Below are 54,758 nucleotides of genomic sequence, written 5' to 3' on the forward strand. Positions count from 1 at the left end.
TAATGAGTAATGAGTAATGAGTAATGAGTAATGAGTAATGAGTAATGAGTAAATAATAAGTGGTTTTTAATTCTTAATTCTCAATTCTCAATTTTCAAGTCTTAATTCTTAATTCTTAATTCTTAATTCTCAATTGTCATTTGTGGATTCTTACAAGATAATGAGTTAATGAAAATTAATATTGAGATTGAGGAGTAACCATCAGTGACTTTAGCTGAATTAATTGAAAAAGGAGGCGTAGCTATATGGCCTCTACTATTTTTATCGATTCTTGCCCTAGGTACTATTATTGAGCGTATCTGGTTTTGGTCAAAAGTATTGCTCAAAGAAGAGCAGATTTTAAATAATATCATGGATGCGGCGACTACTAACTGGGAAAAAACCCAAGAAATCGCCTCTCGTTACCGTACTCATCCTTTAGGTAAATTTCTCAATACCCCTCTACAACTCGATAACCCCGAACCTGAAATCTTCCATTTAGCCTTAGAAACTGGTGCTGATGATGAATTAGCTTTGATGCGTAAAGGGGACAAAATTTTAGAAGGGGTTATTGCTTTATCCCCATTATTAGGACTTTTAGGCACAGTTTTAGGTTTAATTCGTTCTTTAGGTTCAATTTCTTTGAGTGATTTAGGTACAGGAGCAACATCAGGAGTTACTCAAGGGATTGGAGAATCTTTAATTTCTACGGCGGTAGGATTAATCGTTGCTATCACTAGCGTAGTTTTTTATAGGTTATTTCAGGCTTTTTGGTTTAACCAAGTGCGGGTTTTTAGGAAAGCTGGAAGTGATTTAGAAGTAATTTATCGTCAGCGCTGGATTCAACAACAAGAACAAATGAGCATCGGCATTTCTCGCCATGATTAACCATCAATGAGATTTCTTATTATAGATTTCGATCGAAATTAAAATTTTATTATAGTGGTTAGGGCTTTCAGCCTGATTTTTGGAGAACTTTAATCCTCTGATTACCACAATTTATAAAAAAATCTTTATTATTAAAAATATTATTTGTAGCAATAAACCCTATGACTCAATTATCGGAAAAATCCCAAGTATCGGAAACAAAATCTGCCCATCATCATAAATTTGGGGTAAAACCCTTTAAACTATGGCAAGATATTAACTCCCAAGAAGTCAGTATCGAAATTGTACCCATGATTGACGTAATTTTTTGTATTTTGACGTTTTTCATTTTGGCGGCGGTGGGTTTTTCTCGTCAACAGGCAATGAGTTTAAATTTACCCAAAGCTAGTACGGGTACATCTCAAATGCGCGAGATGTTAGTGGTTAGTTTGGATAATCGAGGGCAATTATATTTAGAGAAACAGCCCGTTAGTCAAGTTCAACTCTATAGCGCCATCAGAAACTATCATAGCCTTAACCCTAGTGGATTAATGGTGCTTCATGCTTCCCAAGAAGTTCGTTATAGTCAAGTTATTGAAGTGCTAGATATGCTCAAAGAAGTGGGAGGAGAGAGAGTGGCTTTAGCTACCTTACCGGGTAACTCTCAAGCACCAACTCAAACCGTTGATCCCTATTCTGGTTTTAATCCCTATTATCCTAGTTATCCAGAAAGTTCTCCCACTCCACCCCCTAGTCAACCTCCAGCGCCCGTTTCTCCCACTCCTCCTCCCCTTCCTGCTAATTAGAATTGAAAATGATCATAAAGATAAGAGGGGGAAGCAAAAGTATAAAATTTGTTTTGACTTCTTACTTCTTACTTCTTACTTTTTACTTATTTTTCATTACTCATTAAATTAGTTTGTATTATATATATTGTGAGAATCTAAGGTTAAACTGGTAACTAATATTTTTAATTATTCTATATTTATTTCTTATTTAATTTTTATTACAAATAATGGGTCACACTCAGACGATCGTCTCAGCACAATGGCTCAAAGAAAATCTTGATAATCCTAATGTAAAAATTATTGATTGTCGTTTTCGTCTCTCTGAACCCGATTGGGGTTATCAGCAATATACTAATAGCCATATTTATAATTCTTATTATTTACACTTAAATCACGATCTTGCCAGTCCAGTACAACCTCACGGGGGAAGACATCCTTTACCCGATACCCAAGTTTTAGCGAAGAAATTAGCCTCTATGGGCATTGTTCGTAATGAAACTACTATCGTGGCTTATGATGATTCTCGCTTTGCTTTTGCCTCCCGTTTATGGTGGTTATTACAATATCTCGGTCACGATCGAGTTTTTCTCCTTGATGGTGGTTGGCAAGAATGGACTCGTTTAAACTATCCTGTAACTTCTGAAGTTCCTAAATCTGAATCTAGGGGATTTTTTCCTCATCAACCGTTATCTGATTTAGCGGTAAATATCGATTATGTGCGTCAAAATCAGTTTTCCCCTGATACTGTTATTATTGATGCTCGATCGATCGATCGTTATCTGGGAAAAGTTGAACCAATTGATCCCATTGCCGGTAGTATTCCCACTGCTAAAAATGTTTTTTGGCAAGATATGACTACCTCCGAAGGAAAACTCAAATCTCAGGAAGAATTAACCCAGATTTGGCAAAACTATCAAGATTACAAGGAAATTATTGTTTATTGCGGTTCTGGTGTCACCGCTTGTGTTGACATACTTGCTTTAAAATCCATTGGTGTAGATAATTGTAAATTATATGTAGGTGCTTGGAGCGATTGGTGTTCCTACCCAGAAAATTTTAAATAATTTTTTATAGTTCAATTAAGATTCAAATTGTATTAAAAAATAAATCTCCATCTCATAATCTTTTTTTTTGAAAGAAGGTTACAGGAGGTTAAAATTGTCGTAACTCTCTAAAATTTGGTTCATACTGAATTTTAAAATGTATATTTTGTTACTAATTTATTTTACTTAAAATTAAATATTTTTATTTATATCCATACTATTATTTCTAAAAATTTGAAAATATTAGTAGCAAATATAGTCATAGCTATATTGATCAAAAAACTTATTTTATTTTTATATTTTACTTATTAAATTCAATGTTATTTATATGCAAAATTTTGATCTTAATAATGGAAATTTGAGTATAGCTAAAACCTATTTAGAAATACACTCAGAACTTAATAATAAAGATAATTATTACTCACAAAATAATGATAACAATGGTAATAATCCTAAACCTCAATTAATTCCACGTCCTGAGTATAATCCAGAATATCAAGTTAATTCCACAACTATTATTAATTCGACTACTGAAATTAATAATCATAATAATAACCATCATTATCACCCTAGTAATCAACGATTAAGGGATAGAATTTCTATTTTTGTCGATGGAAATAATATGTTTTATGCTCAACAAAAAAATGGTTGGTTTTTTGATCCCCGTAAAGTAATTGACTATTTTTCGGAAGAATCAGGGTTTATGTTAATTAATGCTTTTTGGTACACTGGTTTAAAAGATTCTCAAGATCAAAGGGGTTTTAGGGATGCTTTAATTAGTCTTGGTTATACTGTACGCACCAAAATTCTTAAAGAATATTACGATGATAGTTCGGGGCGTTTTTCTCAAAAAGCTAATTTAGATATTGAAATCGTGGTAGATATGTTTAATACCGTAGAACAGTACGATCGAGTTGTCTTATTCAGTGGTGACGGCGATTTTGAAAGAGCGATCGAACTTTTAAGATCAAAAAACACTCATATTACTGTAGTATCTACTGATGGCATGATTGCCAGAGAATTGCGTAACGCTACCGATCGATATATTGATCTCAACGAAATTAGAGGTTGTATTGAAAAACGAGACTACTAATTAATTAACAATTAACAATTAACAATTAACAATTAACAATTAACAATTAACAATTGTTATTTAAGGATGTTTTTATATTAATTAATTTGAGAAAAGATGTTTACAAAATTAGTGGTTGCTAGTAGTAATGCTGGTAAAGTTAGGGAAATGCAGGAACTTTTAAGGGATTTTGATTTTGAATTAGCCTTAAAACCTCCCGAATTAGACATAGAAGAAACGGGTAAAACTTTTATGGAAAATGCCATTATTAAAGCCTCTTACATCGCTACTACCTTAAAACAATGGTCGATCGCCGATGATTCTGGTTTAATGGTAAATGCTTTAAATGGACAACCCGGCATTTATTCCGCAAGGTATGGTAAAACGGATTTCGATCGAATCAATAGGTTACTAACTGAATTAAAATATAGTGTAGATCGATCGGCTCAATTTGTCTGTGCCATCGCCATTGCCAATCCAGAAGGGGAAATAGTGATTCAAACAGAGGGAATTTGTGAAGGGGAAATTTTGACGGAAACCAGAGGAGACAACGGTTTTGGCTACGATCCCATTTTTTTTGTTCCCGAAGTTAACCAAACCTTTGCACAAATGCCTTCCGAATTGAAAGAAAAACTAAGTCATCGAGGAAAAGCCTTTGCTAATCTAATACCGTTACTCAAATCCTTTTAAACGCCTTGTTGATGGATTTTTTTAAACAAATCTTGACTAACTAATTCATCTCAGGATTAAATTCGGGTTTCACATGGTGTGGAATTTCTGTCAGTATCTTATTCACAATGTCCTCTGGGGTATCTCGATCGACTATAGTAATGGTAATATCAGCCTGTTGATATAAAGACTCTCTCTGATGTCTTAAATCAGTTAATTTAGCCGTTAAATCTTCTTCTTGTAACAATGGGCGGGTGTTATCGTCTGCGAGTCTTTGAGTTAAAACCTCCACCGGCACATCTAACCAAATAACCATACCATCCCGCAAATGACTCCAGTTGTCTTGACAAAGAATAATACCTCCTCCCGTAGCTATAACCGTGCGAGTATAAGCAGAAACCTCCTTTAAAACATCACTTTCTAATTGACGAAAACTAGCTTCCCCTTCCTCTGCAAAAATTTGACTAATGGTTTTATGACTCAAGGTTTCAATAATGGCATCGGTGTCTAAAAAACGATAACGTAACTTTTGAGCCAATAATTCTCCTACGGTAGTTTTACCTGAACCCATCATACCAATTAAATAAACGTTTAATCCTCTTAAAATGTCCATGAATAGTGAATAGTGAATAGTGGATAATTGTTAATTGTTAATTCTTAATTCTTAATTTTCCCATTGCCTCATTCGCCTTTCGCCATTATTTAACGCATCAAGACGGATGCCCGATCGATCGAGTACAATTAAGCCTAATGCTTCAAGATAGGATTTTACCCTAATAGCTTTTATCCCCAACACTTCGGGGGATATATCTAACACCGTTTCATTATCTTCAACGGCGATAATGGTGGTATTTAACCCACTAAAACTTAAGATAGCACTACCTCCACAGGCACTAGCAGGAATGACTACACTATTAATATCTTCCGCCCAAAGGCTATGGTGATGACGTTGTAAAGTAAATTGGGGCGCTTTGCTTAATCCCACTAATACACAGGATAAAAATGTATATCCTAATTCTTCGGCACTCGATCGAGGTGATATATTAATATCTAAGGGTAAAGGGGATAAAGCTGGAGCGTGGGCGCAGGGTATGTGAAACTCTCTCACCAACAGATGAGAAATAACTGCTTCTGCACCTGCTAACACATCGACACCCTTACCATGACGATAATTCTCTAAGGCTTGGCTATCGGTATCATCGGGAAATCTAGCCACCACCGCTAAAGCATTTACCTTCCCTTCTTGGATTAATTTTTCTCCCGCTCGTAGTAAACTGTCAGGGTGTCCAATTGTACCCCAACTCGCTCCACTTTCTGCGGTTCTCAATTCCACGTTTAAGGCTCGATCGGTGATAATATAGTCTTGAACATTAATGCCTAAAGTCGCCCTCACTCCATCAGCTACTTGCAGATGTCTATATCTCAATTCTGTTTCGATACCCTTATCTAGTATTAAGCCGATTTTGTTTTGGCGCACCGACTCTAAACCCCACTCTCCCGAAGCAAATTTATCTAAACCATAACCCTCTACATAGTCGATATTTTCACATTGCCAATATAAACTTGCCCCATTCATTACGTTGGGATGGGTGATAACTCGATCACACACTTGAGACATCGATCGAGCTACAGGTAAAGCATCTCCAGCATAACCGCCTATGGATGCCCCAATACCAGTGGGAATAATTAAAACAGTACAATAAGGTTTTTTTATCATTTTTAATAGCCATGTTGTAACAGAAAATCAAGGGTTATATCCTGTGGAGTCGCTTTATTTCCTAAACGATGACTAATCAATCGATCGACATATTTTCCCAGTATATCACTTTCTAAATTAACTTCATCCCCCGATCGTAATAAAGATAAATTTGTTTCTTGATAGGTATGGGGTATTACCGCCACTGTAAACCATTTACCATCTCGATCGCAATCAGCAATAGTTAAACTAATACCATTAACCGCAATACTGGCTTTAGAAACGATATAGGGTGAAATATAATCATACCATTGACTTTCGAGGTGAGCAGGAGAAGTAAACGTCATTTCCCACGCTTTTTGACTATTCACCGATTCTAATAAACAACCAACACCATCCACATGACCACTAACAAAATGTCCTCCTATTTTACTCCCTACCCGTAAAGAAGTCTCTAAATTGACCTTTTTATTTTTCTTGGTACTTTCTTTTAAAGTAGTGCGTTGTAGAGTTTCAGGAGAAGCAGTGGCAGTAAAACCATCAGCAGTGATTTTTTCCACCGTCAAACAGATACCATCAACGGCGACACTATCCCCGATGGCTAAATCTGTACTTATGATATTTTGGGTATTTTTATCAATATCAATGGCAAATAAGTCATTCCCTAAAGCCTTGATATTACCCATTCCTTGAATTAAACCTGTAAACACGAGTTAGTGAATAGTTGAGAGTGAATAGTGAGTAGTTGATAGTGAATAGTGAATAGTTATTAATTCCAAATTTTATATTTTCTCTATTCTCGTATTGTCATTGCGAGGCACGAAGCAATCTCCATGAACTTTTACAAATCTGCAATTCCTATTAATTTACCATCTTTTTCTACAAACAATTTATTAACTTTTAGAAATTGCCTTAGCGGCGACAATGCCACCAATAAAACCAAATAAATGTCCTAACCATGATACATGAGGACTAGAAGGCAATACTCCCCAAATCATCCCACCATAGAGAAACACTACGATTAAAGATAGCGCGATCGAGGGTGCATTTTTTTGAAAATAACCCCGTAATAATAAAAAACCTAAATAACCAAAAACTACACCACTAGCGCCAACGGTAATAGAATTAGGTTGGGCAAATAACCAAACTCCCACACCACTGAAAAACATCGAGTAAAGGGTAACGGTAAAAAAGTCTTTCGTATCTTGCAACATTACGAACCATCCCAATATAGCAAAGGGGAGGGTATTAGCGATAAGGTGAGGAAAATCACCATGAAGAAAAGGAGCGAGAATGATACCTCTTAAACCAGTTATATTGCGAGGTATGATACCAAAATAATCTAAACGGGCATTAAATAAAAATTGATCAAGAATTTCGACAATCCAAAAAATAGCGATAAAAGTACCAATAATCGAAAATTGGGTTTTTAACTCTTTCGTAAATGCTTTAAAACTACTTTCACTCATAAATTTTACAATAATGGAGAAGGGGAATGAAACATGACAAATTGAAAATTAGGGTTGCTTGAGATTGATTCAGATTGCTTCGTGCCTCGCAATGACGCAATTAAAGGTTAGGTATTGGGTAAACATTTTTTAATTGTTAATTGTTAATTGTTAATTGTTAATTCCTAATTACTTTCTCCATTTTATATCGATCGAACGGAACTTCTCCATATTTAACGGTTTCTATTTCCACAATATCAAAACCACAGCGAGAAAAAACAGGTTGGGAAAAAAAACTTGCCTCCGCATAAAATCTTTTGATTCCCTTTTGGATTGCCTTGTCTAAAACATAATTTAATAACTTCGTACCGTAACCCTGACGAGTAAAATCAGGATGAACATAAAATGAGGCAATATGTCCATCGTAATGAAAACCACAGAAGCCGATAATTTGTTGAGAATTTTCTAATACATAAGTATCAGCACCTAAAATATAATCCTGAAACTTAATAATATTATTAGCAAAATCAGACCAAGCGATCACTTGTTCATGGGAATATAAACTAGGCGCTAATTTTTGGATACTCAAACGAAAGATTTGTCTTAAAATCTCTACGTCATTATTGTCAGTAGCTAAACGAAACATTAAGTAGATGGGCAAATTAATTGTATGTTTACTTTGTGAAAGGCAAAAGGCAAGAGGCATCGGGGCAGAGGCAACAAAGATTATGGGTTATTTCCTATAATTTAAAAATATACAATCTATTTTGCTTTAGTACTTATTTTTAATTAAAAATTTTGCCTTGATGACAAAAAAACATTGGGACACCTTGACAAAGCAGAACAAATAATAGATAATAAATAGTTACTTATTACTTATTACTTATTACTCTGTCCCGATTTTTTCCTATCCTTTAGGATTGATCGGGACCTTCTCTATGATCCGCAATAGATAAAGCCTTTTCAAAATCCATTCTTTGTTCGGCATTTCTGAGAAAATAACCACTCATCATCGCAGAAGCCAATAAACGACCTAGATTTTCTCGATTGGTACTAACCATAACCCCAAAGTGTTCTGAGGGTAAACTGCCTAACATTCCCATTATATTCCGTTCCATCACCTGAAACACTTCTTGAGATTGAGGTTTAGAAAGTTGACTGATGGTTTCAGGGGTTAATGATTGTAAATATTCTAAAAAACTATTTTCTTCGTCAGCAGGGTTAAAAAATCTATTGTTTTGATTGGTTCTATTATTCATGACTTTTCTCTCTTAATGTTTGTTTACAACAATTAATCTAATATCTATAATGTAGCAATTTTTTTTGAAAGTATAGTTGAGTAAAACCGAACTCAGGCTATAGTAAAACACATATCTAGTTTCAGTATAGCAAATTATTATGAATAAGCCTTTAAATATTACCTTAGATTTACCGATCGAATGGTTAGAAAAAATTGAACATTTAGCGCAATCAAAAAACCTCTCTTTATCACAAGTTATTACTGATATTATTGGTCAATATTTAGGGGATAATTTATACAATAGTCGGCTCGATCGAATGGAACAACAACATCAAGATTTAACTAAAAGATTAACTGTTTTAGAAACCAAAGATTATGATCTTGATAACCTTAAATATCGCTTTGAGATTATGGAAAAATTGATTGCTAGTTTGCAAACTCAAGTTATATCTCGTCCTTTTGATCGAATCGATCGAACTATCATGATACAGGAAGAAATCGAAGACGAACCCGACGAAATTCTCACAGATTTTTTAGATTAAGGCAAAATTCCACATCGATAGATTGTTAATTGTTCATCGATCGCTAATAATAAATTAGAGATAACTAAAATAAAATACTATGGCAACAAAAGAAAGAACTCTCCCTAAATTTGATAACTCCAAAGTTAAAATCACTAAAGAAGAAAGTTTAATTTATTACGAAGACATGGTTTTAGGGCGCTTATTTGAAGATAAATGCGCTGAAATGTATTATCGTGGTAGAATGTTTGGTTTTGTTCACCTTTACAACGGACAAGAAGCCGTATCCAGTGGTATTATAAAATCCTTAAAACCTGATTATGACTATGTTTGCAGTACCTATCGAGATCACGTTCACGCTTTAAGTAGTGGAGTACCGGCTAAAGAAGTTATGGCGGAACTATTCGGAAAAGCGACAGGATGTAGTAAAGGACGTGGTGGTTCAATGCACATGTTTTCCGCAGAACATAAATTATTAGGCGGTTATGCCTTCGTAGCAGAGGGTATCCCCGTGGCAACGGGTACAGCTTATCAAAGTATGTATCGCCGTTTAGCAATGGGTGACAAGGATTTTGATCAAGTTACCGTATGCTTTTTTGGTGATGGTGCAAGTAATAATGGTCAATTTTTTGAATGTCTTAACATGGCGGCATTATGGAAATTACCCATTATCTATGTAGTAGAAAACAATAAATGGGCGATCGGCATGGCACACGATCGAGCTACTTCTCAACCTGAAATCTATAAAAAAGCTAGTGTATTTAACATGGAAGGCTATGAAGTGGACGGTATGGATTTATTAGCTGTGCGAGATGTGGCACAAAGAGCGATCGAACGTGCTAGAGCTGGAGAAGGTCCCACTTTAATTGAAGCGTTAACCTATCGTTTTCGTGGGCATTCTTTAGCTGATCCAGACGAATTAAGAGATCCCCAAGAGAAAGAATTTTGGAATGCTAGAGACCCGATCATTAAATTTGCCAATTATTTAACTAAAAATAACATTGTCACTCAAGCTGAATTAGATGCTATTGACAAAAAAGTACAAAAAACCATTGACGAAGCGGTAGAATTTGCGGAAGCCAGTCCCGAACCCGATCCTAGCGAATTATATCGTTATATTTTCGCCGAAGACTAATCAAGAATGAAGAATGAAGAATGAAGAATGAAGAATGAAGAAGTAGTTATAGGAGATAAATCAATGAATCAACGTGTAATGAATTACACGTCTAACAAAATCATGTTCAATAAATTGAACTCTAAATTATTGGTTAAAAACTATACACTCTTCACTATACATTGTAGTTTATTTACTATACACTGATGAAGCGTCATTGGCAATTTATTTACGCCGTTTTAAAAATCATCTTTCGTCATCCCGTACTAGGGGTAACTCTTGTACCTGTGTTGCCTAATGGTGATATTGTTTTAGTTTATCGCCGTGATACAAAACAATGGAGTTTACCCGGTGGTATGGTGGATTGGGGAGAAGACATACCCAGTACGATCGATCGGGAATTAAAAGAAGAAACGGGATTAGAATTAGTAAAAATGGGGCGTTTAGTGGGGGTATATTCGGCGTTCGATCGAGATCCCCGTCTTCACTCTATCTCTATACTAATAGAAACCCAAGTCACAGGAGAAATGAAAGTTGAAGATACGAGGGAAATTTTAGAGGTAAAAGCCTTCTCAAAAGAGAGTCTTCCTTTAGGTAATTTAGCTCATGATCACGATCGACAAATTCAAGACTATTTTAATAAAAATACTCCTCAAATATGTTAATTAAGATAGAAAATCGATCGTTTTTTAAGTAAAAAATAATTACATTAATTTTAAGATAATATATATATATGAGAGGAAAATCTGTAAAGACTTTTTATCAACAAGCAATTGATAATTTTAAACAAGGAAACTATCGTGAAGTTGAAAAAATTTGTCGTATCGTATTAAGAGAAAAACCTGATATTATTGAATTTCAGAAACTCTTAGAAAAAACCCGTAATCAACTTTGTCAATTAACTTATAAAGAATCTTCATCACAATTTTCGGCTCTAATTACGATTAATATTAGACCGAATCAACCGCTACCTATTTATTTTGATACTGTTCCTAAATTTAATATTTGTCTTTTTGATTTTACAGGAGAAAATTACTTTCCTAACTTACCCTATCCTATAACTTATTATTTTTCCCAAAAAACACAAGGAAAAGGTGAAATAATGCAAATTTTATCAGAAAAATTACCTAATACTTTTTCTTATTATGGTTTTATTGATCACGATGTTTTACTTTCTATTAGTGACATTAATAAAATGCTATTTATTGCTGAAATTTTTAATTTAGATTTATTTCAACCTAGTTTATCCCTTGATAGTTACGTTAATTTTCCCCATTTATTCCACAAAACGGGTTATCTGATCAAAGAGTCCAATTTTGTTGAAGTAATGATGCCTTTTTTTCTAATTATGGTTACTTAAAAAGCAAAGAATTTTTTTATGAAAGTCTTAGTGGATGGGGCATAGACTTTGTTTTTTCCCATAAGTTATTTGAAGTAGAAAGGAAAATAGCTATTATCCATGATGTCATTGCAGGACATAAAAAACCAGTGGAATCAATTCATTGGGTACTGTCTAATGGCATTACTCCTAAACATGAATTACATAACATTAAAAATAAATATCATCTCCATAATTTTAAAATGTTTTAAGCTAGAAAATCTACTCAAAGTAATTTAATGAATAACAGATTCAGAAGCAGGAAATAATAAGGGTAAATTAGCTAAAACATCAACATACCACCACCAAGAAGTTGGGGAGATATTTTCTGATTCTCTTTTCTTTTTTAAATCGATTAAAGTTGATAATTCAGCATAAAATTTTTGAGAATTTTTTATTAGTAATTGATCAGCTAAAGATAATTGTTTTTTTTGATCCTCACTTAATTCTATTTCTATTAAGGCTAATTGATCTCTAATTTGTAAAGTTTCTAAATGTTCAAATCCACTAACGTCAGGATATTTGACATTAATTTGATAACTTTGTAATAATTCTTCTTTCATGATTTTAACTCCTTTAATACTCCAAGATATTTGAACGATAATTGACTTAGGCAAGATGTTGGATTATCTGGGGGAAATGCAGTTTCCATAATCCCTTCCATATTAAACATCACTAACCAAAGATAATCTTTGTACATAGCCACAATAGTAGGATATATAGAATTATTGTATTGATAGAGATATAATTGTGCGTCTGATTTATTAATGACACTTAATATTATGAACTCATATCCATCTATCGTACAGTTAGGAGGTAAATGTTTACGAGCAATTCTTTTTTTTAGATGAATTTCTGCCTTTTGATGTTTCCAAATAATTTGAGTTTTTACTAATTCAATAACCAGTAAAATATCATTAATTATTATATCTCTTGATTGTTCCATGAAGGGAAAAATTTAGGGCTTATCTTTTTTATGGTATTATCTGTTAGTATTGCTCATTATCGTCTATTTTTTATTCATAAATATAGCTATTTTTTCGACAGCTTCTTGTAAAATTTCGGGCGGTTTTACTAAAGCAAATCTTACATACCCTTCTCCATTATTGCCAAAACCTGCACCGGGAGATAAAGCCACACCTGTTTTTTTGACTAATTCTACACAAAAATCGATCGAATCTTGTTCCCATGCTTTCGGTAGTTTTGCCCAAACATATAAAGTTGCTGAAGGTGTCGGTACATCCCAACCAATATTATGTAATGCTTTGATTAAAAAATCTCTCCTTTCTTGATAGGTTTTCACTGTTTTTTCCACACATTCTTGAGAGGATGTTAACGCAGTAATTGCACCATTTAAAATCCCTTTATATTGGTTAAAATCAACTACAGATTTAATTTGTTTTAAACCAGTAATTAATTGAGGATTACCAATAGCAAAACCAATTCTAAAACCGCCCATATTATAAGATTTTGAAAAGGTAAAAAATTCGATCGAAACCTCTTTTTTAGTATCAACTTGTAAAACCGAAGGGGGCTTATTTTCGTCAAAAACTATATCCATATAGGGGAAATCATGGACTAAAACGATATTATTACTTTTACAAAATTGAACGGCAGACTCAAAAAAATCTAAAGAAGCAGTGGCACTGGTGGGGTTATGAGGGTAATTTAAAACCATCATTTTCGCCTTGTTTAAAATCTCTTGAGGAATATCATTAAATTGAGGTAAAAAATTATTTTCAGCTAATAAAGCTAAAGTATAAATTTGTCCTCCAGCTAGATAAATTCCTCCTGCATGGGAAGGATACCCCGGATCAAGTAATAATGCGTAATCTCCTGAATTAAGAATAGCTAAAGGTAAATGAGCAGTACCTTCTTGGCAACCAATTAAAGGTAAAATTTCTGTTTGCCAATCGACAAAAACACCGAATCTTTTTTCATACCAATTAGCGACAACTTTCCTAAATTCTGCCGTGCCACCATGCAATAAATAACCATGATTTTCTGGATTATTTAAAGATTGCTCGATCGAACTGATAATATGTGAAGGAGTTGGTAAATCTGATGAACCTAACGATAAATCTATAATAGTTTTTCCTAGTAAAATAGCCTCAGTTTTCGCCTTATCCATATCAGCAAAAACATTTTTTGCTAAGGGTTTTATTCTCTCTGATAATTGCATAAATAATTTAAGTTTTTATGATCTTGTTGGCGAAACAAATCTTAATATAAAACTTGACAAAAAAATTGGTTTTGTGCAACGACTCGCTTCGCAATAAATGATCCTGTTGGCGAAATAAATCTTAACATAAAACTTGACAAAAAATTGATTTTGTGTAATGACTGCCTAGCAATCCGACAAGGTTAATATTACTCGCTTCGCAATAAATTGACGAAGCTAATAGCAAAAATCTACTAAAGTGATTTCATAAACATTGTTTTTAATTAAAATATTTTAGCAATACGTTGTTTTACATTAAAATTAGTCGCTTTAGCTGACTTGTGCTATTAGCCATGAAATTTATTTCTTGGCGGATTATGAAATATTACCTAGATTTTTATTTCAGTACAAATCGTTGCACAAACTAGCTTATCTTGGTTTAATAGTAATCATGTTCTCGTTGCAATTGGGGCATAGCTAGTTCAAAATTAGAAGGGTCTCGTAGAAAACGAAAAGCCTCCTCTTCTAAACGATGGATTTGATAACCTTCAATGACATTAGTTAGACGCAGACAAGCGAGATACCCTTCCATGTATATTCTTAACTCTTCATAGCGACTACCTCTATGCCATAAATCCACCATTCCATCAGTTAGTTTTTGATAGTATCGAATAACAAAGGGATCTGTGAGCATAATTTTTCTTATTATCGGTTTATATTAAATTGATAGTTATGAAATACGATGCTTTCATATTTTTATTGTACCCTAATTACCCGGAAAGCCTACATACCAGAAATATGTCACCATAGGAATTAAGGTAGCTAATCCTAACAGTACAACCATCCAGATAGTAGCATTTCGATCGTCCGTTTCTTCGGCGGTGGCAAATGTACCCTCAATGTTGATTTCTTTCACTTGAGGAGGACCTGGGTCTTCTTGACCAGACAAAACGGCGACAACTCGATCGCTCATATCTATTAAAGCCTGATTGTATTGTAAATTTTTCAAAGGTACAGTTACAGTTTCCTTCAATACACTGTCAGTAATTTCAGGGGTTAAAAGGGAAGTTACTTGGGTGCGAAGGGCGGTACGATTGGTTAGAGTATCTAAGACGAATAAAGTTTGATTTTGTTGCTCTTGGGGGGTAGGATACCATTGAGAGAACAATTCATCGGTAAAAGTGTCGATGGTTTCACCATAATCGAGACGATTGATAACGACTATGCGCACCTCATTTCCTGTGGTAAGAGCTAAATCTTCTAATTCATTGTCTAAAGTGCTTTCTGTGGTTTTGCTGATGGCTTCGGCGTTATCCACAATCCAAATATCTTCTCCTGCATTAATTACAGGTAAATCATAAACTCCAGTGGCAAAAGCGGAGTTAATCCCCATAGTAAATAACAGTAATAAGGAAAAAGAAAAACTGAGAATGATAGCGTTTACTTTTCTCATAATTTATGATTCCAGTATGTAAATAATTCCCCTATTATCTCATGTTATGGGGATGATGAAAAAAAAATTTGTTTTATTTTACTTGATTACATTGAAACCATTTTACCGATCGATCGATCGCTTCATCGATGTTAGTTTGAGGTAAACCCAATTCTCGAACAGCTTTACTAGAATCATAGTACATAAATTGTCCAGACATTTTCACCCCCTCTAAAGCAATAGAAGGGGTTTTACCGAATTTGCTTAATACATATTCATCCATGAAAGCAACGCTTAAAGGAAGCCAGAGAGGAAATTCAATTTGCGGAGGTTTTTTATTAGTAATAATTGCCAATTTTTCGAGGAATTGAGATAAAGTTAAATTTTGATTTCCTAAGATATAACGTTCACCTGTTTTTCCTTTTTGTAAAGCTAAAATATGTCCTTTTGCTACGTCTTGAACATCGATAAAATTCAAACCAGTATTGACAAAACCGGGCATATTATCCGTAAGAAATCTAACAATTATTTCCCCCGTAGGAGTTGGTTTAATGTCATATTCTCCTATGGGAGTGCTAGGATTAACTATAACTATATCTTGACCATTTTTTACCGCTAAATGAGCTTCTTGTTCAGCATAATATTTGGATTTTTTATAGTTACCTATCAATTTTTCCACTGGAGATTGATAATTTTCATCAGTTAATATAGCATCTTTTCTCAGTCCGATCGCCGCCACAGAGCTTGTATAAACTGTGCGTTTGATTCCTGCTTTTTTCGCACATTGTAAAATATTTCTTGTGCCTAAAACATTATTTTGATATAATAAATCTTTGTCTTTTGACCATAAAGAATAGTGAGCGGCGACATGAAATAAATAATCACAATCTAGCATTTTTTGAGCTAAATTTTCATCATTTAAACTACCTTCTACTAACTCAATATCTAAGTTTTTAACATTAGCTAAGTTACTATTTTTTCTAACTAAAGCCTTTACTTGATAATTTTCTTTTAATAACGATCGAGCGATATTTGCCCCGACAAAACCCGTTGCTCCCGTGATAAAAATTTTTTCTTTTTTTGTATTCATAAAAGAGAATTTATTTGTATAAAAGTCTCATCGATATTAATAAATATCAATCATAGTTATTAATTATACTCCTCGTTACCTTATTTATGCCTTTAATTCTCAGGGTATTGATAAATAAATCATAATTTTTCCTAACAATCATTATAGTATAGTTATAATTGATAATCCAAGTTGTTAACCATGAAATTATAGGTTAAAAATTAGGTTCGATCGAACCCTAAGAACTAATTTTAGACAAAAATAAACATAAAAAATATGGATAATATGATAGATTCTCTAGTTATTAAATTTTATAAAGAAGGAAAAATCAATCAATTTATTAATATTTACGAAAAATTAATTATTAACGATAATAGTGAGATAAATAATTATTGGTATTTAGGTATTGCCTATTTATTAAATAATCAAATAGATATGGCTCAATCTATCTGGATGTCAGTATTATGGGAAGGTGAAAATCTCGATCGAGATACGCAAAAATTAATTAATATTCTGCAAAAATTAGCTCATAATTTAATGCAATTAAAGTGTTATCAAGAAGCAAAATTATGCTATGAGCAGTTAATTAATTTAGAAGAAGAAAACTTAGTTAATTATAAATATTTATTAGATATAACTTTATATCTAGGTAATGACAACGAAGCTGAAATTATTTTTAAATATTTAATTGAGGCAGAATATCCAAATCATAATCTTTATTTAGAATATGCTCGATTTTTAGCTCAACAATATCGTTTTGAAGAATTATTTTTAACCTTAAAACAGGGTATTAAAAAATTTCCTCATGAGCAGAATTTATATTTAGCAATGTTTCAATTTCTCAAAAATAATGGCAGGGTAAAAGAGTCGATCGAATTTGCTGAAAAAGGATTAGAATTAAATCCTAATAATATAATTTATCAATTAGAAAATGCAAAAATATTACCGATACTTTATGAAACAGAAACAGAAATAGAATCTTATCGACATAGATTTATTGAGCATTTAGAAAATCTATCTAAAAATTTATCTTTAAGTAATGATATAGAAAGAAAAAATGCTTTGATGGCTATTAATTTAAGTACTAATTTTTATCTCCAATATCAAGGTAAAAATGATCTAAATATACAAAAATTATATAGTCAATTAGTGCAAAAAATAGTTAATATCAATTACTCTCAAATTAATCATTTAAATTCTTATCAAACAAAAGAGATTAAAATAAAATTAGGAATTATTTCTTGTCATTTTAGAGATCATAATGGAGCTAATTGGGCATTAGGTTGGGTAAAATTACTAGATAAAAATAGATTTATTATTAACTGCTATTACTTAGAAAATTTAAAAGACAATATAACTGAAGATTTTATCAAATATAGTGACAATTTTTATTTTTGTACATCAGATTTAACAACAAATATAGAAACAGTTATTAAGGATGAATTAGATGTTTTAATCTATACAGATATAGGCATGAAACCTATTACTACTATTTTAGCTAGTTTACGACTTGCATCTATTCAGTGTGTAACTTTAGGACATCCAATTACTTCGGGTTTATCGACGATCGACTATTATATATCTAGGGAATTAATGGAAACGAAAAATAGTCAAGATTATTATACAGAAAAATTATTTTTATTACCAAAAATTGGTCTTTATTTAGAGGAAATAGGTGTACCGAAAACACCTAAAACAAGAGAAGAATTTGGTTTTGATAATAACTCGATTCTTTATTTATCTACTCAATCTTTATTCAAATATTTACCTCAATTTGACTATATTTATCCTGAGATTGCTCAAAAAGTTTCCATGGCAAAATTTATTTTTATTGAATTTCCTATTAGTAAATATGTCAATTATTTATTTAGAAAAAGATTAAGAAAAGCCTTTGCTAAATATAAGCTAAATTATCAAGATTATTGTGTTATTTTACCTCGTTTAAATGAGGAAGAATTTATGAGTTTACATTTAATTGGGGATATTTTTCTAGACACTTTTACTTGGTCAGCAGATAATACTTGTAGATTAGCGGTTAGTTATAATTTACCTATTGTCACTTGTCCGGGAGAGTTTATGAGGGGGCGACATTCCTATGGAATTTTAAAAATGATTGAGGTGGAAGATACTATTACTTATTCAGAAAAAGAGTATATAGAGACGGCGATAAAACTAGGAAATAATGAGCAGTGGCGACAGGAAATAATTGATAAAATGAAGGTTAATAAATATAAGTTATTCTATGATTTAGATTGTATTCAAGCATTAGAAACATTTTTAATTCAAGTTGTTAACGATGAAATTATAGGTTAAAAATTACGTTCGATCGAATCCTTAGCAAAAATTTTAGATGAAAACTGGTTGCCCTAACCGTTAATATCCATTTCTAAGTCAAAATCAGGTAACACATCTTCACCTAATAAAACACAAGGCATTTTTAATACTTCCACAGGTTTTTCAGCACGATATATTTCGACTTCCCCATCTTGGGGATTGATTAACCAACCTAGCCTCAAGCCACTATTCAAATATTCTTTCATCTTTTCTTGTAATGGTTTAAGTCTATCACTTTCTGATCTTAATTCGATGACAAAATCAGGGCAAAGGGGAGGAAATTTCTTTTTTTCTTCTAAGGTTAAACTGTCCCATTTTTCCTGTGATACCCAAGCAACATCTGGAGATCGATCGCCACCTTGAGGTAATTTAAAGATAGTTGATGAACTAAAAACCTGTCCTAGTTTAGATTTACGATTCCAGATAGCCAAATCAGCAATTAAATTAGCTTCTCGATTTCCACTTTCTCCGCCTACGGGTGGCATAATAATTAAATCTCCTTGAGGACTTTTTTCCATTGGTATATCAGGGTTAGTCAGACATAATTGATAAAATGCTTCACTGGTTAGCTTTATCAGAGGTTCAACATTAATAACTGTAGCCATAATCGTCTTTTAACTTTTATTGACTCAATTATAGTTATTGATCAACACGATCGACAATCTTGAGGTTATCGTTTTGATTACTCATGGAGATTATAAATAAAACTAGGACAGGAAAATAAGGATTAATGTCAATTAGTTAACCACAAAGGCACAAATTATCCTAAACTAATCTAAGAAAGTTTGATTAATAAAACAATATATTTTTCAGGAGATTAAAAAAAATGTCGATATTGTTCCAATTACTGTTAACTGCCTTAGTGTTTTTCTCTTTTGTGATGATTGTATATGTACCCGTTGCCTATGCTTCACCCCAAAATTGGGAACAGTCTAAATCTTTACTGTATTTAGGTTCTGGTTTATGGCTTATTTTAGTAGTAGCCGTAGCAGTATTAAACTTTTTCGTAGTTTAAAAAACTTTTGTAAACAAATATTAATACTCTCTAAAGAGATTTGTAGGGGTGGGCAAAAGTTCAAAATAAAGAATAAGTATTTTTGCTCACCAAATTATTAGCATATCCCATATTTACCAGAATCCATGACAGTTTTTGAAGGAAATTTTAATCAAGATATATCTAGTCTTCGTTTCGCTTTAGTTATTGGACGTTTCAATGATTTAATTACCAATAAACTTTTAGCAGGTTGTCAAGATTGTTTAAAAAGACACGGTATTGATATTAACCCCGAAGGTAGTCAAGTCGATTATGCGTGGGTACCGGGTAGTTTTGAAGTTCCATTAGTAGCTCGTAAATTGGCTTTAACGGCTCGTTATGATGCCATTATTTGCTTAGGTGCAGTCATTAAGGGTGATACTCCCCATTTCGATTATGTTTGTAATGAGACGGCAAAAGGGATCGCATCGGTAGCACTACAAACAGGAGTCCCCATCGTATTTGGTATCTTAACCACTGATACGATGCAACAAGCCTTAGAAAGAGCAGGTATTAAGAGTAATCATGGTTGGGGTTATGCGATGAATGCGATCGAAATGGCAACTTTGATGAAAAATATTGCTTAAACTTACCGTCTCCATTATACAATTATGGTCGATCGAAACTCGTTAGAAACAATATTGTCAGCTATTGCCCAGGGGAAATTATCTCCCGAAGAAGGGGCAGAAAAATTAAAGTATTTGAGCTTTGAACCTATCGGAGATTTTGCTAAAATAGATCATCATCGACAACTACGCACGGGATTTCCCGAAGTAATTTGGAGTCAAGGCAAAACAACAGAACAAATGATCCAAATTATGGAAGTCATGCACCAAAAATCCCCCGTTGTCATGGCTACTCGTCTTGAACCTGATATTGCTGAAATCTTACAAACTTATGTACCAGATTTAAGGTACTATCCTATGGCAAAAATCGGTGCTATTGGGCAAAATCCCGTTAAATATCGGGGGAAAATCTCGATCGTGACGGCGGGTACAGCCGACTTACCCGTAGCGGAAGAATCCGCCATAACGGCTCAATTATGTGGCTTTGAAGTGGTAAGATTATGGGATGTAGGGGTAGCAGGAATCCATCGTCTCCTCAGTCATAGTCATTTAATTGCCGAAGCGGATGTCTTAATTGTGGTGGCAGGAATGGAAGGAGCTTTACCTAGTGTCGTAGCTGGTTTAGCCAGTTGCCCAGTGATTGCCGTGCCGACAAGTATCGGTTATGGTGCTAGTTTTGGAGGTTTATCGGCTTTGTTAACCATGCTTAATTCCTGTGCGACGGGTATTGGTGTTGTGAATATTGACAACGGTTTTGGGGCGGCGATGTTAGCAGGACAAATTTTGCGATTAGCTAATAAATTCTCTCAACCATTGTAACCTCAGTTCGAGATCAAGTTTAGACGAAATAGTTTTTACTCTGGAGTCGAAAGAATTTTTAAACAAATTACTCAAATTATCGATAATTCAGTACCAGATCAAGCACAAGCAGACTGGCATCGGCAATTACTCAGACAAATGATGATTTCCATTCCTGATATTCGCCCTGAAGTTATTTCTTCTCAAACTAAAGCTATGCCTGATGAATATTGCTCTTTTCGTCATGTTGTTAGAAATATTTATAAGTACTTATACAGTAGTTATACCAAATGAATAGAAAATAATTAATATAAACTTAATCACCTATAACTTTGATTATTTTAAAAATGCAATTGTCATAAATTAACAGTTTTAATTTAACCTAATATCTGCTATCCGATACCTTTTTTTAGACATAATTCATCATACCCAAAGTGGAAGAACCTCAGATTCTCATTTACAACAACTTCGCATAGAGCATCGATTGCTTTAAGCGATTTGATCGCCTACGAAGATTTAGCTGTGAAGAACATGGTAAGAAATCGACATTTAGCAAAAAGTATTAGTGATGCGGCTTGGAGTAACTTTAGACGTTGGTTAGAATATTTTGGGTATAAATATGGGAAAATAACAGTAGCTGTACCTCCTTGTAATACTAGCCAAGATTGTTCTAATTGTGGTCAACAAGTACAAAAATCTCTGTCAGTCAGAACCCATATATGTCCTCATTGTGGATTCATTTGTGATAGAGATATTAATGCTGCTATCAATATTTTGAAAAAGGCTCTAAGTACCGTAGGGCATACGGGAACTTTTGTCTTTAAGGCAATAAACGATTTTGTTTAGTGGTGATTATGATTTAGATGATAAGGCGATTGGTATTCCCGTACATCCTTTACAGTATAGAGCGATTGGGGTTATTCAAGGTATTTATGAACCATTGGAGAATACCCTAACTAAAGGTATTATGACAACGGTGGATAATGCTAATTTTGAGACGGTAATATTAGGGAAAGCTATTAGTGCGATTAAAAATCATGTGGACTTAAATGAAGTGCAAAATTGGGTAGTTTATCCCCATATTATACCTGAGATCGATCGATTACATTTACAGGTGGTTGGTATTTTTGTACCAGAAAATGACCATAGTTTACCCCCTAATTATTTTTCTATACGAGGGGAGGTAATTTACTCCTCAAAAAAACAAGAGAAAGTTATCGTCAAAATTTGTAAGAATAAAACTTTATTTAATCGTAGAGTTAATTTTTTCAAACTAGAATTAACAGGAAAAATTCCCGATCATACTATTAAACACTTTTATTCTTTTAGTGTTGTTTTAAAAGAACATAAATTAGTGATTAAAAACTATATAGATTTAGGATTAATCGCCGTTAATATTTAGGAATAAATTATGTTTTCTCACTTAGTAGGGGTTGCATAATATTCAACCCTTCTACCCTTAAATTGTGCAATAATTGATTTAGTTATTTTCCCATTTTTCTGGTTGAATTAAATCAATAAGATGATCTCTTAATAAGTAACCATTGAACTCTAATTCTAACTCTACTTTTTGCCATTCTTTCGCAGGAATAAAGTTACAGATAGTATAAATGGGTTGTTGTCGATCGAGTAATCCTTGTTTAATCAAATGACGTACTTCGTCTTTGAGAACGTTAATAGAATAATTTAGTTGTAAAGTCATAATCATTTCTTGAGATTAATTAATTGTTTTATTCAACTTCTATAGACAGCAAATTATTGCTATTTGACAGGAAAAATTAAGGAAGATAATACTGAAGTTAACATCTATTTGCAGTTAAATTATTAGAGCAAAATAGAATCATAAGAAATAATGATAAATAATATTAGTGTCGATCGAACTTGAAAACTAGATAAGATAATTAAAACTGTAAAAAGCAATAATAATGATGTTTAAAATTAAGTCTATTTCTTAATTATGACTGATCAGAACATTTTTTTTCATTATGACGGATAATCTTAATATTGTCTTAAACTTTTGACATTACAGAAGAATGAATAATCAGGAAGAAATTAGATTTTTCCTGTCATTGCGAGGTAACGAAGCAATCTCTATTATTTATGATTGTTTTATTGTCACCCAGAAGCAATTTCTTTCACCATCTGTCATAATTTAGAGGTTAAATTAAATTTGTTATTTTATTTTTAGATATTAACCTAAGCAGTAATTGAGGATTGTTGAAATGGGTAAAAGAGCATTATTATTGATTAATCGTCATTCTCGCAAAGGAGAAAAGTCTTTACCCTTAGCTGTAGAATATTTCTATGCCCATGACATGGAGTTAATCATTAAACCAGTTAAACATCCTCAAGAATTAGGTATGGTAGTAAGAGAGTATCAAAATCAGATAGATTTTGTCATCGTGGGAGGAGGAGATGGTACTCTGAATGCGGTAGTGGATAGTTTAGTGGAGACTAATTTACCTTTAGGTATTTTACCATTAGGCACAGCGAATGATTTAGCACGAACCCTTAATCTTCCTTTAACTATGAAAGAAGCCTGTGATGTGATTGGGGCTGGAAAAATGAAGTCGATCGATCTAGGATGGGTTAATGGGAAATATTTTTTTAATGTGGCTAGTATGGGGTTAAGTGTGGACATTACGGAGAAGCTATCAAAAGGCATCAAGAGACGTTGGGGAATTTTTGCCTATGGCATTACCGCTTTACAAGTTATTGGTGCTACTCGTGCCTTTCGAGCTAAGATTAAAGTTGATGGTGAGAGTTTTTCTGTTAAAACTGTACAAATTGCCATCGGGAATGGCAGATATTATGGGGGAGGTATGGCGATAGCTAATGATGCCGCTATTGACGATCAAAGATTGGATTTATATAGTATAGAATTAAATCACTGGTGGCAAATTTTTCCTTTAATTTGGCATTTACCCGAAGGAAGACATCATCAATTAGACTGGGTAAAAAGTATGGCAGGAAAAACCATTGAAGTCCATACAAAAAAATCTTACAACATAAATACAGATGGAGAAATAACCACTATCACCCCCGCTAAATTTAAAGTTATTCCCCATGCTTTACAGGTTTTTGTACCCTAATTAGGGGTTGCTGAAAAAGTCTTTTGATGAAGATAGGGAAGAGCGGATTTGGGAAAAGGGAAAAGGGAAAAGGGAATAAATGACAAAAATCAAGGTTTTGAGGACTTGTATCAACATATAATTACAAAGTTGTTTTGAATAAAATTTAGTAAAAAATGCTCAGTTTTTGAGTAAAAATTGTGAAAATTGAACACTTTTCAGTTTATGTAGTATGCCAAACCGTTTATTTTAATAGTCTTCTGATTTATTCAGCAAACCCTAATTATTTGTTAATTTTCTTAACGTAAACATACAATTCATTTTCTATTAAAATCATCATGGAAATAGTTGAAGATTGGGATAGCTTACAAGAAGCTGTTTATTTACAATCTATTTCAGGGTTAGTGGGAGCAATAAAACAAGCCGAATTAGATGATGATTGGGTGTCAGAAGCTGAATTTTTGAAGGTGTTAGATAATGTGGAAGATTGAATTTAGTAAATAATGAGCAAAAATCAATTTTAATAATTTTTAAATCAATTCTCTCCTATTCGTCTAGTCTTATAGTCCCCTAATCTCATTTTCACCGATAATTTTATATCAAACTCAGATAATATTAAACATCGTCTCGTTTATACTATTGATGAACAAAATAAATTGATCAAAGTTGTATCAGTTTGGTCACATTATGAATAAACTTATCATTTTCGATCATAATAAAAATATAAGTCTTAACAAAATTTTGTCATAATGAGCGAGATTGTCACCCAAAAAGCCACCAGAAACGCCCCCCATGAGGATTATCGTCTTATCAAACTGGAAGATTTAACCCCCATGTATCATCACTATGTGGAGGTGAAAGAGCAATATCCTAATTCTCTGTTACTCTACAGGGTGGGTGACTTTTTTGAGTGCTTTTTTCAGGATGCTGTCACCATTTCTCAAGAGTTAGAATTAGTTATCACTAGCAAGGATGCAGGGCAAAATGTCGGTAGAATCGCCATGACTGGTGTACCTCATCATGCTCTCGATCGATATGCGCGACAATTAGTCGAAAAGGGTTATAGTATCGTAATATGTGATCAAGTGGAAGATGCAGCAACGGCGGCAGCAGAAAAAAGAATCGTCAAACGTGCCATCACTAAGCTATTAACTCCCGGTACAATTACTGATGATGAGATGTTACCCTCCAAGAAAAACAATTTTCTCGCTTCGGTGGTAGTAGCGAAAGATTATTGGGGTTTAGCTTATGCAGACATCTCTACAGGAGAGTTTTTCACCACTCAAAATCAAGATTTAAGCACTTTAACCACTGAATTACTGCGTTTACAACCTGCGGAGGTGCTTTTTCCTGTCAATGCTCCTGATATTAACAGTTTACTGCGTCCGGGGCAAAAATCCGATAATCTTCCTGACTTTCTTCCTGATTGCTTCTGTTATTCATTTCGATCGCAAAAAGCCTTCGACATCAACGAAGCCAAGCCCAGATTACTGTTAGAATTTAAGCTAAAATCCTTAGAGGGTGTCGGTTGTGAGCATTTACCCCTCGCCATTCGTGCCGCAGGAGGATTGTTAGAATATGTACAGGATACTCAAAAAGCGAATCAAGTGCCATTGCAACTTCTTCGCACTTATAATTTAAGCGATTATTTGGTTTTAGATAGCACCACACGGCGAAATCTTGAAATCACAAGTACGGTGCGAGATAACACCTTTCATGGCTCTTTATTGTGGGCTTTGGATAGAACTTGTACCGCTATGGGGGCAAGGGCTTTAAGACGCTGGTTATTGCAACCTTTAATCAATAAGAAAGGAATTATTGCCCGTCAAGATACTATTAGCGAATTGATGGAAAATCTGCCTTTAAGGGAAGAAATTAGGCAATTATTTAAGAGTATTTACGATTTAGAGCGGATAACGGGGAGAGTGGGCGCAGGTACAGCAAATCCGAAGGAATTACTCAATTTAGGGGATTCTTTGGGCAAATTAACCTATTTAGCAGAGTTAGCAAAGGAAGGCAAATCTCCCTATTTTCAGGCGTTGCAAAATGTGCCTCCTGAGTTGGAGGAGTTGGGTAAGAATGTGTTAGATACTATTGTGGAGTTTCCCCCCCAACACGTTAAGGAAGGGGGAATTATTCGAGAAGGGGTGAATCAACATTTAGATGAAATGCGCAAACTGATTGAGGGGGATAAGGAGTGGTTAGCGAATCTGGAGGTGACGGAAAGACAACGCACGGGCATTACTAATTTAAAGGTGGGTTACAATAAAACCTTCGGTTATTATATCAGTATGCCTCGATCGAAAGCCGAATTTGCCCCCGAAAATTATCAGAGAAAACAAACATTATTAAACGAAGAAAGATACATTACTGCTGAGTTAAAAGAAAAGGAAAATCGCATTTTAAATGCAAAAGATGACTTAGCGAAATTTGAGTATGAAATTTTTGTAGAATTACGCTCTTTAGTAGCAAAAAAAACCGAAGAAATTAGAAAAGTTGCACGGGCAATTGCGGCTATGGATGTGTTAAGTGGATTAGCAGAATTAGCTGTCTATCAAGATTATAACCGTCCAGAGATTACCGAAGATCGAATTATTAAAATAAAAAATGGAAGACATCCAGTAGTCGAGAAATTATTAGGATTTGGAATGTTTGTGCCTAACTCTACTACTTTAGGTTCAGAAAAAATGCCCGATTTAATCATTTTAACAGGTCCAAACGCCAGTGGCAAAAGTTGCTATTTGCGTCAAGTAGGATTGATTCAATTAATGGCACAAATAGGCAGTTTTATTCCTGCCGAAAGTGCTAAATTATCTATTTGCGATCGAATATTTACCCGTGTAGGAGCAGTGGACGACATCGGTACAGGGCAATCCACCTTCATGGTAGAGATGAATGAGACAGCTAACATCTTGAATCATGCTACGGATCGATCGTTAGTATTGCTTGATGAGATTGGACGAGGTACAGCAACTTTTGACGGTTTATCTATCGCTTGGGCGGTTGCGGAGTACTTGTCGATCGAGATACAATGTCGTACAATTTTTGCTACTCACTACCACGAATTAAACGAATTAGCGTCTATTCTTGATAACGTTGCTAACTACCAAGTGACAGTGAAAGAATTAGAGAATGATATTATCTTTCTCCATGAAGTAAAAGCAGGAGGTGCGGATAAATCCTATGGTATCGAAGCAGGAAGACTGGCAGGTTTACCAAAAGTAGTAATAAGCCGTGCGAAACAGGTAATGAGTCAAATCGAAAAACACAGTAAAATTGCTATGGGGTTAAGAAAAAATATCAAAAAATTAACCCCTTCTAAACAAGAAAATAAGGAGGAAATAATGAGTCAATTAGACATCTTTGAATAGTTCGTAGTTTGCCCTTTAGCTCATACATATTAAGGCTAAACCCTAAGCTACAAACTTTGTTAAAAAAATTTGGTTCTTCTATTTTGAGTATGATACATTAATGGAAATAACCAATAATCTTTGTTGTCTCTTGCCTTTTGCCTTTCTGACTCATTACTCATTACTTCATCAAAAGACTATGAGGCAGACTCTAAATACCAACTTGTTGTAAATCTTCGATAAGTTGAGTCAAATCTTCCACATTCGCTTGATAAACTTCACCGCAAAAATGACAAGTCGCCTCCGCACCTCCATCTTTGACAATCATATCCTCCAATTCCTCAGCCCCTAACATTTTCAATGCCCCTAAAATTCGATCGAACGAGCAACCACAATCAAATCTTACCATCTGCACTTCAGGGAAAATCTCCAAGTCAAAATCCCCTAACAAATCTCGAAAAATATCCGATAAAGTTTTGCCCTGCTGTAATAAAGGGGTAAAACCCTTTAACTGACTAACACGAGACTCTAAAGTTTCCACTAAAGTAGGATTTTCTGCCGCTTTAGGTAATACCTGTAATAAAATGCCCCCCGAAGCCGTTACTCCGTCTTTCCCCACGAAAACCCCTACCAATAACGCCGAAGGAGTTTGCTCAGAAGTTGCTAAGTAATTGGCTATATCTTCCCCCACTTCCCCTGATATTAATTCAACAGTACTAGAGTAAGGATAACCATAACCCACATCTCGAATCACATACAAATAACCGTCATTACCGACAGCACCCCCTACATCTAATTTTCCAATAGCATTAGGAGGTAACTCCACTTTGGGATTTTGTACATATCCTCTGACAGTGCCGTCTAATCCTGCATCCACAAACACTGTACCTAAAGGACCATTGCCCTTAATATTGATGTTAACCCGTGAGCCTTCCTTTTTCATGCTCGATGCCAATAACAACCCAGACGACATCGCCCTTCCCAAAGCCGCACTGGCAACATAAGATAAACTATGTCTTCGTCTAGCTTCTTCCACTGCTCTAGTGGTGATTACTCCTACAGCCCTAATTCCCCCGTTGGCGGCGGTGGCACGAATTAATTGATCAGCCATATATTTCTTTACATTTCTTAACAAATATTGATATTAATTATAGCAATTCTCGTTATCTATATCATTATAAAATAAGGAAGATAGAGGTTTTCCTTTTGTTTAAACTAAGGGGGAGCAAATTCTTACAAATCATATAGGAATGCTATATTTAGGTTATCATCTAATTCTCCATTACAAAATCAAATATAATGACACTCAGTATTGACAACACCAAAAAAATAGATGTACAAACAGGCTTAATTCACTCTGTAGAAAGTTGTGGCACAGTGGACGGACCCGGTATTCGTTTTGTGATATTTACCCAAGGATGCCCTTTAAGATGCCTATACTGTCATAACCCCGACTGTCGGCATTTTGAAGATGGAAAAACCGTTACAGTGGCAGAATTAGTCAACGAAATTGAGAAATATAAATCCTATTTTGAGTATTCTGGTGGAGGTGTCACCGTAACAGGAGGAGAGCCCTTAATGCAACCTGACTTCGTGAAAGCCATTTTTCAAGAATGTAAAAAACGTAATATTCATACAGTTTTAGACACTTCTGGTTATGTAAATTTAAACAGTGCTAAACCCGTTTTAGAATATACCGATTTAGTCTTATTAGATATAAAATCTTTCGATGAAAAAATATACCATAAATTAACCAATGTTTCCCTTGAGCCAACTTTAATTTTTGCCCGTTATTTAGCCCAAATAAATAAACCCACTTGGATTAGATTTGTTTTAGTACCTAATTTAACCGATCCAGAACACAATGTACGAGGATTAGCGGAGTTTATTGCACCTTTTAAAAATGTGGAAAAAGTCGAAGTTTTACCCTTTCATAAAATGGGGGAATATAAATGGGAAACTTTAGGTTATGACTATCAATTAAAAGATACTGAAGCTCCTTCCCCTGAGTTAATTAAAAAAGTTACCAATATTTTTAAAAGTTATGGTTTAACAGTACAATAAAGAATCCTCTTAAGTTGGCATTTTTTTGTCATAACTGAGGTAACTTTTGACTAATTCTAACGGGGAAATTTAGAGGTTTTAATGATTTATCATTCATTTTTAAGATAATTTTATCTAGTTTATTAATGATAATATTTTCTGTTTCCAAATGTTTTAATATACTAAAATATTCTTGAGCTTGTCTGATTTCTTCTTCGGTAAGTTGATAATTTTCCCATAATTTTATAATCTGATTAATCGCCCACAGTCTTTGTAATGGAGACTTGGCATTTAATTCATGGATTAATTCAGAAAAGGTTAGAGCTATTTTTTTTGATTTTTTAGAGTTTTTTTGTGTTATTTTCCAGCCTAAAAATCCCAGTCCGATCGAACTAAATATAATTTGCCAAATAATACCTAAAGCCAACCATTTATTATCAATTTCTATCCAAATATTAAGGACTAAATAACTACTAATAGCTAACATTCCAGCACTGAAAACAGATAAAATTAGTTGTTTATTTCCTGAGTTTAAAATATCATGTAAATACTGGTAATAACGCTTCCAGTTAATCGATTTTGACTGATAACTAACAAGCATAGTTCCAGTAAAAAGAATTGTGGCGACAATTAACTTTATATCTCCTAAACTTAAAGTTAATCCTAACAAAAATAAATAAGTTTTTCGATTATTTAAACATCTCCAATATTGGCTATTTAATACTATATTTGAAGATAAAATTCTCGATGGTTTTCTGGACATTTTAGTTACCAAAGTTACTTATTTTCAGGAAATGGGTTTCGATCGTGCCTTAATATTATACCTGAGTTTGACACTCAGAAAACTGATAAAGGTGACTGTGAGAGTGGGGGAGTGGGAGAGTGGAGGAGTAGGGAAGTAATTGTGGCTTCTTACTTTTCTTAATTCTTAATTTTTAATTTTTAATTCTTCCATTTTTTGCCAAAACTCTTGAAAAGATTGAGGTTGTATAAAATACCAAGCAATCATTACTGTAACAGTTAATGCCCCCAAAGCTAATAATCCTGAGATAATTGTGCCAAGAGTATTATTTTGGGGTTTTACTTTCGCTTTTGGTTGATAACTTGCAGAAGTTGGAGACACAACATTACCGTTATTACGACTAGGATTTTTTGCAGGAGGGGGTGATGATACTGGAGAAGAAATTTTACCGTTACTAAAACCTGCTATTTTTTGACTGACATTGATAGGTTTTTGCTTCGTGCGTAACCACTGAGTAAATTGTGCTAGGGTAAGGCTTACTAAGTTATCTTGTGCCAGATTTTCTACTTCTTCCCGTAAATTTTGCTGATTTGTCACTAAGACGACTAACTTATTCGTGTTTTCTAAAGTAAGATAATATACCGATTCTGCGATCGCAACTTGTAAACGAGCATTTTTACTGAGATTCTCCCCTTCCATTACCGTTAAGGCATCATGGTGAGTCATGCCTTGAGTTACTTGCCAACCGCTATTAGGAAAAAAACGGAAAAATTCCCGTGCCGTCTTTTCTTCTTTTTCAGAAACAGCCCTTTTTGTTAAAAACTCTAATTCTTCTAATACAATTTGTGGGATGTAACAAGTACCTAACTGGGAAAATTGACTCCAATCACGAGTTACCCCTTCTAAAATTACTCTTGGTTCAAAAACGATTATGATAGATATATCTTGAGACATAAATGGAAAACGAGACAGCAAGTGGACAGGTGGACAAGTGGACAGGTAGAATTAACTACTATCATTCCCTATTCTACACTGTTCATTAGACATCTCCAGAAAAACAGGCAAGATGCCTGTTCTACGATAGTAAAATTATTTGTAAAATAAACTCAATAATGTCAACTATTAATACTTTAAATTTAGAATCTATTGCCCATCAAAGTCGTGTTGCTTCCGTTAGTCGCACTACCAAAGAAACTGATATTCAAGTACAAGTAAATCTTGATGGTGAAGGAAAATGTAATGTGAATACTGGCATTCCTTTTCTTGATCATATGTTACATCAAATTTGTTCTCATGGTTTACTGGATTTAGATATTCAGGCTAAGGGAGACATTGAGATTGACGATCATCACACAAATGAAGATGTGGGAATTACATTAGGACAAGCTATCGCCCAAGCGGTGGGAAATCGAAAGGGAATCCATCGTTTTGGACATTTTGTCGCCCCTTTAGATGAAGCCTTAATCGAGGTTGCTCTTGATTTTTCAGGACGACCTCATTTAAGCTATGGTTTAGATATTCCTACCCAAAGAGTTGGTAACTATGATACTCAATTAGTGAGGGAATTTTTTGTGGCTTTGGTTAACCATAGTCAAATTACTCTACATATTCGTCAATTAGACGGTATTAATTCTCATCATATCATCGAAGCGACTTTTAAAGCCTTTGCTAGAGCTATGAGGATGGCTTTAGAAATTGATAGTCGTCGTCTTCACGAAATACCTAGTTCAAAAGGTGTTTTATAAAATTGACAATTTAAAGTAGTCATCATTTTCCGTAAATTATATATTATTAAGTATATTTTTCTGTACTTAGAGGATGCTGAAAAAGTCTTTTGATAAGAATAGGGAAAAGTTTTCACGTTATTATCTCTCGATCGATATAATGTTTGTAACCTTATATTTTATATTATGCCTAGTTTTTGACCAAAAATTGTTAAAAATGCTTACTATGAGTGTTAATTTAATGTGTCTAAACTTTTTATTTTCCTAGTCTTGAGATTTCTTCAGCAAATCCCATTTAACCACTAAATTAAATTATTATTATTAATTATCATGCCCAGTAAATATTTATTAATTGCTTCGAGTGAACCATATACGGGAAAATCTGCTACTATTTTAGGGGTTGCTCATCAATTGCAAAAGAAGGGAATTAAGTTAGGTTATGGTAAACCTATCGGTACTTGTTTTAATCCTTCTGATAATCTTAAAGATGAACAAGATTTACAATTTATCAGTCAAATTCTCAATTTACCTGATTCTCAAGTCAAATCTCCTTTATTGTTGTTAGATGAAAAAACTATCCTTGATTATCTAGGTAAGGAAACTAATTATCAGGATCAATTATTAGAATATTGTAACTCGATCGAGGCGGATTTGGTGTTATTAGAAGGTGCAGGAAATTTAACTCAGGGAAATTTATTTCATTTAAGTGCGCCCGAAATTAGCGAAAAGATAGATGCTTCTGTGCTATTAGTGGTTAAGTATGAACCGTTATTAATTATTGATCAAATTTTATCAGCAAAAAAAGTTTTAGGACATCGATTAGCAGGGGTTTTAATCAACAGTATTCCTCATCAACAACTAGATACCCTTGAAAATATCATTAAGCCTTTCTTCCAATCTCAAGGCATCGACATTTTAGGAATGTTACCTACGGATAGACTTTTACAAAGTGTCAGCGTTCGAGAACTTGTAGAACAATTAAAAGCAAAAGTACTTTGTAGGCTCGATCGACTAGACTTAATGGTAGAAAGCCTAACAGTAGGGGCGATGAATGTCAACTCGGCGTTGGAGTATTTCCGTCAACGGCAAAACATGGCTGTAATCACGGGGAGCGATCGAACCGATTTACAACTAGCCGCCTTAGAAAGCTCTACAAACTGCTTAATTTTAACAGGACATACTCCTCCTCAACAATTAATTTTAGCACGGGCAGAAGACTTGGAAATCCCCATTTTAACCGTAGATTTTGATACCTTGACTACCGTTGAAATTGTCGATCGAGCCTTTGGTACAGTAAGATTACATGAAACAATCAAAGTAGAATGTATGCAAAACCTTATCGAAGAACATTTTAACACTGATTTATTACTTGAAAAAATTAATAATGGATAATAAATATAGAGGTGCAAATTGTTAATTGTTAATTGTTAATTGTTAATTGTTACAGTGTTTATCGAGTAAAGAAAGCACAAGATTATAACCGTCGGGGTGAGTTTGCACCGCATAAGCCTCCGCCTCCAAATGTCGCCTTAAACCATGATTATAATGAGTAAAAAAAGGGCGACTAATATTAGGAGGAGAAAAAGGTAAATTTAACGATCGAATTTCACCATTTCCAGCGCATAATTGAGCGGCATGGGTTGCCTCATGGATAAGGGTAGGTAATGCAATCCCTAACTCAAAAACTAAAGGCTCAATCCAAATAGTGCGAGTTTTTACTTGCAATAAACCATAGGTACTTCTAATGGGCGGAGACTCAATTTTTACTACAAAATTATAATTTTCTAACCGTTTTTTAAGTTCGATAAATTCAGGACTTATCTGACTATTGGCTATTAAAAAAGAGGAAATAAGAGAACTAAATAACATTATTTTATAATAAAATGAATACCCATATTGATTTAATAACCGTCACTATTAAATTATTTGCTATTTATCAAGAAGTTTATCAAAAATCAGAAATAAATTTAACTATTCCTGCTAATAGTAAAGCCCAAGATATATTATCAATAATGAGTAAAGAAAAACCCTTATTAAAATCGTGGATAAATATTACTAAAATAGCAGTAAATTTAGAAATAGTCAATCCAGATTACCTTCTACATAATGGCGATGAAATTGCTTTGATTCCTCCTGTTAGCGGTGGTTAAGTAATAGGTAAAGTAATAAAGAATCAAGGTTTTGAGATTTTATATAGATAAAGTTATACAAAAAACTTTGAAATAAAATTAACGTAAAAATGCTCATTTTTTGAGAAAAAATTGCTAAAACTGTGGTTCGACTACCCTCACCAACCACGCACTTTTTCAGTAATGTAGTTTGTCTAAACCTTTGATTTTTGATTTATTAAAACTATTCACTATTTACTACTTAGGAATTATTGAGTAAAGAGGATAATTGATTAATCTCAAAATATTGATAAAACTTGTCTGTAACCTCTATCCAGTACGATCGACCTTCTTCTTGACGGCGTTTACGGATAAAACCACTTTCCACTAATTCATTAACGTGTTGATAGGCACTACTTCCTCGTAGGTTGATTAAATCACTTTGAAGAATGGGATTTTTTAAAGCGATGGCGGCTAAAGTTTTTAAAGTGCCGGGGTTTAACTCTGAAGGAATAAGGTATTCTAGTAAAGATTGATAACAATTTCGTAACTGTAAACTGTAACCTTGGGGAGTTTCTATAATTTCTAAAGCACTGTCACGATAGGCATAATCAGACATTAACTGAATTAACGCCTCTTGAATTTCATCGGTGGATGTTTTAGTTAAAGTCACAAGTTCTTCGATCGTGGTAGGTTGTGCTTTAAGATATAATATAGCTTCAATTTTATTCGTCAAATTAGGAGAAAACGATTCTAGTTCCATTGATAAATATTAAAATAAATCATTCAGTTTAGTTGAATTAATATTCAACATTTTATCATAAACAGGGAAAGGGACAGGTAAATAGGGTGTGCTGAAAAAGTATTTTGAATTTTTACTATTAACTAATGGAACAATTTTTAAAGACAATTCCCGATAGTCCTTTAATTACTTTTACTATTCTCTTATTGGTAATTGTCACCATTCCTCCTATTTTTGAAAAAATTAAATTACCGGGGTTAGTAGGTTTATTGGTAGCAGGGGTTATTTTTGGTGGAGAAGGTTTAGGATTACTCGATGATAAAAGCGAATCTGTCAAACTTTTAGCAGACATTGGCAAAATTTATTTAATGTTTGTGGCGGGTTTAGAAATTGATTTAGATGATTTTCGCAAAAGTAAAAATAAATCTCTGACTTTTGGTTTTTGTACTTTTATTTTTCCCTTATCGATCGGAACTTTAATTGGTTTAACCTTTAATATGGGGTTAAATTCTTCTATTCTACTCGGTTCTCTGTTAGCTTCCCATACTTTATTGGGGTATCCCATTGTTAATCGTTTAGGAGTTGTGAGTAATGAATCGGTGGTTATCACCATCGGTGCAACTATTTTCACAGATATAGGCGCTTTGTTGGTGTTGGCTATCTGTGTATCTATTGATGGTGGAGAATTTACCCTAGGCACTTTAATTATACAGTTGGGGAGTTTAGCTTTATATTGTGCAGGGGTTTTATGGGGAATTGATAAGGTAGGAAAAGAATATTTTAGACGCACAGGAGATGAAGAAAGTAATCAATTTTTATTTGTACTCTTAGCGGTGTTTTTGGCTTCCGTAGGCGCACAGTTAATCAATGTGGATAAGATTGTGGGGGCATTTTTAGCAGGTTTAGCTATTAATGATGTGGTAGGAAAAGGACCTGTTAAAGAAAAAATCGAGTTTGTCGGTAGTACTAAATATTGCCTTTAAACAGAGTAATAAATTATTGACAAGGGCAAAACAATATAGTGAACAATTTGGCGTATCTCTCAAGCCTGTTATTCGTATTGATGATGACTTAGCCGAAGGTATTAGTCGTACCGCTAGAGAAAATAACGCTAATCTTATTGTCATGGGGTGGAGTCCAAATACTAGCATTCAAGCCCGTTTATTTGGTAACTTGATTGATAATGTCTTTTGGTGTTCTCATTGTCCTGTGGCGGTTGTACAATTATTGGATGATCCTGTAAATATCCATCAAATTCTTGTACCTGTCAAAAATATAGATCAAAAAACCCTTAATACCATTCGTTTTGCCTCAATTTTTGCTAGTAGTAATCAAGCCAGTTTAACTTTACTCCATGTACACGATCGAAAAGTGACCAGAAATCAAATTGAAACCTTCAAATCAGCTTTGAATATTGCCATTGAAAAGATCGCCTCTCAAATACCCGTTACCATCAAAACCTTACGCTATCCTGATCCTGCTCAAGCCATTTTACACACTGTACAAAAATATGACTATGATCTTGTCATTTTACGTTCTGTACGCCGTCGTACTGCTGGAGGTTTAGCAGTGAGTGATGTGACTACTGAAGTAATGCAAAAGATAGCTCGATCGGTGATCATTTTTGGCGAACCGCAGTGAGAATTGAGAATTGAGAATTGAGAATTGAGAATTGAGAATTGAGAATTGAGAATTAAAAAGTAATAGACTTCTCCAGAAATTATGATTTTATTACCGTAGAACAGGCATCTTGCCTGTATTTTTGAAGATGTCTATTCCCTCTGTTTATCGACTTTTTAAGCAACCCCCCCATTAGATGTTGATATTAAAGAAGATAAATTAGGCTAATAACGGTAAAATAATTATAAAGTAATAATAATACTCAAATTTAGTTACCGTTTAAAACTTTAAATTGACAGTTATTTCAGCAACTTAAATCATCATCAATGAAATTATCCTTTATACTCAAAGATTCTAACTATAAATTATCCCAGTTTAATCAAGAAGAAATTAACGATTTAGAAAACTCTATTTTTCTCAAACAAACCGCAAAAAGTAGTAATTATTATATTAATAGCAATGAAATTTATTTCTTTGCAGATATTAATGATCTTATCGAAATTTAGATTTTTTTTTGTGGGCAATGCCCACCCTACTAATGTAAAATTAAAGAAAATTTTAGATTAAAAGTTCGAGAAGGTTTTATGATAGCTTATCAAGAAATTTTAGAGGCAATTTCGGTTTTATCGGAAGAAGATCAAGAGGAGTTATTTGAGTTAATTCGTAAGAGAAGAATTGAAAATCGCCGATCTCAAATTGCTACGAATGCTCAAGGGGTGCTTCAGGCGGTGGATGAGGGAAAGGTAGTTAAGGGTAGTTTTGCTGATATTAAGGCTTATTTGTTAGAGGATGAAGAAGAATGATTATTATTGCTGAAAAGACTTTTAAAAAAAGTTTTAAGCGATTGATCAAAAAAAGTCCTCATTTACAAGCCAAAATTTTAGCAGTTTTAGAGCTTTTAGCAGAAAATCCTTTTTATCCTTCGTTAAAATCTCATAAATTGACGGGACAACTACACGGTTTATGGTCTTGTTCTGTTACTTATAGCTATCGAATTATTTTTACATTTAGACAAGATACAGAACTAGAGGAGGATGTCATTGTCTTAATTGACATTGGCGATCATGATGAAGTTTATTAGTTGTTTTAGTCACCTGTTATGTCTTATAAAGAGGAAATAATTATGAAATTATATGACATCGTAGCATTATTACAAGATTTCCCCGAATTAAACCTTTATCGAGGGCAAGTTGGTACAATTATTGAAGAATACGAACCAAATATATTTGAAGTGGAATTTATAACTAATACGGGTAAAGTGTATGCTTTAGAGACTTTATCAGCCGAACAATTAATGTTAGTTCACTATGCACCTTTAAATCAAGAATTAGTTACAATCTAAAATTCAGTGATAAAATTCAAGAAAATTTTAGATTAAGAGTTCGATCGAAACAATTATTAGAAATAGCGAAAAAAGGAGTTGAAAAAGCCATAGAAAGTGAGGAAGAAACAGCGATAAAATGGATTAATGAGGAGTTAGAGAAAATGGGAGTAAACGATCATGAATTTTGAGATTATTGGTACAATAAAGAATATAGAAGTTATTGCCGTTAATAACTCCATTCGAGATTTGAAAAGACTAAAAAAGTTTTATGGAGGACAAAGATGGCGAAAATTAAAAGGAATAGCTATTATAATCTTAGAAGACGGTAATATTTATCAAGCTGAGTTACATTGGTATGAAGCTCATGGAATTGGTAAAAAAGAGATTAAAATTAAAACTATTTTGGAGTAAAGATATGTTAAATAATAATCAAAAAAAAATCGCAATTTGTATAAAAAATGAGGATTATTTAGCTAGTTTGGAATTTAGAAAAATATATCAAGTTTTACCAGATGATAAAGCAGAAAAATTGAATATGATTCGAGTAATTGATGAGTCAGAAGAAGATTATTTATATCCTGCTAGTTATTTTATAGTAATAGAATTACCAGAAATAGCTGAGAAATTATTTGCAGAAATTAATTAATAAAATGGATTAATGATTAGTTAGAGAAAATAGGTATTGAGTTATAATGAATTTAAACAATTAGGAAATATAAACTATGAGTATTAATATTTCGATCGAACAAAGTCAATTAAAAGCAATGGTAAAAGAAATTATTTTAGAGTTATTTTCTAATAAAAAAGAAGAATTTATCGATTATTTAATGAAAGCTGACATCATTAATAATGAAGATATAGACTTAGAAGAATCAGCGAATTTATATGCAGAAATTTATCGAGAAAGTGAAGATTTGCAAGAGTTAACCGAGTCAGCTTTATGGGATTTAAAGTAATGAATAATTTAGAAAGAGGAATGATAATTGACGTTAATCTTGAACCAAAAAAAGGCTCGGAAACAGGTAAAATAAGACCATGTATTATAGTAACAAATAATACTTATAATCAAATGGCGGTTTAAAAAACATAATTATTTCCGATAAAAATTTAGTGATAAAATTAAAGAAAGTTTTAGATTAGAAGTTCGATCGAAACAGTTATTAGGAATAGCAAAAAAAGGAGTAGAAAAAGCCATAGAAAGTGATGAGGAAATAGCGATAAAAAGGATTAATGAGGAGTTAGAGAAAATAGGGATTGAAGTATAATTAAATAAAATTAAGAGGGAAATAAAATGACAAAATGGCGTGTTATTCTTGAACCAGATTTACAAACAGGAGAATGGGCGGTTTATTGCCCAGAATTACCCGGTTGCACATCTTGTGGTGATACTGAAGAAGAAGCGTTAAATAATATTAAAGAAGCGATTGAACTATACTTGCAACCAGACGATATTAAATTATCAGATCATAGTTATATTAGAGAGGTTGTACTTTAATGACTCGAATGCTTCGACTGACGGCGAAAGAAGTAGAAAAAATATTACAACGCTATAATTTTCAATTAATTTCTCAAAAAGGTAGTCATCGTAAGTGGAGAAATAAGGAGGTTATTACCAAATGGATAAACTAACTCAATATCAAGATATTATTGTTAAAGTTTTAAATCCTTATCTTAATATTCAATATGCAAATATCAACATTAAAAATTACCCTGCTTACGATCATGAACATCAGCAATATTTAATAATATCTCAAGGTTGGCAAGATAATAAACATTTTCATAGTTGTTTAATTCACCTAGAAATTATTAAGGGAAAAATTTGGATTCAATGCGATAATACAGAAGATGGCATAGCTAATGAATTAGTTTCTGCTGGTATTTCATCTAAAGATATTATTTTGGGTTTTCATGAACCAAGTATTAGAAAATATACTGGTTTTGCTGTGGCTTAATATAGCTTAATTAAAGATGAGAAGTTAGAGAAAATAGGGATTGATGTATAATTTAAAGTAAAAAGTTATTAATAAAATTAACTATGATGACAACGATTAATGTCTCCGAGTTAAAACCTGAACAAATTAAATATATTGAGGAAATTATTTTAGCACTTAAAGCAAAAAATAAATTAGATGAAAATAAATCTCAGTTTGATATGATTGATTATTTGTTAGAAAATCCTTTAGAAGTAGATGATTTAGAATTTATAACAAGAGAGGAAATTTATGACAAAAAATAATGACTATCTTTGTTTTATTGATTCTAATATTTGGCTTTATGGCTTTTCAACTAATAATAAAGAAGAAACGAAAAGGATTTTAGCTAAACAACTTATACAGGAAAAAAAGATAGTAATTAGTACACAAGTGATTAACGAAGTATCATTTAACTTATTAAAAAAACATAAATTAGATGAAGTAAGTATCTTAAATTTAATTAACTCTTTTTATAATCGTTATCAAATTGTTCAGTTCGATCGAAATGTTTATGAATTAGCGTCTAATGTAAGAAGTAAGTATTGCTTGTCATTTTGGGATAGTTTAATCATTGCATCGGCTTTATTTGCTAATGCAGATATTCTCTATTCAGAAGATATGCAACATGAATTAATTGTAGAGAGACAACTAACAATTATTAATCCTTTTAATAGATAGTTTATTCCCTATTACCTATTACCTATTACCTATTACTTTCCTTCATCAAGATAGCATAAGGTAATCCTATTAATAATAATTGCCGACTTTGCGATGATGTACGGCGGTTAAAGCATCGGGTTTTGATACCCTGCCACTGGTAACTTTACTATATACTACCCAATGATCTCCGCAGTCCATACGACTGACAACTTGACATTCAAGGTAGGCTAGAGCATCGCTTAAAATAGGCGATCGATTGGTGGCTATTTGCGTTTTAACCCCCTCAAAACGATCGGCACCGGGGGGGAATCGTTTGAGAAAATGTTTCATTAGAGCTTGATATTTGCCCTCCTCAAGGATGTTTAACACGAAGGTATCTTCTACTTGTAACAAAGATTCGATCGCACGATCTTTTGCCACTGCTACGGTAAATCCGGGGGGTTCAAAACTTGCTTGTGTTACCCATGATGCCAACATCGCCCCCTTTGCTTCTCCTTTTTGAGCGGTAATGATGTATAATCCTCCGCTAATACGCCCGATGGCTTTGTCTAAATCGCTGTCAAGGGCTTTTCTTTTACTGATACTGGCTTTTTTTGTCAAAATTTGTCCTAAGTCAACCCCCGATTCTTCACACAGTTGATAGGTGGTTTCGTGGGGAGTGTCTTTGATGCGAATGGGAGTGAAAGCAGAGGTTAAGCCTAAGTCTTGTAACTTACGAGAAATCGGATCGATGGGTTCGTCATCACCGCCGTAGGATTCATATAAACCGATGGTTTGTTTATTATTAACACAGGCTAAAATTGCCCCCATTTTGTTACTAATTTCGGTATTATCGGAAAGGGGAGGCATTCCTAAGACAATTCCTGCGGATTTACTAACGATTTCGGGGATTTCGTGAATATCTGTACCATTGAGATCGAACATTTCAACGGTAATGCCTGTTTTAGTAATACCTTTGGCTATGGCTTGGGAAATTCGATCGCTATAACCATAATCAGAGATATAGAACACGGCAACGGTTTTTTCTCCCTTACTTTGCTCGTTACTCCAGCGTTGGTATCGATCGAGCAGTTCTTTCACATTATGCTTTAAAATAGGTCCATGACCATTAGCAACGATCGAAATTTCCCCTAATTCCTGCATACGCTTCATAGCAGATAAAACCGATCGAGCATTGGGTGCCATCAAACATTCATAATAGAAACGGTAATCTGGAGAAATGTCCGCTAAATGTTCATCGTACAAACTAGCACTACAGTAGTGCATTCCAAAGGCATCGCAGGTAAAAAGAGTTTCAGTAGCATGATCATAACTAAAAATAGTATCGGGCCAGTGTAAATTAGGAGCGTTAATAAATTCCATTACATGACCATTACCAAGATCAAGTCGATCGCCGTTTTTAACTATTTGTCGTTTAAAATCAAGATGGACAAATCCTTCCAAAAATTGAATCGCTACCTTAGACGCAACCACAATGATATGGGGGGCAATTTCTAACAAATCTTTAACCAAGCCACTATGATCAGGTTCGGTGTGAGAGATGATTAAATAGTCAATATCTTGAGGATTAATAACTTGATGTAAACAGTCAAAATATAGTTGTTTAAATTTGAGGTGAGAGGTATCAACTAAAGCGTTTTTCTCTCCTTTGATTACATAAGAATTATAAGTAGTGCCGTTTTGTAGTCCAAATTCAATATCAAAGCGATCTCGATCCCAATCTAAAGAACGAATTGTCGTAGTATCTGGGGCAATAACTTCGACTTGAGTTGTCAGACGTTGAGCGGTTTTAATGGGAGTTGTCACCATAAAATTATTTTCCCCTATATATTTTTTCTTATTCCATTATAAGTTTTTCAGGGGTAATCCTTAAGCCTATTCAATTTAATTCTTCAATATATTTGATAAGCAGGGGAAGGGGAGCATTTAAGGTTATTAGACATCTTCAGAAAGACAGGCAAGATGCCTGTTTCACGGTGAGAAAATCATAATTTTTACCAGAAGTCTATTGATTGAGAAGTAGATTTGAGTTAAATATATCCTAATGTTAAGAGAACAATATCTTCCAGTTGTTTAACAGTATCCCATTCCAGTTGTCCTAACAGGCGAATTAAACGAGTTTTATCAAGTACTCTCATTTGATAGCATAAAGCAACAGAATCTTCTGCTAATCCTCCATCACCTTTTTCAATTTTTAAACAAATAGGTAAAGAAACTCGATTTTGATTGGTTGTTAGAGGTATCGTTATTACAGTAGTTGAAAAACGAGACACGATCTCATTCTGAAAAATTATAACAGGACGAATTCCTGATTGTTCAGAGCCTTTAGTGGGATTTAGATTTGCTAACCATATTTCACCACGTTTGAGCAAATTTTTGTCTTCTGTCATATATTCTCCATCTCATTTAACATATTGAGATAGTCATTCATTCCCTCCTCTGCTAATTCTCTATCCTCAGTCGCAAAATCCGTAGCTAGTTTTGACAATTCTTTCACATCCAAATTTATGGATTTACAACCTTTACGAAATTGAAGACAAGAGATAAAATTAGCTACTTCAATTAATTGCTCATAAGAAAGTTGATCAATTTGTTGTTTAACAGTTTCGTTTGTTATAGTATTCATATTACACCAGTCTTTGTACTCCCCAGTCTTAAACAAAGGGGAGAAACTTATTTGAAATTTCTCACCAATGATTTAGTATTGCTATAAAGTTTAAAGATTATTCCATTGATTAGCAGCATCTTGAACAGCTTGTTCAACGGTTTTCTCTTTTAACATAGCACTTTGCAGATTTTCGTGGATAATTTTCTTCAATTCATTGATATTTTTCACAGGAGGAATTAGTACTTCTGCATCTTCTAACTGTACCGCACTAATTCTTCGTGCTTCCGTGAGAATATCTTGATTGGGATCGTTCTCTAAGTTACTAATATACTGCTCGATCGAACTATTATGGGAAGGTAAGACATTCGCCTCTTGAGTGAATTTGAGTTGATTTTCCCCGTTAGTAACAAAAAGGGCATAATTAACAGCACCATCAATATTTTTGCTATCTTTAGGGATAACTAAATTCATCACCGAGACATTTTTCTTTTTGGTATCTCCCGTAACTTGAGGGGCGACTCCCGACACCTCGTAAACCGTAGGGGCATTATTAGCGATGGTTTTCAAAAATTCTGCACCAGTGCCAACTAAACCCAATTCTCCTGCTTGGTATAATTCTATGGCGTGACGATGCCCTTGAGTCATTACTTCAGGAGGCAATAAACCTTTTTGGTATAAATCCGCCCAATAAGTAAAGGCTTTGATACCTTCGGGGGTGTTAAATCCAGCTTTACCTTGATCATCTAGCAGAGTTACCCCCATTTTGACAAGGGATTGTAATATTTCGTTAGAATCAGTCGTTACCAACGGAATGAAAAAGGCATATTTGCCAGTGGTATTTTTAATTTTTTCGGCGGCAATAGCTAAATCCTCATAGGTTTGAGGGGGGTTAGTAATTCCTGCTTTTTCAAACAAGTCTTTATTATAAACAGTGATAGTTGTTGTCAGATACCAAGGGATACCGAAAGTTGTGGTTTCGCACTGATTTTCAGCTTGACAGATTTCAATTTTATTCGCATCCCAAATTTTAGACAAGTATTCGCTTTTGACTTCGGGGGAGATTTTCTCATCAAGATTTAACCATGCGTTGCGACTGGCTAATTGAGAGGCAAAATCAGGATTAAGATTCACTACATCGGGCGCATTTTGGGCAGAAACTGCCGTTAAAATTTTGCTTTCCATAGCATTCCAAGGCACATCAACCCATTGTATTTTATTATCAGGATTTTCGCTTTCAAAGCGTTGATTTAAGTCGTTAAAATAAGGGGTAAATTGTGGCTGTAACTGCATTGTCCAAAATTCGATCGAACCCTCCGTATTCGCTTGGGGGGAGGCACAGCTAACTAAAATTGTTAACAATAAGCCAGAAAGAAACCAGATGATATAATTAACAGGATTTTTACGGTGTTTATAAATAGATAAAAAATTCATATTTTTTTAATAGACGTTGTTAAAAAATTTTTTTATGATGCGTACTAGCTTATTCATTATTTCTGATTAAAGGGGGTTTTTCGGTTAAATCCACCACTACCCAGTCTAAAAAATCAATGGGCGCAGTAAACTCAATTTGTGCCTCTGGTGCTGGACTTTTGTTAAGATCGATCGAAATAACCTTACCAATAGGAATATCAGGTGGAAAAATGCTACTAATACTAGAAGTAGTCACCACATCCCCCTCCTTAACATCTGCAACTTTAGCATAAAACTCCATTAAACCAACAGCAGTGCCTTGCCCTTTAATAAAGCCTTGATAACCCTTCCTGACAATGGTTGCACCCACTCGACTGTTATAATCGCTAATCAATAATACTCGGCTAGTGTTAGGAGTAACTTCCATGATTCTCCCCACTAATCCTCCGACACTCATCACCACATGATTAGATTTAATGCCCTTATTACTTCCAGCATCAATGGTGATAATTTGCCACCAAGCATCGGCACTTCTGCCAATTACCCTCGCAGGAATCAATTCCCCTGAATATTTTTCTTGATACTGAATAATTTTTTGGAGATTCTCATTTTGTTTTTCTAAGGCAACGATTTTATTACTTAATTCCTGAATCGTACGTTGTTCATATAATGCCATTCGATCGATTTGAGGGTACAATAACCAAGAAGGAGAAAGACGGTATAAAGTCTCAGAAATCAACGCCCCCTGAGTATAATAAACCAACCATGCCATAGACAAACTAATTAGTCCGAAAACTAATTGACTGCCGTATTTTTGCCACCAACGATAAATGAATTTAAAAGCCATTTAGAATTTAGAATCTGGGAAATCTCAAATCAAGATAATCTAAGATATTATACTCAGTAAAGGAAGAAAAGATAATCAGGAGAAATTCTTAACTCGATCGTACCAGATTTAAGAAAAAACCTTTACAATCAAATCTAATTAATATACTTTTATCAAAAATAATATATTTCAAGATGACTGTTCACATATCACTCAATGAACGCCATCGCAAAATTTTACAGGCAACCGTAAAACATTATATTGCGACTGCCGAACCTGTTGGCTCAAAAACTTTAATCGACGAATATAATTTTAGTGTTAGTTCAGCTACAATTCGTAATGCGATGGGAAAATTAGAAAAAGCTGGTTTTCTCTATCAACCTTACACTTCTGCGGGTAGAATACCCTCTGATTCTGGTTATCGTATTTATGTAGATCAATTAATAGCACCTGAGAATACGGTTAAATCTTCTTTCGATCGAATTTTAAATCATAGCATCAAAACTGTTTCAGGACGTTATGAAATTTTATTTCAAAATATTACCAATATTTTAGCTGATTTAAGTGGTTGTATTGCCCTAATTACTTTACCGCAAATTGCTAGTAATATCCTGTATCATTTACAACTTTTAAGATTAACTAATGATCAAATTATGTTAGTTATGGTAGTTGACAACTATCAAACAGAATCCATTTTATTAGACAGCAAACAGTTAAAAATACCCCATGATGATAACTCTCTGGAAATGCTCGATCGAGAATTAGAAATATTATCAAACTTTTTAAACCATAAATTAAAGGGAAAATCTTTAACCGAAATTAGTATTTTAGATTGGGGAGAATTAAGTAACGAATTTTTAATTTATGCAGATTTTATTAATACTTTACTAAGCAAAATTAAAGATAATTATAGGTTATCAAATAATACTAATATTTTAACTCAAGGGTTATCAAAATTAGTACAACAACCTGAATTTTCGCATATAGAACATATTAAAACCTTATTAAATTTGATTGAAAAAGAACAAGATCAGCTTTTACCCTTAGTTTTTAATACTCAAGAAAATAAAAATTCATGGCAAAAAGTTAAAATTACCATCGGTTCAGAAAATCCCTTAGAATCTATGCAGTTTTGTAGTTTAATCTCCGCCTATTATTATCAAGGAGAATACCCTGCTGGAAGTGTTGGTATTATAGGACCAACTCGCATGGCTTACGAACAGGCGATCGCACTGGTGGAAGCTACCGCCGATTATTTAACAACTCAACTGCAAAATGCTGAGTATTAATGATGATGGTAGGTAAAAGGCAAGACTTCTGGTAAAAAAGATTTTTGATTGGTTTGTAGTAACGGCTTTAGCCGTGTTTTTTCATTCTTTAACCTGCTACTCTAATTCATTTTTTGACATTGAAGATAGATATATTCTAAATTAATGGGTTTTTTGGTGATAGAAGTCAAGTTAACTCCTTCAAAACGTTTAATTATTTCTGCTAAATCTAAAATTTCTTCTGTTAAAAATGCTAATTCATCTTGATAATAAGCATAGTTAAAACCTTGTTTTTTTCCTAACTCAATGGCTTTTTCTTCTTCTTCTGTGGTGACAATAATTAACTCTTTAGCAGGAATTATTTGTTTTAATTGATTTAATGTGCCTTCTTGGACAATTTTACCATCTTTAATGATACCAATTCGATCGCACAGTTTTTCGGCTTCTTCCAAAAAATGAGTTGTTAATAAAATAGTAATTCCTTCCTTTTTTAACCTTAAGATTAACTGCCAAATTTCATAACGAGATTCAATATCTAAACCCGTTGTTGGTTCATCTAAAATTATCAGTTTTGGGTTATGAATTAAGGCTACTGCTATATTTAATCTTCTTTGCATTCCTCCGCTTAAAGTTGATACGATCGAATCTTTTTTATCGAATAAATTTACTGCTTTTAATTGTTCATAAATAGAGGCTTTTAATTGAGTACCTTTTAACCCATAAATTTTACCAAAAAAGTTTAAATTTTCTGCACAGGTAAGATGAGGATAAAGTAAATTTTCTTGGGGGGCGACTCCTAATAAATATTTAGATTTTTCATTCAATTTTTTACCATTAATTAATATTTCTCCTTCTTCATAATTTAACAATCCACAAATAAGATTAATAGTGGTGGTTTTTCCAGCACCATTTGCCCCTAATAAGCCATAAATTTCTCCTGTCTTAATCTCCAGATTTAGGTTATTTAAAACTTTTTTTCGATCGAAAAATTTAGTTAAATTTGTAATAGTTAACATGAGTTAAATTTAGGAGTTGCTAAAAAAGTATTTTGATGAAGAGAGGGAAAAGGGAAAAGGGAAAAGGGAAGAGTGAATAAGTTACAAAAATAAAAGTTTTGAGGCTTTATAAGGGCATATAAATACAAAGTTATTTTAAATAAAATTCTGTAAAAATGCAAAACATTTAGTCTCTCGTTGTAAAAATTAACCCTCTAATTGATTAATTCCTATTCCTGCTAAATATCCAGTAGTCCAAGCATTTTGAAAGTTAAAACCTCCCGTTACTCCGTCAATATCTAAAATTTCTCCTGCAAAAAATAAATTCGGACAAATTTTACTCATCATTGTCTTAAAGTCCACCTCTTTTAAAGTCACTCCTCCACAAGTCACAAATTCTTCTTTAAACATTCCTTTTCCCTCAATTATATACTTACCTTTTGTCAGTTCGATCGAGAGGTTATCCATTTCTTTTTTAGTAAGATCAGCCCAAATTTTCTGATTATTAGTTAAACTATAGTTTACCAAACTTTGCCATAATCTTTTCGGTAAATTAAACTGAGAATAATTAATTACTTTTTGTTTAGAAATAGACAATTTAATTTCTTGTAACTTAGCTTTGATAGACTCTAAATTATATTCAGGAAGCCAATTAATAATTAAAGGTACATTATATTTATGATCATATAAAACTCTTGCTCCCCAAGCGGATAATTTTAACACAGCAGGAGCGCTTAAACCCCAATGAGTAATTAATAAAGCCCCTGATTGTTCGAGTTTTTTCTTGAGTTTAATATCTAGGTAAATATCCACATTATTAACACTAACTCCTGCTAAATCTTTGATTCTGACATCATTAATTTTAAAGGTAAATAAAGAAGGTATAGGCGATTGAATAGAATGCCCTAATTTTTTTGCCCATTGATAGCCTAAAGGATTACTTCCCGTAGCGATTAACAGGTATTTTGCGGTTAATATTTCTCCTGATTTTAGAGTAAGATTAAAACCTGATTCTGACTTATTTATATCTTTGACTGGAGTTTTAGTTAATATTTTTATCCCTAATTTTTGTGCATTTTTGACTAAACAATCAATAATCGTTTGAGAATCATCGCTGATAGGAAAAATTCTGCCATCCCCTTCGGTTTTAAGTTTAACTCCCCTACTTTCAAACCAGTTAATAGTATCTTGAGGTTGAAAACGAGCAAAAGCACCTCGCAATTCTTTGTTACCACGGGGATAATAATTAATTAATTCACTAGGATTAAAACAATGATGGGTGACGTTACACCTCCCTCCCCCAGAAATTTTTACTTTACCCAATACTTGAGGGGAGGCTTCTAAAATAGTAATACTTAAATTTTTATTTTGTATAGCTGTATTAATTGCACCAAAAAAACCTGCTGCGCCACCGCCGATAATGATTACATCTGAATAATGATTCATGGAATTATAAATAAGACATTTTTTAACAGTCGAAACGTTATCTTTAAAGTTATAGAAGTTACCCACTTGTACCAAAAATCAAAGGATTGAGATTCCTTCGCTACTCTCGGAATGACAGAATATCGTTAAAGGTGCGTAAGTCCTAAGCTATTTTAAAAGAGGCTATCTTTATCACCCCTAGCAAGTTTAATTTAACTCGACACTATTAGCATAGCTATAAAGTTTAATACCTAAATTTTGTGCTACAGGTTTGGCTCTTTCATCAACCATCGGGGAAATAACGATTTTACGTTGTGGTTTTCTATTATGACGTTTTTCGTAAAAAGCCACTTTCTTATCAAAAATATACATTTCAGCCTTATCGATCGAAAATTTAATTTCACAAAGGATGAGTAAACCATTTTTGATGATAACATCAATTTCTACTTATTCTGGTACTCCAACTTACTTTGAAACCGTCCTGTTATTTTATGGGGGGTTGGAGATTGCTTCGTACCTCGCAATGACAATAAAAAATTATATGAAAAGTTCGATCGACTTTGGAGGTGAGGTGCGATCGAGATTAAATAAAAGGATTAAGTATTTGCAATGGCGATGAGTTAAAAACAATTACTTGTAAATGCTGTAAATCTTCTGTAACTAAAACATTGCATTTGACTGACAACGCAGAAGCAATAATCAAGGAATCATAAAAGCTAAATCCATAACGTTTTTTAATTTCGATCGCATCAAAAGTCAAATCTTGAGTTAGAGGAATACAATTAGCAACAGATAAAATTAGGTTTAAAAAATCAATAGTGTCTTTCTTACTTAAAACTTTCTTTTTGGTAAGAACATTAGAAATTTCATTAATCACTTGTGTAGAGATATAGATATTGTCCTGATGCAAAGATAAAATATTCTTAACTCTATTGCGTTTAAATGTATCCTCTGGATTTTCTGGTAATAAACTTAAATATAAAAAAATATTCGTATCATAAAAAAATTTATCTGACATTACGTTCTTCCCTAGAAGGAATACCCCCTTCTAATCTAATTTGATGCTCTTGAGTCCAAGCCAATAATTTTGCCACTGCTTTTGCCTTTGACTGTTTAGCATTTAGTAAGGAATTTTTATTAATTGAATCTAGTTGTGCCTCTATTTGTAAGCGTTGTTCAAAATCTTGAATCTCTTTTTTTAACCTATCTTGAGGTAAATTATCAGGTACATTTATTTCAATTTTCATTTGTTTAAATTCCTCTAAATGAATTTAATTTCATAATAACCTGAGTTCGATAATTGTGCATTAACTGCTCAATGAGTTCGATCGATGTTATATAATAAACCTAAAGTTCGAGCGAGATAAAAGGAGTCAGATTCGATGAGTATTTCGGCAGGAGAATTAAAAAAAAAAGGTGTTTCGATTATTAAAACAAAACTGGAAAAAACGAGTCAAGAAACCATCACGGTAAAAGGAGAAGACACTTTTGTAGTGATGAATTTAGAACATTATAATTATTTGCGTGAATGCGAATTAGAAATAGCACTACAACAAGCAAAAAATGATTATGCTCAAGGTAATTTTGTGCAAGAAAGTGTAGAAAAACATATTGAACGCATAGCTAATGAATTATAATTTGATTTATACAAAAAGCTATAACAATAGAGCAAAAAAATTTATTAAAAAACATCCTGAATTAGTTAAACAATATGAAAAAACCTTAAAATTACTGGAGTTGAATCCTCATCATCCGTCATTAAGATTACATAGACTAAAAGGCAAACTTCAAGATTTGTATTCAGTATCAATTAATATTTCTTACAGAATTTGTCTTCATTTAATTATTACTGAAAGAGAAATTATTTTGGTTGATATAGGCTCTCATAATGAAGTTTATTAGAATATGAAAATATAATATTATTCAGAGTTTTGGACATTGCTTCGTTACCTCGCAATGACAGATAAGCAAGGTTCGATCGTGCTATTGTATGTTTTACCTAGTTTTTTGATTTCTTCGAGGCTTTGATCAAAAGACTTTTTCATCATACCTAAATAAATATTATGCAGTTACACTTATCCACTTGGCAAGAAATCGAAACCTATTTAAAGGATAATACTGGAATAATTATTCCCATTGGATCAACAGAACAACATGGACCTACGGGGTTAATCGGTACGGATGCAATTTGTGCCGAAAAAGTTGCTTTAGGGGTCGATATGAACGTTAAAACCATCGTAGCACCAACAATTAATGTGGGCATGGCGCTTCATCATACTGCGTTCCCCGGTACGATCAGTTTACGTCCGACAACTTTAATCCTCTATGTTCAAGATTACGTTACTTCTTTAGCAAAAGCGGGTTTTCGCAAGTTCTTTTTTATTAATGGACACGGAGGTAATATCGCAACTCTCAAAGCGTCTTTTTCTCAGATTTATGATCATTTAGAGAGTTTAAACATCCCTAATAGTAATCAGGTAAAGTGTTCGATCGCAAACTGGTTTATGTGCCGAGAGGTGTATAAATTGGCAAAAGAATTGTATGGAGATCAAGAAGGCTCTCACGCTACACCCTCAGAAGTTGCTTTAACTCAATTTGTCTATCCTGATCATATCAAAAATGCTCCTTTGAGTGAAGAAGTAGGCAAAGGACATCCCATTTACGGCGCAACTAATTTTCGTGAGTGCTATCCTGATGGTAGAATGGGATCAAATCCTAATTTAGCAACTCCTGAACACGGTCAACAGTTCTATGAGTTAGCAGTAAAAGAACTAACGAACAGTTATCTGGAATTTATTAGTTAGACAGGATTTTTTTTGATCTTATTCTCTATCTTAAATCATCGATGAAATCATATATTGCGGCGGCGGTTTGCATGACTAGCACTCCTGATGTTGACAACAATTTAACTCAGGCGGAAGAATTAATTGAATTAGCGGTTAATCAAGGGGCAAAATTGATTGGCTTACCTGAAAATTTCTCTTTTTTGGGGAAAGATGAAGATAAAATTCATCAGGTGGATACGATCGCAACTAAGAGTGAGAAATTCTTAATTCGTATGGCACAACGTTTTCAAGTAACCATTTTAGGGGGCGGTTTTCCGACTCCTTTTGCCGAAGATAAATCTAAAGCCCATAATACCGCTATTTTAGTTGATCCCAGTGGTTTAGAGTTGGCTCGTTATGACAAAGTACATTTATTTGATGTTAATGTGCCTGATGGCAATAATTATCAAGAATCTAGTACGGTAAAAAGTGGTGCTAGTTTGCCCTCCGTTTATGATGCTGGTGATTTAGGAAAATTGGGCTTATCTATCTGTTATGATGTGCGTTTCCCCGAAGTTTATCGTCATCTTTCGAGACAGGGTGCAGAAATTCTCTTTATTCCTGCGGCTTTTACCGCTTATACTGGTAAAGATCATTGGCAGGTATTATTACAGGCTAGATCGATCGAAAATACTTGTTATGTAATCGCCCCTGCTCAAACGGGGAATCATTATGCTAGACGTTGTAGTCATGGACACGCCATGATAGTTGATCCTTGGGGATCAATTTTAGCAAGTACAGGCTCTCAAATTGGGGTAGCTATAGCAGAAATCAATCCTCAAAGATTACAACAAGTTCGGCAACAAATGCCTTCTTTACAGCATCGTGTTTTTTAATAATAACATTATGTCATTCCGAGCGATAGCGAAGGAATCCATTGATGTTTTGTAAAAGTGTCTAAGTCTTAGGATGGACAAGTGGACAGGTGGACAGATGGACAGAAAACGTTTAAATCAGAAAAATGGTCAAAAAACGCTGGAAAACCTTTATTATCGCTTTTATCGTGGGCTGTAGCCTTATTTTTGGGTGGGGTGTATCCTCTGGTTTACAGGGTTTAGCCCAAGCACACACAAAATCTGTAGATAGAGCAACAGGCAATTTTACTGTAGGGGAAGAATTTTACCTCCAATATTGCTCTACTTGCCATATTCCCATCCCTCCAGCCGTTTTACCTCAAGAAACTTGGCAGAGAATTTTAGAAAACCCCGGTAATCATTACGGAGTGAGAATCGAAGGCTTAACAGGATTTACTCAACGCCTGATGTGGCAATATTTACAAAACTATTCCCGTCAGCTATTAAGAGATGAAATTCGTCCTCAATATATGGCACAATCTCGTTATTTCTTCGCCCTCCATCCCAAAGTCGATTTACCCACCCCCACCACGATTAACACTTGTATTCAATGTCATCCCCAAGCACAAGATTTTAATTATCGGGTTGATTTCTAAGACAACATTGCAATTAGAAAATCTTTTTAAGAATAGGAAAAAAGAGAAACTCGATCTGTTTCTATTTCTATATAAGGATTATAAATTTTTGGGGAGGTCTAATTTTTATACTGAGTGTATCATAAACTAATAGACTTCTCCAATAATTATGTTTAACCGATTGAAAATGACGATAAACTATATTAATTTAACGATTTCAATATCTAAATTGATTTAATTTTTCATTTCTGGAGATGTCTAATGTAAATAAGCCGTAACAATTTGTAAAAAAAAACAAAAACAATATAATCTTGAAACAAAAATATACATTAAAGTATGAAAATTATTGTTATATTATAAGTTAGAGTGTCTAAATAATTGTTTAAGTAGCTCTACAAAAAAACTGTAATTTACGTTTTAGGAGTATTCCTATGGCTACATTTACAGGTACGAATGGCGATAATATTTTACCCTCCCTAGGGCAAGATAACAGTGGTGATGATATTTTTAAACCTTTACGGGGAATGGATGAAGTCGATGGCGGAGATGGTGATGATATTCTCGTTATCGACTATTCAGGAAATACATTCTCTGGTGATCAAGCATATAATCCTGGAATTTCTACAAGTTTCAATGATGATGGTTCGGGAAGTTTCTCAGGATATATTAGTGCTTACAAAAAGTTAAACGATAGTTATGGTCAAGATGAAGTTTATTTCCAGAATATAGAGCGTTTTCGTATCACAGGTACAAACTTTAATGATGATATTATAATTGGTTGGAATAATGATACGGTTAATGCTGGTGGAGGAGATGACTACATTCACGCCCTAGAAGGTATTGATTCGATTAACGGTGGTGAGGGAATAGATACCATTGGATATACTAATTTAGCAGATGCTACCAATAATCTTAGTATTAAAAGCACTGGTGCAACCATTACCACCAGTAATGGTATTGTCATCAAAAACGTTGAACAATTTATCAAACTATATACGGGAAGTGGAAAAGATAATATTGTTTTTACAGAGCGTTTTGATAATGAAATTCACACGGGAAATGGTAATGATACCATTAATGCAGGATTAGGAAGTGATCGAGTGGATGGTGGCAGTGGTATTGATACCCTCACTATCAACTATTCTAGTAATACTTATGGTGGAAGTTCTAGCTATCCTGCTGGAATCGATAGTGACTATACTCTAAATCATGGGGAAGGTTACAATGGTTCAGTATCAGCTTATTATAATAAAAAAGGAAGTTACGATCGAATAGAATTTTCTAACATTGAAAAATTAAGTATTATTGGTACACCTAAAAATGACTATTTTAGATTTGGTGGGGGCTAACAACAGTTAACAAAAATTTACTTAATTCTTTTTAAAATTACTCATTTATAATGCTAAA

Annotated in this window: 71 protein-coding genes and 2 pseudogenes; 44 read left to right on the forward strand and 29 right to left on the reverse strand. The window is 33.6% G+C overall.

All coding sequences use genetic code 11. From position 1 onward, the window contains the following. The first annotated feature begins 204 nt into the window (after positions 1-204). From ACN4EE_RS07230 to rdgB, 5 genes are all read left to right on the forward strand, one after another. Complete coding sequence (locus ACN4EE_RS07230; protein ID WP_431705744.1) at positions 205-867, forward strand: MotA/TolQ/ExbB proton channel family protein; 663 nt, start codon at positions 205-207, stop codon at positions 865-867. 161 nt (positions 868-1,028) lie between these two features. Beyond that, entirely contained in the window at positions 1,029-1,652 is a 624-nt protein-coding gene (locus tag ACN4EE_RS07235; protein ID WP_431705745.1) for an ExbD/TolR family protein, read from the forward strand. Positions 1,653-1,861: 209 nt separating this feature from the next. After that, positions 1,862-2,698 carry a sulfurtransferase gene (locus tag ACN4EE_RS07240; protein ID WP_431705746.1) on the forward strand — a complete coding sequence of 279 codons (837 nt, stop codon included), beginning with the start codon at positions 1,862-1,864 and terminating at the stop codon, positions 2,696-2,698. 514 nt (positions 2,699-3,212) lie between these two features. After that, positions 3,213-3,770: a LabA-like NYN domain-containing protein gene (locus ACN4EE_RS07245; RefSeq protein WP_431705811.1), complete on the forward strand. Its 558-nt coding sequence runs from the start codon at positions 3,213-3,215 to the stop codon at positions 3,768-3,770. A 96-nt stretch (positions 3,771-3,866) separates the two neighbouring features. Beyond that, a complete protein-coding gene (gene rdgB, locus ACN4EE_RS07250) occupies positions 3,867-4,439 on the forward strand; it encodes an RdgB/HAM1 family non-canonical purine NTP pyrophosphatase (protein ID WP_431705747.1) in 573 nt (190 codons plus the stop codon). 40 nt (positions 4,440-4,479) lie between these two features. Here rdgB and ACN4EE_RS07255 read toward each other — a convergent pair whose 3' ends face one another. The 6 genes from ACN4EE_RS07255 to ACN4EE_RS07280 all read right to left on the reverse strand — a co-directional run bounded on the left by ACN4EE_RS07255 (position 4,480) and on the right by ACN4EE_RS07280 (position 8,821). Next, complete coding sequence (locus ACN4EE_RS07255) at positions 4,480-5,049, reverse strand: shikimate kinase (RefSeq protein ID WP_431705812.1); 570 nt, start codon at positions 5,047-5,049, stop codon at positions 4,480-4,482. A gap of 33 nt (positions 5,050-5,082) precedes the next feature. Then, entirely contained in the window at positions 5,083-6,135 is a 1,053-nt protein-coding gene (locus ACN4EE_RS07260) for a DUF3326 domain-containing protein (RefSeq protein WP_431705748.1), read from the reverse strand. A gap of 2 nt (positions 6,136-6,137) precedes the next feature. Beyond that, complete coding sequence (gene ribE / locus ACN4EE_RS07265) at positions 6,138-6,824, reverse strand: riboflavin synthase (protein ID WP_431705749.1); 687 nt, start codon at positions 6,822-6,824, stop codon at positions 6,138-6,140. A gap of 183 nt (positions 6,825-7,007) precedes the next feature. Then, complete coding sequence (locus ACN4EE_RS07270) at positions 7,008-7,583, reverse strand: rhomboid family intramembrane serine protease (RefSeq protein WP_431705750.1); 576 nt, start codon at positions 7,581-7,583, stop codon at positions 7,008-7,010. A gap of 157 nt (positions 7,584-7,740) precedes the next feature. Beyond that, positions 7,741-8,208 (reverse strand): GNAT family N-acetyltransferase, encoded by a 468-nt coding sequence (locus ACN4EE_RS07275; RefSeq protein WP_431705751.1) that lies wholly within the window; start codon positions 8,206-8,208, stop codon positions 7,741-7,743. Positions 8,209-8,476: 268 nt separating this feature from the next. Further along, on the reverse strand, positions 8,477-8,821 hold the full coding sequence (locus tag ACN4EE_RS07280; RefSeq protein WP_431705752.1) for a DUF760 domain-containing protein: 345 nt from the start codon (positions 8,819-8,821) through the stop codon (positions 8,477-8,479). A gap of 139 nt (positions 8,822-8,960) precedes the next feature. Between ACN4EE_RS07280 and ACN4EE_RS07285 the strand changes: the two genes are divergently transcribed. From ACN4EE_RS07285 to ACN4EE_RS07300, 4 genes are all read left to right on the forward strand, one after another. Next, entirely contained in the window at positions 8,961-9,344 is a 384-nt protein-coding gene (locus ACN4EE_RS07285) for a hypothetical protein (protein WP_431705753.1), read from the forward strand. 79 nt (positions 9,345-9,423) lie between these two features. Then, the gene (gene pdhA / locus ACN4EE_RS07290; RefSeq protein WP_431705754.1) at positions 9,424-10,458 is read left to right on the forward strand and encodes a pyruvate dehydrogenase (acetyl-transferring) E1 component subunit alpha; all 1,035 of its coding nucleotides are present in this window, start codon (positions 9,424-9,426) and stop codon (positions 10,456-10,458) included. Between the two features lie 185 nt (positions 10,459-10,643). Continuing rightward, positions 10,644-11,102, forward strand: a complete 459-nt coding sequence (locus tag ACN4EE_RS07295; protein ID WP_431705755.1) for an NUDIX hydrolase — start codon at positions 10,644-10,646, stop codon at positions 11,100-11,102. Between the two features lie 68 nt (positions 11,103-11,170). Further along, a complete protein-coding gene (locus ACN4EE_RS07300) occupies positions 11,171-11,797 on the forward strand; it encodes a hypothetical protein (RefSeq protein ID WP_431705756.1) in 627 nt (208 codons plus the stop codon). Between the two features lie 254 nt (positions 11,798-12,051). Here ACN4EE_RS07300 and ACN4EE_RS07305 read toward each other — a convergent pair whose 3' ends face one another. The 6 genes from ACN4EE_RS07305 to hpnA form a co-directional block, all read right to left on the reverse strand. Beyond that, positions 12,052-12,378 carry a hypothetical protein gene (locus ACN4EE_RS07305; protein WP_431705757.1) on the reverse strand — a complete coding sequence of 109 codons (327 nt, stop codon included), beginning with the start codon at positions 12,376-12,378 and terminating at the stop codon, positions 12,052-12,054. Then, positions 12,375-12,761 (reverse strand): hypothetical protein, encoded by a 387-nt coding sequence (locus ACN4EE_RS07310; RefSeq protein WP_431705758.1) that lies wholly within the window; start codon positions 12,759-12,761, stop codon positions 12,375-12,377. The genes ACN4EE_RS07305 and ACN4EE_RS07310 overlap by 4 nt, the downstream gene beginning before the upstream one ends. A gap of 63 nt (positions 12,762-12,824) precedes the next feature. Then, positions 12,825-13,997 (reverse strand): LL-diaminopimelate aminotransferase, encoded by a 1,173-nt coding sequence (locus tag ACN4EE_RS07315; RefSeq protein ID WP_431705759.1) that lies wholly within the window; start codon positions 13,995-13,997, stop codon positions 12,825-12,827. A 418-nt stretch (positions 13,998-14,415) separates the two neighbouring features. Then, positions 14,416-14,670: a DUF6761 family protein gene (locus tag ACN4EE_RS07320; protein ID WP_431705760.1), complete on the reverse strand. Its 255-nt coding sequence runs from the start codon at positions 14,668-14,670 to the stop codon at positions 14,416-14,418. A 72-nt stretch (positions 14,671-14,742) separates the two neighbouring features. After that, positions 14,743-15,429: a photosystem II repair protein Psb32 gene (psb32, locus tag ACN4EE_RS07325; protein WP_431705761.1), complete on the reverse strand. Its 687-nt coding sequence runs from the start codon at positions 15,427-15,429 to the stop codon at positions 14,743-14,745. Positions 15,430-15,502: 73 nt separating this feature from the next. Beyond that, entirely contained in the window at positions 15,503-16,498 is a 996-nt protein-coding gene (hpnA, locus tag ACN4EE_RS07330) for a hopanoid-associated sugar epimerase (RefSeq protein ID WP_431705762.1), read from the reverse strand. A 255-nt stretch (positions 16,499-16,753) separates the two neighbouring features. Here hpnA and ACN4EE_RS07335 point away from each other — a divergent pair, with 255 nt between their 5' ends. Then, complete coding sequence (locus ACN4EE_RS07335) at positions 16,754-18,790, forward strand: O-linked N-acetylglucosamine transferase, SPINDLY family protein (protein WP_431705763.1); 2,037 nt, start codon at positions 16,754-16,756, stop codon at positions 18,788-18,790. A gap of 53 nt (positions 18,791-18,843) precedes the next feature. Here ACN4EE_RS07335 and ACN4EE_RS07340 read toward each other — a convergent pair whose 3' ends face one another. After that, the gene (locus ACN4EE_RS07340) at positions 18,844-19,416 is read right to left on the reverse strand and encodes a Uma2 family endonuclease (protein ID WP_431705764.1); all 573 of its coding nucleotides are present in this window, start codon (positions 19,414-19,416) and stop codon (positions 18,844-18,846) included. Between the two features lie 221 nt (positions 19,417-19,637). On the opposite strand from ACN4EE_RS07340, the gene psbZ reads away from it, so the two are divergent. The 6 genes and pseudogenes from psbZ to ACN4EE_RS07370 all read left to right on the forward strand — a co-directional run bounded on the left by psbZ (position 19,638) and on the right by ACN4EE_RS07370 (position 22,610). Then, complete coding sequence (gene psbZ / locus ACN4EE_RS07345) at positions 19,638-19,826, forward strand: photosystem II reaction center protein PsbZ (RefSeq protein ID WP_431705765.1); 189 nt, start codon at positions 19,638-19,640, stop codon at positions 19,824-19,826. A gap of 125 nt (positions 19,827-19,951) precedes the next feature. Continuing rightward, positions 19,952-20,431: a 6,7-dimethyl-8-ribityllumazine synthase gene (gene ribH, locus ACN4EE_RS07350; protein ID WP_431705766.1), complete on the forward strand. Its 480-nt coding sequence runs from the start codon at positions 19,952-19,954 to the stop codon at positions 20,429-20,431. Positions 20,432-20,455: 24 nt separating this feature from the next. Then, a complete protein-coding gene (larB, locus tag ACN4EE_RS07355) occupies positions 20,456-21,229 on the forward strand; it encodes a nickel pincer cofactor biosynthesis protein LarB (RefSeq protein ID WP_431705767.1) in 774 nt (257 codons plus the stop codon). Between the two features lie 12 nt (positions 21,230-21,241). Next, on the forward strand, positions 21,242-21,502 hold the full coding sequence (locus tag ACN4EE_RS07360) for a ribonuclease toxin HepT-like protein (protein WP_431705813.1): 261 nt from the start codon (positions 21,242-21,244) through the stop codon (positions 21,500-21,502). Positions 21,503-21,691: 189 nt separating this feature from the next. After that, a pseudogene (locus tag ACN4EE_RS07365) lies at positions 21,692-22,054 on the forward strand (RNA-guided endonuclease InsQ/TnpB family protein); the annotation flags it as partial. Further along, positions 22,047-22,610, forward strand: coding sequence for a 2-dehydropantoate 2-reductase (locus tag ACN4EE_RS07370; RefSeq protein ID WP_431705768.1), 564 nt, complete (start codon positions 22,047-22,049; stop codon positions 22,608-22,610). The pseudogene ACN4EE_RS07365 and the gene ACN4EE_RS07370, both read left to right, overlap by 8 nt. 78 nt (positions 22,611-22,688) lie before the next feature. On the opposite strand, the gene ACN4EE_RS07375 is transcribed toward ACN4EE_RS07370, so the two are convergent. Then, a complete protein-coding gene (locus ACN4EE_RS07375) occupies positions 22,689-22,910 on the reverse strand; it encodes a DUF4327 family protein (RefSeq protein ID WP_431705769.1) in 222 nt (73 codons plus the stop codon). A gap of 520 nt (positions 22,911-23,430) precedes the next feature. Between ACN4EE_RS07375 and ACN4EE_RS07380 the strand changes: the two genes are divergently transcribed. From ACN4EE_RS07380 to mutS, 3 genes are all read left to right on the forward strand, one after another. Then, positions 23,431-24,300 carry a lipid kinase gene (locus ACN4EE_RS07380; RefSeq protein ID WP_431705770.1) on the forward strand — a complete coding sequence of 290 codons (870 nt, stop codon included), beginning with the start codon at positions 23,431-23,433 and terminating at the stop codon, positions 24,298-24,300. 317 nt (positions 24,301-24,617) lie between these two features. Beyond that, a complete protein-coding gene (locus tag ACN4EE_RS07385; protein WP_431705771.1) occupies positions 24,618-24,770 on the forward strand; it encodes a hypothetical protein in 153 nt (50 codons plus the stop codon). 258 nt (positions 24,771-25,028) lie between these two features. Further along, the gene (gene mutS, locus ACN4EE_RS07390; RefSeq protein WP_431705772.1) at positions 25,029-27,650 is read left to right on the forward strand and encodes a DNA mismatch repair protein MutS; all 2,622 of its coding nucleotides are present in this window, start codon (positions 25,029-25,031) and stop codon (positions 27,648-27,650) included. 190 nt (positions 27,651-27,840) lie between these two features. Here the strand turns inward: mutS and hslO are convergent, their stop codons facing one another. Further along, positions 27,841-28,740, reverse strand: coding sequence for an Hsp33 family molecular chaperone HslO (gene hslO / locus ACN4EE_RS07395; protein WP_431705773.1), 900 nt, complete (start codon positions 28,738-28,740; stop codon positions 27,841-27,843). A gap of 188 nt (positions 28,741-28,928) precedes the next feature. Between hslO and pflA the strand changes: the two genes are divergently transcribed. After that, a complete protein-coding gene (gene pflA / locus ACN4EE_RS07400) occupies positions 28,929-29,693 on the forward strand; it encodes a pyruvate formate-lyase-activating protein (RefSeq protein ID WP_431705774.1) in 765 nt (254 codons plus the stop codon). A gap of 28 nt (positions 29,694-29,721) precedes the next feature. Here pflA and ACN4EE_RS07405 read toward each other — a convergent pair whose 3' ends face one another. Next, positions 29,722-30,435: a hypothetical protein gene (locus tag ACN4EE_RS07405; protein ID WP_431705775.1), complete on the reverse strand. Its 714-nt coding sequence runs from the start codon at positions 30,433-30,435 to the stop codon at positions 29,722-29,724. Positions 30,436-30,600: 165 nt separating this feature from the next. Beyond that, positions 30,601-31,368 carry a PIN domain-containing protein gene (locus tag ACN4EE_RS07410; RefSeq protein WP_431705776.1) on the reverse strand — a complete coding sequence of 256 codons (768 nt, stop codon included), beginning with the start codon at positions 31,366-31,368 and terminating at the stop codon, positions 30,601-30,603. 158 nt (positions 31,369-31,526) lie between these two features. Between ACN4EE_RS07410 and hisB the strand changes: the two genes are divergently transcribed. Together hisB and ACN4EE_RS07420 are read left to right on the forward strand one after the other, a co-directional pair. Next, complete coding sequence (gene hisB / locus ACN4EE_RS07415) at positions 31,527-32,159, forward strand: imidazoleglycerol-phosphate dehydratase HisB (protein WP_431705777.1); 633 nt, start codon at positions 31,527-31,529, stop codon at positions 32,157-32,159. Between the two features lie 309 nt (positions 32,160-32,468). Beyond that, positions 32,469-33,530 (forward strand): phosphotransacetylase family protein, encoded by a 1,062-nt coding sequence (locus ACN4EE_RS07420; protein ID WP_431705778.1) that lies wholly within the window; start codon positions 32,469-32,471, stop codon positions 33,528-33,530. 42 nt (positions 33,531-33,572) lie between these two features. Here the strand turns inward: ACN4EE_RS07420 and ACN4EE_RS07425 are convergent, their stop codons facing one another. Continuing rightward, positions 33,573-34,007: a hypothetical protein gene (locus tag ACN4EE_RS07425; RefSeq protein WP_431705779.1), complete on the reverse strand. Its 435-nt coding sequence runs from the start codon at positions 34,005-34,007 to the stop codon at positions 33,573-33,575. A 14-nt stretch (positions 34,008-34,021) separates the two neighbouring features. On the opposite strand from ACN4EE_RS07425, the gene ACN4EE_RS07430 reads away from it, so the two are divergent. Beyond that, the gene (locus ACN4EE_RS07430) at positions 34,022-34,288 is read left to right on the forward strand and encodes a MoaD/ThiS family protein (protein ID WP_431705780.1); all 267 of its coding nucleotides are present in this window, start codon (positions 34,022-34,024) and stop codon (positions 34,286-34,288) included. A 220-nt stretch (positions 34,289-34,508) separates the two neighbouring features. Here ACN4EE_RS07430 and scpB read toward each other — a convergent pair whose 3' ends face one another. Continuing rightward, positions 34,509-35,009, reverse strand: a complete 501-nt coding sequence (scpB, locus tag ACN4EE_RS07435; RefSeq protein ID WP_431705781.1) for an SMC-Scp complex subunit ScpB — start codon at positions 35,007-35,009, stop codon at positions 34,509-34,511. A 125-nt stretch (positions 35,010-35,134) separates the two neighbouring features. Between scpB and ACN4EE_RS07440 the strand changes: the two are divergent. The 14 genes and pseudogenes from ACN4EE_RS07440 to ACN4EE_RS07505 all read left to right on the forward strand — a co-directional run bounded on the left by ACN4EE_RS07440 (position 35,135) and on the right by ACN4EE_RS07505 (position 40,583). Continuing rightward, a pseudogene (locus ACN4EE_RS07440) lies at positions 35,135-36,629 on the forward strand (cation:proton antiporter domain-containing protein). Positions 36,630-36,934: 305 nt separating this feature from the next. Next, a complete protein-coding gene (locus ACN4EE_RS07445) occupies positions 36,935-37,114 on the forward strand; it encodes a hypothetical protein (protein ID WP_431705782.1) in 180 nt (59 codons plus the stop codon). Between the two features lie 78 nt (positions 37,115-37,192). Then, on the forward strand, positions 37,193-37,411 hold the full coding sequence (locus tag ACN4EE_RS07450) for a hypothetical protein (protein ID WP_431705783.1): 219 nt from the start codon (positions 37,193-37,195) through the stop codon (positions 37,409-37,411). Next, a complete protein-coding gene (locus ACN4EE_RS07455; RefSeq protein WP_431705784.1) occupies positions 37,408-37,689 on the forward strand; it encodes a type II toxin-antitoxin system RelE/ParE family toxin in 282 nt (93 codons plus the stop codon). The genes ACN4EE_RS07450 and ACN4EE_RS07455 overlap by 4 nt, the downstream gene beginning before the upstream one ends. Positions 37,690-37,731: 42 nt before the next feature. Further along, on the forward strand, positions 37,732-37,950 hold the full coding sequence (locus ACN4EE_RS07460) for a DUF4926 domain-containing protein (protein WP_431705785.1): 219 nt from the start codon (positions 37,732-37,734) through the stop codon (positions 37,948-37,950). A 159-nt stretch (positions 37,951-38,109) separates the two neighbouring features. After that, positions 38,110-38,343 (forward strand): hypothetical protein, encoded by a 234-nt coding sequence (locus tag ACN4EE_RS07465; protein ID WP_431705786.1) that lies wholly within the window; start codon positions 38,110-38,112, stop codon positions 38,341-38,343. Continuing rightward, positions 38,297-38,578, forward strand: a complete 282-nt coding sequence (locus tag ACN4EE_RS07470) for a hypothetical protein (protein ID WP_431705787.1) — start codon at positions 38,297-38,299, stop codon at positions 38,576-38,578. Before ACN4EE_RS07465 ends, ACN4EE_RS07470 begins: the two co-directional genes overlap by 47 nt. Before the next feature lie 76 nt (positions 38,579-38,654). Beyond that, the gene (locus ACN4EE_RS07475) at positions 38,655-38,888 is read left to right on the forward strand and encodes a hypothetical protein (RefSeq protein WP_431705788.1); all 234 of its coding nucleotides are present in this window, start codon (positions 38,655-38,657) and stop codon (positions 38,886-38,888) included. Then, positions 38,873-39,013, forward strand: coding sequence for a type II toxin-antitoxin system PemK/MazF family toxin (locus ACN4EE_RS07480; RefSeq protein WP_431705789.1), 141 nt, complete (start codon positions 38,873-38,875; stop codon positions 39,011-39,013). Before ACN4EE_RS07475 ends, ACN4EE_RS07480 begins: the two co-directional genes overlap by 16 nt. Positions 39,014-39,223: 210 nt before the next feature. Beyond that, on the forward strand, positions 39,224-39,427 hold the full coding sequence (locus ACN4EE_RS07485) for a type II toxin-antitoxin system HicB family antitoxin (protein ID WP_431705790.1): 204 nt from the start codon (positions 39,224-39,226) through the stop codon (positions 39,425-39,427). Next, a complete protein-coding gene (locus ACN4EE_RS07490) occupies positions 39,427-39,561 on the forward strand; it encodes a type II toxin-antitoxin system HicA family toxin (RefSeq protein WP_431705791.1) in 135 nt (44 codons plus the stop codon). Before ACN4EE_RS07485 ends, ACN4EE_RS07490 begins: the two co-directional genes overlap by 1 nt. After that, positions 39,549-39,884: a XisI protein gene (locus tag ACN4EE_RS07495; RefSeq protein ID WP_431705792.1), complete on the forward strand. Its 336-nt coding sequence runs from the start codon at positions 39,549-39,551 to the stop codon at positions 39,882-39,884. The genes ACN4EE_RS07490 and ACN4EE_RS07495 overlap by 13 nt, the downstream gene beginning before the upstream one ends. An 83-nt stretch (positions 39,885-39,967) precedes the next feature. Further along, positions 39,968-40,168, forward strand: a complete 201-nt coding sequence (locus ACN4EE_RS07500; protein ID WP_431705793.1) for a hypothetical protein — start codon at positions 39,968-39,970, stop codon at positions 40,166-40,168. Continuing rightward, on the forward strand, positions 40,155-40,583 hold the full coding sequence (locus tag ACN4EE_RS07505) for a PIN domain-containing protein (protein ID WP_431705794.1): 429 nt from the start codon (positions 40,155-40,157) through the stop codon (positions 40,581-40,583). The genes ACN4EE_RS07500 and ACN4EE_RS07505 overlap by 14 nt, the downstream gene beginning before the upstream one ends. Before the next feature lie 69 nt (positions 40,584-40,652). Here ACN4EE_RS07505 and ACN4EE_RS07510 read toward each other — a convergent pair whose 3' ends face one another. The 5 genes from ACN4EE_RS07510 to mreC all read right to left on the reverse strand — a co-directional run bounded on the left by ACN4EE_RS07510 (position 40,653) and on the right by mreC (position 45,430). Further along, a complete protein-coding gene (locus ACN4EE_RS07510) occupies positions 40,653-42,374 on the reverse strand; it encodes a diflavin flavoprotein (protein WP_431705795.1) in 1,722 nt (573 codons plus the stop codon). Positions 42,375-42,595: 221 nt separating this feature from the next. Continuing rightward, positions 42,596-42,955, reverse strand: coding sequence for a type II toxin-antitoxin system PemK/MazF family toxin (locus ACN4EE_RS07515; protein WP_431705796.1), 360 nt, complete (start codon positions 42,953-42,955; stop codon positions 42,596-42,598). After that, on the reverse strand, positions 42,952-43,191 hold the full coding sequence (locus tag ACN4EE_RS07520) for a hypothetical protein (protein WP_431705797.1): 240 nt from the start codon (positions 43,189-43,191) through the stop codon (positions 42,952-42,954). The genes ACN4EE_RS07515 and ACN4EE_RS07520 overlap by 4 nt, the downstream gene beginning before the upstream one ends. Before the next feature lie 90 nt (positions 43,192-43,281). Continuing rightward, positions 43,282-44,604 (reverse strand): ABC transporter substrate-binding protein, encoded by a 1,323-nt coding sequence (locus tag ACN4EE_RS07525; protein WP_431705798.1) that lies wholly within the window; start codon positions 44,602-44,604, stop codon positions 43,282-43,284. Positions 44,605-44,653: 49 nt separating this feature from the next. Then, positions 44,654-45,430, reverse strand: a complete 777-nt coding sequence (gene mreC, locus ACN4EE_RS07530; protein ID WP_431705799.1) for a rod shape-determining protein MreC — start codon at positions 45,428-45,430, stop codon at positions 44,654-44,656. 173 nt (positions 45,431-45,603) lie between these two features. Between mreC and hrcA the strand changes: the two genes are divergently transcribed. Continuing rightward, a complete protein-coding gene (hrcA, locus tag ACN4EE_RS07535) occupies positions 45,604-46,698 on the forward strand; it encodes a heat-inducible transcriptional repressor HrcA (RefSeq protein ID WP_431705800.1) in 1,095 nt (364 codons plus the stop codon). A gap of 101 nt (positions 46,699-46,799) precedes the next feature. On the opposite strand, the gene ACN4EE_RS07540 is transcribed toward hrcA, so the two are convergent. From ACN4EE_RS07540 to ACN4EE_RS07560, 5 genes are all read right to left on the reverse strand, one after another. Next, entirely contained in the window at positions 46,800-47,693 is an 894-nt protein-coding gene (locus tag ACN4EE_RS07540) for an ABC transporter ATP-binding protein (RefSeq protein ID WP_431705801.1), read from the reverse strand. 186 nt (positions 47,694-47,879) lie between these two features. Continuing rightward, positions 47,880-49,118 (reverse strand): BaiN/RdsA family NAD(P)/FAD-dependent oxidoreductase, encoded by a 1,239-nt coding sequence (locus ACN4EE_RS07545; RefSeq protein ID WP_431705802.1) that lies wholly within the window; start codon positions 49,116-49,118, stop codon positions 47,880-47,882. A gap of 186 nt (positions 49,119-49,304) precedes the next feature. After that, positions 49,305-49,538, reverse strand: coding sequence for a hypothetical protein (locus ACN4EE_RS07550; RefSeq protein ID WP_431705814.1), 234 nt, complete (start codon positions 49,536-49,538; stop codon positions 49,305-49,307). 142 nt (positions 49,539-49,680) lie between these two features. Continuing rightward, complete coding sequence (locus ACN4EE_RS07555; protein ID WP_431705803.1) at positions 49,681-50,115, reverse strand: PIN domain-containing protein; 435 nt, start codon at positions 50,113-50,115, stop codon at positions 49,681-49,683. Continuing rightward, on the reverse strand, positions 50,105-50,344 hold the full coding sequence (locus tag ACN4EE_RS07560) for a hypothetical protein (RefSeq protein WP_431705804.1): 240 nt from the start codon (positions 50,342-50,344) through the stop codon (positions 50,105-50,107). The genes ACN4EE_RS07555 and ACN4EE_RS07560 overlap by 11 nt, the downstream gene beginning before the upstream one ends. 135 nt (positions 50,345-50,479) lie before the next feature. On the opposite strand from ACN4EE_RS07560, the gene ACN4EE_RS07565 reads away from it, so the two are divergent. From ACN4EE_RS07565 to ACN4EE_RS07590, 6 genes are all read left to right on the forward strand, one after another. Continuing rightward, entirely contained in the window at positions 50,480-50,734 is a 255-nt protein-coding gene (locus ACN4EE_RS07565) for a type II toxin-antitoxin system Phd/YefM family antitoxin (protein ID WP_431705805.1), read from the forward strand. After that, positions 50,724-50,999, forward strand: a complete 276-nt coding sequence (locus ACN4EE_RS07570) for a type II toxin-antitoxin system RelE/ParE family toxin (protein WP_431705806.1) — start codon at positions 50,724-50,726, stop codon at positions 50,997-50,999. Before ACN4EE_RS07565 ends, ACN4EE_RS07570 begins: the two co-directional genes overlap by 11 nt. 161 nt (positions 51,000-51,160) lie before the next feature. Beyond that, on the forward strand, positions 51,161-51,901 hold the full coding sequence (locus tag ACN4EE_RS07575) for a creatininase family protein (protein WP_431705807.1): 741 nt from the start codon (positions 51,161-51,163) through the stop codon (positions 51,899-51,901). Positions 51,902-51,942: 41 nt separating this feature from the next. Then, complete coding sequence (locus tag ACN4EE_RS07580; RefSeq protein WP_431705808.1) at positions 51,943-52,758, forward strand: carbon-nitrogen hydrolase family protein; 816 nt, start codon at positions 51,943-51,945, stop codon at positions 52,756-52,758. Positions 52,759-52,883: 125 nt separating this feature from the next. Continuing rightward, positions 52,884-53,372, forward strand: coding sequence for a dihem cytochrome c family protein (locus ACN4EE_RS07585; RefSeq protein WP_431705809.1), 489 nt, complete (start codon positions 52,884-52,886; stop codon positions 53,370-53,372). A gap of 410 nt (positions 53,373-53,782) precedes the next feature. Beyond that, positions 53,783-54,700, forward strand: coding sequence for a calcium-binding protein (locus tag ACN4EE_RS07590; protein WP_431705810.1), 918 nt, complete (start codon positions 53,783-53,785; stop codon positions 54,698-54,700). The last annotated feature ends 58 nt before the right edge of the window (positions 54,701-54,758 follow it).

Source organism: Geminocystis sp. CENA526 (assembly GCF_050753365.1).
GTDB lineage: Bacteria > Cyanobacteriota > Cyanobacteriia > Cyanobacteriales > Cyanobacteriaceae > Geminocystis.

What these genes read in the sequence shown, in the direction of transcription:
- ACN4EE_RS07235 (WP_431705745.1), top strand. Translation starts at nt 1,029, where the DNA reads ATGACTCAATTATCGGAAAAATCCCAAGTATCGGAAACAAAATCTGCC.
- ACN4EE_RS07240 (WP_431705746.1), top strand. Translation starts at nt 1,862, where the DNA reads ATGGGTCACACTCAGACGATCGTCTCAGCACAATGGCTCAAAGAAAAT.
- rdgB (WP_431705747.1), top strand. Translation starts at nt 3,867, where the DNA reads ATGTTTACAAAATTAGTGGTTGCTAGTAGTAATGCTGGTAAAGTTAGG.
- ACN4EE_RS07260 (WP_431705748.1), bottom strand. Translation starts at nt 6,135, where the DNA reads ATGATAAAAAAACCTTATTGTACTGTTTTAATTATTCCCACTGGTATT.
- ACN4EE_RS07270 (WP_431705750.1), bottom strand. Translation starts at nt 7,583, where the DNA reads ATGAGTGAAAGTAGTTTTAAAGCATTTACGAAAGAGTTAAAAACCCAA.
- ACN4EE_RS07275 (WP_431705751.1), bottom strand. Translation starts at nt 8,208, where the DNA reads ATGTTTCGTTTAGCTACTGACAATAATGACGTAGAGATTTTAAGACAA.
- ACN4EE_RS07280 (WP_431705752.1), bottom strand. Translation starts at nt 8,821, where the DNA reads ATGAATAATAGAACCAATCAAAACAATAGATTTTTTAACCCTGCTGAC.
- ACN4EE_RS07285 (WP_431705753.1), top strand. Translation starts at nt 8,961, where the DNA reads ATGAATAAGCCTTTAAATATTACCTTAGATTTACCGATCGAATGGTTA.
- pdhA (WP_431705754.1), top strand. Translation starts at nt 9,424, where the DNA reads ATGGCAACAAAAGAAAGAACTCTCCCTAAATTTGATAACTCCAAAGTT.
- ACN4EE_RS07295 (WP_431705755.1), top strand. Translation starts at nt 10,644, where the DNA reads ATGAAGCGTCATTGGCAATTTATTTACGCCGTTTTAAAAATCATCTTT.
- ACN4EE_RS07300 (WP_431705756.1), top strand. Translation starts at nt 11,171, where the DNA reads ATGAGAGGAAAATCTGTAAAGACTTTTTATCAACAAGCAATTGATAAT.
- ACN4EE_RS07305 (WP_431705757.1), bottom strand. Translation starts at nt 12,378, where the DNA reads ATGAAAGAAGAATTATTACAAAGTTATCAAATTAATGTCAAATATCCT.
- ACN4EE_RS07310 (WP_431705758.1), bottom strand. Translation starts at nt 12,761, where the DNA reads ATGGAACAATCAAGAGATATAATAATTAATGATATTTTACTGGTTATT.
- ACN4EE_RS07315 (WP_431705759.1), bottom strand. Translation starts at nt 13,997, where the DNA reads ATGCAATTATCAGAGAGAATAAAACCCTTAGCAAAAAATGTTTTTGCT.
- ACN4EE_RS07320 (WP_431705760.1), bottom strand. Translation starts at nt 14,670, where the DNA reads ATGCTCACAGATCCCTTTGTTATTCGATACTATCAAAAACTAACTGAT.
- psb32 (WP_431705761.1), bottom strand. Translation starts at nt 15,429, where the DNA reads ATGAGAAAAGTAAACGCTATCATTCTCAGTTTTTCTTTTTCCTTATTA.
- hpnA (WP_431705762.1), bottom strand. Translation starts at nt 16,498, where the DNA reads ATGAATACAAAAAAAGAAAAAATTTTTATCACGGGAGCAACGGGTTTT.
- ACN4EE_RS07335 (WP_431705763.1), top strand. Translation starts at nt 16,754, where the DNA reads ATGGATAATATGATAGATTCTCTAGTTATTAAATTTTATAAAGAAGGA.
- ACN4EE_RS07340 (WP_431705764.1), bottom strand. Translation starts at nt 19,416, where the DNA reads ATGGCTACAGTTATTAATGTTGAACCTCTGATAAAGCTAACCAGTGAA.
- psbZ (WP_431705765.1), top strand. Translation starts at nt 19,638, where the DNA reads ATGTCGATATTGTTCCAATTACTGTTAACTGCCTTAGTGTTTTTCTCT.
- ribH (WP_431705766.1), top strand. Translation starts at nt 19,952, where the DNA reads ATGACAGTTTTTGAAGGAAATTTTAATCAAGATATATCTAGTCTTCGT.
- larB (WP_431705767.1), top strand. Translation starts at nt 20,456, where the DNA reads ATGGTCGATCGAAACTCGTTAGAAACAATATTGTCAGCTATTGCCCAG.
- ACN4EE_RS07375 (WP_431705769.1), bottom strand. Translation starts at nt 22,910, where the DNA reads ATGACTTTACAACTAAATTATTCTATTAACGTTCTCAAAGACGAAGTA.
- ACN4EE_RS07380 (WP_431705770.1), top strand. Translation starts at nt 23,431, where the DNA reads ATGGGTAAAAGAGCATTATTATTGATTAATCGTCATTCTCGCAAAGGA.
- ACN4EE_RS07385 (WP_431705771.1), top strand. Translation starts at nt 24,618, where the DNA reads ATGGAAATAGTTGAAGATTGGGATAGCTTACAAGAAGCTGTTTATTTA.
- mutS (WP_431705772.1), top strand. Translation starts at nt 25,029, where the DNA reads ATGAGCGAGATTGTCACCCAAAAAGCCACCAGAAACGCCCCCCATGAG.
- hslO (WP_431705773.1), bottom strand. Translation starts at nt 28,740, where the DNA reads ATGGCTGATCAATTAATTCGTGCCACCGCCGCCAACGGGGGAATTAGG.
- pflA (WP_431705774.1), top strand. Translation starts at nt 28,929, where the DNA reads ATGACACTCAGTATTGACAACACCAAAAAAATAGATGTACAAACAGGC.
- ACN4EE_RS07405 (WP_431705775.1), bottom strand. Translation starts at nt 30,435, where the DNA reads ATGTCCAGAAAACCATCGAGAATTTTATCTTCAAATATAGTATTAAAT.
- ACN4EE_RS07410 (WP_431705776.1), bottom strand. Translation starts at nt 31,368, where the DNA reads ATGTCTCAAGATATATCTATCATAATCGTTTTTGAACCAAGAGTAATT.
- hisB (WP_431705777.1), top strand. Translation starts at nt 31,527, where the DNA reads ATGTCAACTATTAATACTTTAAATTTAGAATCTATTGCCCATCAAAGT.
- ACN4EE_RS07420 (WP_431705778.1), top strand. Translation starts at nt 32,469, where the DNA reads ATGCCCAGTAAATATTTATTAATTGCTTCGAGTGAACCATATACGGGA.
- ACN4EE_RS07425 (WP_431705779.1), bottom strand. Translation starts at nt 34,007, where the DNA reads ATGTTATTTAGTTCTCTTATTTCCTCTTTTTTAATAGCCAATAGTCAG.
- ACN4EE_RS07430 (WP_431705780.1), top strand. Translation starts at nt 34,022, where the DNA reads ATGAATACCCATATTGATTTAATAACCGTCACTATTAAATTATTTGCT.
- scpB (WP_431705781.1), bottom strand. Translation starts at nt 35,009, where the DNA reads ATGGAACTAGAATCGTTTTCTCCTAATTTGACGAATAAAATTGAAGCT.
- ACN4EE_RS07445 (WP_431705782.1), top strand. Translation starts at nt 36,935, where the DNA reads ATGAAATTATCCTTTATACTCAAAGATTCTAACTATAAATTATCCCAG.
- ACN4EE_RS07450 (WP_431705783.1), top strand. Translation starts at nt 37,193, where the DNA reads ATGATAGCTTATCAAGAAATTTTAGAGGCAATTTCGGTTTTATCGGAA.
- ACN4EE_RS07455 (WP_431705784.1), top strand. Translation starts at nt 37,408, where the DNA reads ATGATTATTATTGCTGAAAAGACTTTTAAAAAAAGTTTTAAGCGATTG.
- ACN4EE_RS07460 (WP_431705785.1), top strand. Translation starts at nt 37,732, where the DNA reads ATGAAATTATATGACATCGTAGCATTATTACAAGATTTCCCCGAATTA.
- ACN4EE_RS07465 (WP_431705786.1), top strand. Translation starts at nt 38,110, where the DNA reads ATGAATTTTGAGATTATTGGTACAATAAAGAATATAGAAGTTATTGCC.
- ACN4EE_RS07470 (WP_431705787.1), top strand. Translation starts at nt 38,297, where the DNA reads ATGGAATTGGTAAAAAAGAGATTAAAATTAAAACTATTTTGGAGTAAA.
- ACN4EE_RS07475 (WP_431705788.1), top strand. Translation starts at nt 38,655, where the DNA reads ATGAGTATTAATATTTCGATCGAACAAAGTCAATTAAAAGCAATGGTA.
- ACN4EE_RS07480 (WP_431705789.1), top strand. Translation starts at nt 38,873, where the DNA reads ATGGGATTTAAAGTAATGAATAATTTAGAAAGAGGAATGATAATTGAC.
- ACN4EE_RS07485 (WP_431705790.1), top strand. Translation starts at nt 39,224, where the DNA reads ATGACAAAATGGCGTGTTATTCTTGAACCAGATTTACAAACAGGAGAA.
- ACN4EE_RS07490 (WP_431705791.1), top strand. Translation starts at nt 39,427, where the DNA reads ATGACTCGAATGCTTCGACTGACGGCGAAAGAAGTAGAAAAAATATTA.
- ACN4EE_RS07495 (WP_431705792.1), top strand. Translation starts at nt 39,549, where the DNA reads ATGGATAAACTAACTCAATATCAAGATATTATTGTTAAAGTTTTAAAT.
- ACN4EE_RS07500 (WP_431705793.1), top strand. Translation starts at nt 39,968, where the DNA reads ATGATGACAACGATTAATGTCTCCGAGTTAAAACCTGAACAAATTAAA.
- ACN4EE_RS07505 (WP_431705794.1), top strand. Translation starts at nt 40,155, where the DNA reads ATGACAAAAAATAATGACTATCTTTGTTTTATTGATTCTAATATTTGG.
- ACN4EE_RS07510 (WP_431705795.1), bottom strand. Translation starts at nt 42,374, where the DNA reads ATGGTGACAACTCCCATTAAAACCGCTCAACGTCTGACAACTCAAGTC.
- ACN4EE_RS07515 (WP_431705796.1), bottom strand. Translation starts at nt 42,955, where the DNA reads ATGACAGAAGACAAAAATTTGCTCAAACGTGGTGAAATATGGTTAGCA.
- ACN4EE_RS07520 (WP_431705797.1), bottom strand. Translation starts at nt 43,191, where the DNA reads ATGAATACTATAACAAACGAAACTGTTAAACAACAAATTGATCAACTT.
- ACN4EE_RS07525 (WP_431705798.1), bottom strand. Translation starts at nt 44,604, where the DNA reads ATGAATTTTTTATCTATTTATAAACACCGTAAAAATCCTGTTAATTAT.
- mreC (WP_431705799.1), bottom strand. Translation starts at nt 45,430, where the DNA reads ATGGCTTTTAAATTCATTTATCGTTGGTGGCAAAAATACGGCAGTCAA.
- hrcA (WP_431705800.1), top strand. Translation starts at nt 45,604, where the DNA reads ATGACTGTTCACATATCACTCAATGAACGCCATCGCAAAATTTTACAG.
- ACN4EE_RS07540 (WP_431705801.1), bottom strand. Translation starts at nt 47,693, where the DNA reads ATGTTAACTATTACAAATTTAACTAAATTTTTCGATCGAAAAAAAGTT.
- ACN4EE_RS07545 (WP_431705802.1), bottom strand. Translation starts at nt 49,118, where the DNA reads ATGAATCATTATTCAGATGTAATCATTATCGGCGGTGGCGCAGCAGGT.
- ACN4EE_RS07555 (WP_431705803.1), bottom strand. Translation starts at nt 50,115, where the DNA reads ATGTCAGATAAATTTTTTTATGATACGAATATTTTTTTATATTTAAGT.
- ACN4EE_RS07560 (WP_431705804.1), bottom strand. Translation starts at nt 50,344, where the DNA reads ATGAAAATTGAAATAAATGTACCTGATAATTTACCTCAAGATAGGTTA.
- ACN4EE_RS07565 (WP_431705805.1), top strand. Translation starts at nt 50,480, where the DNA reads ATGAGTATTTCGGCAGGAGAATTAAAAAAAAAAGGTGTTTCGATTATT.
- ACN4EE_RS07570 (WP_431705806.1), top strand. Translation starts at nt 50,724, where the DNA reads ATGAATTATAATTTGATTTATACAAAAAGCTATAACAATAGAGCAAAA.
- ACN4EE_RS07575 (WP_431705807.1), top strand. Translation starts at nt 51,161, where the DNA reads ATGCAGTTACACTTATCCACTTGGCAAGAAATCGAAACCTATTTAAAG.
- ACN4EE_RS07580 (WP_431705808.1), top strand. Translation starts at nt 51,943, where the DNA reads ATGAAATCATATATTGCGGCGGCGGTTTGCATGACTAGCACTCCTGAT.
- ACN4EE_RS07585 (WP_431705809.1), top strand. Translation starts at nt 52,884, where the DNA reads ATGGTCAAAAAACGCTGGAAAACCTTTATTATCGCTTTTATCGTGGGC.
- ACN4EE_RS07590 (WP_431705810.1), top strand. Translation starts at nt 53,783, where the DNA reads ATGGCTACATTTACAGGTACGAATGGCGATAATATTTTACCCTCCCTA.